The sequence below is a fragment of the Zhihengliuella halotolerans genome (assembly GCF_004217565.1).
GTDB classification, from domain to species: Bacteria; Actinomycetota; Actinomycetes; order Actinomycetales; family Micrococcaceae; genus Zhihengliuella; species Zhihengliuella halotolerans.
In genome coordinates this window covers 1,090,980-1,146,304 of sequence record NZ_SHLA01000001.1, presented here as the reverse complement: position 1 = coordinate 1,146,304, position 55,325 = coordinate 1,090,980, and the positions used below count along the sequence as shown (strand labels likewise).

Here is a 55,325-nt window from a genome sequence, read left to right as displayed (position 1 = left end):
CAGGCCGGTCTCCTCGTTCACGATTTCGGCCAGGCCGGCCAGGATCTCTTCGTTGCTCGCCATGTCGGCTTCCTTTCTGTTGTGTCGGGCTGTCCCGACGCGTAGCCCCGTCGTCGTACGACGACGGGTAGAGCGGTGGAATGATTGCTCCTAGGAAATCCTAGGGCAGGCGGACGACCTGCGCGCCGAAGACGAGGCCCGCGCCGAAGCCGATCTGCAGGGCGAGCCCGCCGGAGAGTTCCGGCTGCTCCTCGAGCAGACGGTGCATCGCCAACGGGATCGACGCGGCGGAGGTGTTGCCCATGTCCGCGATGTCGCGGCCCACGGCAACGGTTTCCGGCAGCTTGAGCTGCTTGACCATCTCGTCGATGATGCGCATGTTGGCCTGGTGGGGGATGAAGGCGGCCAGGTCCTCACTTGTGATCCCAGCCTCGTCGAGGGCCTGCTTGGCGACCTTGGCCATGGACCAGACGGCCCAGCGGAAGACGGTCTGACCGTCCTGGCGCAGGGTCGGCCACAGCTTCGCCTCGGTCTCGGCCACCAGCGCGGTGCCCTCTGGGTCGTCCTCGGCGGCGACGGCGATGTCACGCAGGTCCAGCATGGAGTGCGTCATGCCGATCGTGTCCCACTTCGATCCGTCCGAGCCCCAGACCGACGGGGAGACGCCGGGCGTCTCCGACGGCCCGAGGACGACGGCGCCCGCACCGTCGCCGAGTAGGAAGGAGATGGTGCGCTCGTGATTGTCGATGACGTCCGAGAGCTTCTCGGCCCCGACGACGAGCACGTAGTCCGCGGTGCCGGACCGCACCAGCGCGTCGCCCTGGGCGATGCCGTAGCAGTAGCCGGCGCAGGCGGCGGAGATGTCGAACGCGGGCGCGGGCGTCGCACCGATGCGGTCGGCCAGCGCGGCGGCGGCCGAGGGCGTCGCGTAGGGGAACGTCACCGTCGAGACGATGACGGCTCCGAGCTGGCCGGGTTCGATACCGGCGCGCTCGATCGCCTCGCGCGCAGCCCCTTCCGCCAGGTCGAGCAGCGAGAGCTCAGCGGACGCGCGGCGGCGCGTGATAATGCCCGTGCGCTGGCGGATCCATTCGTCGGACGAGTCGATCCACTCGCAGACGTCCTCGTTCGTGACGACGACGTCGCCACGGGCCGCGCCGAGGCCAAGGATGCGGCTGCCGGCGTTGGCCGGCTTCTGGTTCAAGGTGACGCTCATATCAGTCTCGATCCTCTCCACCGGCGTGTTCGGCGACGAACTCCCGGGCTGCTTCCAAATCCTCCGGCGTCTTCAGGGCGAACGTGGCGGTGCCCCGCAGCCCGCGCTTGGCCAGGCCGACGAGTGTGCCCGCCGGGGGGAGCTCGAGAATGCCTGTCACGCCGAGCTCAGCGAGTCGGTCCATGCACAGGTCCCAGCGGACCGGGCGGGAAACCTGCGCGACCAGGCTCTCGAGGTTCGCCGACCCCGATGCGACCTCGGCGCCGTCGTAGTTGCTCAGCAGCCGCACGCTCGGGTCCGCGGGACGCAAGGACGGGGCCAGCGCCTCGAGGACGCCGACGGCCGGGGCCATGTGCGAGGTGTGGAACGCGCCCGCGACCTTGAGCGGAATCACGCGGGCCTTGGCCGGCGGGTTCTCCACGAACGCGGCGATCTGCTCGAGGGTGCCCGCGGCGACCGTCTGCCCGGCGCCATTCGCATTCGCCGCGGTCAGACCCACGGCCTCGATGGCGGCGGCGACGTCGTCGGCGGCACCGCCGAGGACAGCGGCCATACCGGTCGGGGTCGCGGCGGCCGCTTCGGCCATGGCGTTGGCGCGCTCGCGGACGAACATCATGGCGTCGTTCTCACTGAGGGCGGCGGTCAGGGCGGTCGCCGTGATCTCGCCGACGGAGTGGCCGGCGACGACGGCGCCCGCGGGCACCCCGCCGTCCGCGAAGAGCTGGCGGGCGGCCACCAGGCCGGCGGCCACGATCAGCGGCTGGGCGACCGCGGTGTCCTTGATCGTCTCCTCGTCCGCGACGGTTCCGAATTCGATCAGATCACGCCCGGAGAGCTCCGAGAGGTTCTTCAGATGGTCGGCGACGCCCGGGAGTTCAAGCCACGGGGACAGGAAGCCGGGGGTCTGAGATCCCTGTCCAGGGCACACGATTGCTAGCACAGTTCAAGCTTTCCAAGGTTTGGGGAATTACTCGGTGTTCAGGCGCACCAAGCTCGAGTTGGCCTCTTGTAGGAATCCTACAACCGATTCATGTGGCGGGACAGTCCTGGAGCCGCCCGACGACCAGTGCGGTCTGCAGCACGAAAGCCTCCCGGGGAATCAACGGATCCCAGCCGGTGATCTCGCTGACCCGCTTCAGCCGGTACCTGACGGTATTGGCGTGCACGAACAGTTCCCGTGCCGTGCCCTCGAGCGAGTGCCCGAGCGCGAGATAGCTGGAGAGCGTCTCCACCAGGCCGTTGCCCGCCTTCACGAGGGGTCGGTAGACGTTCTCGACGAGCGCGACACCGGCGCTCGCGTCGCCATTGACGACGCGCTCCGGCCAGAGGTCGTCGGCTGCGGTGGGCCGGGGCGCCTGAACCCACGCTGTCGCGGCCGCCAGGCCCGCGAAAGCGGCCTGTGCGGAGGCCGTCGCCGCCCGCAGCGAGTCCGCCCGCGGCCCGTAGACGACGGGGCCGTCGGCGAAGTATTCGGCGAGGCGGCGTAGGCCGGTGCCCGAGTTGTCGCGGATCCCGCCGAGCATGACGATCAAGCGCTCGCCCTGAATACCGACGAGACAGTCGTGCGCGTAGCGCAGGGACGCCCGGCGAAGCTCGCCGACGAATCGCGCGTTCGACTGCTCCGGTGCGCGCCCGACCATCACGTGGATCCCGTCCTGGGACTTCCAGCCGACGGCGGCAAAACGGGAGCGCAGGGTGTCGGTGTCCTCACCGCGCATGACGGCGTCGACGACGAGGGCCTCGAGGCGGCTGTCCCACGCGCCGCGCGTCTCCGCGGCGCGCGCATAGACGTCGGCGGCGGCGAAGGCGACCTCGCGGGAGTAGCGCAGGACGGCTTCGCGCAGGGAGACCTGCTCGGATTCGCTCGCGAGGTCGGGCACCTGGTTCTCGACGACCTCGACGATTGTCCGGATCAGCTGGAGCGCCTTCTGCAGGCTGATCGAGCGAGTGAGCTCGGTCGGCGCCGCACCGAAGACATCGTTGAGGACCCACTGCGGACTCGTCGGCTGCTCGTACCAGGAGACGAAGGACGCGATGCCCTTCTGCGCGACGAGGCCCAGCGCCGCCCGTTCCTCGGGCTCGAGCCCGCGATACCAGGGCAGCGACTGATCGAGGTGTTTCAGGGCGACCGTCGAGAGGATCCCCAAGTGGTCCTTGAGCCGCCTCAGCGTCTCCGCGCTGGCCTGGGGCTGCCGGGGCGGGCGGTTTCTGCCGCCGGCCGGCACGGAACGCGTTTCGGTCATGAACCGAGGATACTCGCGAGCCCCTGTTTCACCCAGCCGGAAGAGGTGCCGTTTTGTGGGATCACTACAAAACGACGGCGGGGCGCCACCCCCAGCAGCCTGCGCTGGTGAGGTGACGCCCCGCCGTCGTACGGGTGCCGGGACCGCTAGCTGTCGCCGCCGGCGTTGCCGCTCGTGCCGGCGTTGACGTCGTTGAGCTGGTAACGCTCGAACGCCTGCGCCGGAGCTTCCGCCGGGACCTCGCCGCGGCGGGCCAGCATCTGCAGTGCCCGGACGACGACGCTGTGCGCGTCGATCTTGAAGAACCGGCGGGCAGCGGCACGGGTGTCGGAGAAGCCGAAGCCATCCGCCCCGAGGGTCGCCCACTCGTTCGGCACGTACTGACGCACCTGGTCCGGAACCGCGGCCATGTAGTCGCTGACCGCGACGACCGGACCGGTGGCGCCGGCAAGCTGCTCCGTGATGAACGGCGTACGTGCCTCCTGACCCGGGTTCTCGAACGCGTCCTCCTCGGCGGAGAGCGCGTCGCGACGCAGTTCGTTCCAGCTCGTCACGGACCACACGTCGGCCGAGACGCCCCACTCATCGGCGAGGATCTGCTGGGCCTCGATGGCCCAGGCCATCGCCACGCCGGAGGCGAGGAGCTGCGTGCGAGGTCCATCGACCTTGGCCGGTGCAGCCAGGTAGATGCCCTTGAGCAGCCCGTCGACGTCCAGCTCCTCCGGCTCGGCCGGCTGGGTGATCGGCTCGTTGTAGACCGTGATGTAGTACATGACGTTCGGGTCGGCGTGCTCGCCGCCGTACATGCGCTCCAGGCCGGCGCGCATGATGTGGCCGATCTCGTACCCGTACGCCGGGTCGTAGGTGACGACGGCGGGGTTGGTCGACGCGAGCAGCGGCGAGTGCCCGTCGGCGTGCTGCAGGCCCTCGCCGGTCAGCGTAGTGCGGCCGGCGGTAGCGCCGATGATGAACCCGCGGGTCATCTGGTCGGCAGCTGCCCAGAACTGGTCGCCCGTGCGCTGGAAACCGAACATCGAGTAGAACACGTACACCGGGATCAGCGGTTCGCCGTGCGTGGCGTAGGCCGTGCCGATGCCGGTGAAGGCGCCGAGGGCGCCGGCCTCGTTGATGCCCGGGTGCAGGATCTGTCCGGACGGGGACTCCTTGTACGCGAGGACCAGGTCGCGGTCCACGGACAGGTAGTTCTGGCCCTTCGGGTTGTAGATCTTGGCCGTCGGGAAGAACGAGTCCATGCCGAACGTGCGCGCCTCGTCGGGGACGATCGGGACGATGCGGTCGCCGAAGTTCTTGTCGCGCATGATGTCCTTGAGCAGGCGCACGAAGGCCATCGTCGTGGCCGCCTGCTGCTTGCCCGAGCCGCGCTTGGCGATCGCGTACGTCTTCTCAGACGGCAACTCGATCTTCCGCGGCGTGCTGCGGCGTTCCGGCACGGAACCGCCCAGCTCGGCGCGACGCTCCATCATGTACTTGATCTCCGGCGCATCGGGCCCGGGGTGGAAGTACGGGGGACGGTACGGGTCGGCTTCGAGCTGTTCGTCCGTGATCGGAATGCGCAGGTGATCGCGGAACGCCTTCAGGTCATCGAGCGTCAGCTTCTTCATCTGGTGTGTGGCGTTGCGGGCCTCGAAGTGCGGACCCAGGCCGTAGCCCTTGACGGTCTTGGCGAGAATGACCGTCGGCTTGCCGTTGGCCTGCATCGACGCCTTGTAGGCCGCGTACACCTTGTGGTAGTCGTGGCCGCCGCGCTTGAGGTTCCAGATCTCGTCGTCGCTCATGTCGGCGACGAGTTCCTTGGTCTCCGGCGACTTGCCGAAGAAGTGCTCGCGCACGAAAGCGCCGGACTCGGCTTTGTAGGTCTGGTAGTCGCCGTCCGGCGTCTGGTTCATGATGTCGACGAGCGCGCCCGACTGGTCCTTCTCGAGCAGCGCATCCCACTCGCGACCCCAGGTCACCTTGATGACGTTCCAGCCGGCACCGCGGAAGAACGCCTCGAGCTCCTGGACGATCTTGCCGTTGCCGCGCACGGGACCGTCGAGGCGCTGCAGGTTGCAGTTGATCACGAACGTGAGGTTGTCGAGCTTCTCGTTCGCGGCCAGCTGGAGGAATCCGCGCGACTCGGGCTCGTCCATCTCGCCGTCGCCGAGGTACGCCCACACGTGCTGCTGCGAGGTGTCCTTGATGCCGCGGTTGTGCATGTAGCGGTTCGCCTGCGCCTGGTAGATGGCATTGGCCGGGCCAATGCCCATGGAGACCGTCGGGAACTCCCAGAAGTCCGGCATGTTGCGCGGGTGCGGGTACGACGGCAGACCATGCCCGGCCTTCGACTTCTCCTGGCGGAACCCGTCGAGGTCCTCCTCGGAGAGGCGCCCTTCCATGAACGCTCGGGCGTACATGCCGGGGGAGGCGTGGCCCTGGAAGAACACCTGGTCGCCACCGCCCGGGTGGTTCTTGCCCCGGAAGAAGTGGTTGAAGCCCACCTCGTAGAGCGTCGCCGCACCGGCGAACGTCGAGATGTGTCCACCGACGCCGATGTCGGGCTGCTGCCCGCGGTGGACCATGATGGCCGCGTTCCAGCGCATCCAGGCGCGGTAGCGGCGCTCGACCTCTTCGTCGCCGGGGAATTCCGGCTCCTGGTCGACCGGAATGGTATTCACGTAGTCGGTCGTAGTCACCATCGGCACGCCGACGCTCTTGGCGCCTGCACGCTGAAGCAACGAGCGAACGATGAACTGGGCTCGTTCGGTTCCCTGAGCCTCAACCAGATCATCGAAGGATTCGAGCCACTCGGCCGTCTCCTCGGGATCGCGGTCCGGCAGCTGGCTGGTCAAGCCAGAGCGGATGTGTGAAATGTGATCGTCAGCCACGTCCAAATTCTCCTTGCAGCGGGTTACAGCGTGGGGGCAGGCGGCGGCCCGCCGTGAACGAATCTCACGACGCCGGCCGTGGCAATTCAGCCGCCATGCGTATTCGGCTGCCATCGTGAGTGCGGCGACAGCCATCCACGCCACTCTAATCCGCCCGGCGGCCCAATGCGTAGCCGACGGCGTCATTCGCACCGGGAACGGCCTCGGAGACGTCACGTAGAGTGCATTAAACGGCGTGTCACCTTTCCTGCGCTTGATGCGCCCGGCTTAAAGGTGTTGGCTTGAAACTGTCAGAGACGTATCTAAGGGAGGAACACACTGTGAGCGAGGCTGCAGCAGCTACATCGATGGCTGCCGCCAGGATGGGATTCAAAGAGGGCGACCTCATTCAGGAGTTGGGGTACGACGACGACGTCGACTTCGATCTGAGAGACGCGCTTGAGGATGGCATCGGTTCCGAACTGCTCACCGAAGAGGACCAAGACGTCGTAGACGGCGTCATCCTGTGGTGGCGGAAGGGCGACGGCGACCTCGTCGACGCCCTGGTCGACGCGCTAACGACGCTCGATGAAGGGGGAGTGGTGTGGCTGCTGACCCCGAAGAACGGGCGCGAAGCGCACGTTCCCCCGGCAGAAATCCTGGAGGCCGCGCCGACGGCGGGGCTTCACGTGACCACGAGCGAAGGTGTCTCGGAAGACTGGGCGGCGGCGCGCCTGATGTCGCGTCGCAAGAACTGATCGATCCGTGAAGCTTCTGGTTCCGGGGACTCGCGTCCCGGACTTCGAGCTGACCACAACGCACGGCGAGCGGATGACGTCGGCCGAGATGCCGGCGTCGTACCTGCTGGTCTTCTATCCGTTCGCGTTCTCTCGGGTCTGCACCGCGGAGCTGCGCGAGCTGCAGGAGCATCTGGCGGACATGCACGACCGGGACGTCGAGATCTTCGGGGTTTCGGTTGATCACAAGTTCGCCCTGCGGGCCTATGCCGAGCAGGAGGGGCTGGAGTTCGCCCTCCTCGCGGACTTCTGGCCGCACGGGGCGACCGCGCAGCAGTTCGGCTGCTTCGACGCCGACGCCGGGCGGGCGTTGCGGGCCACGTATCTCGTCCGCAAGGGTCGCATCGTGGACGCGTTCTCCTCCGCGGCGGGCGAGGCTAGGCCGTGGTCGCGCTACGAGCAGGCCCTGGAGCGAGCGGCCTGAGGATTTGGCGTTCGCCGGGGCGATGGATAAGCTGGATCGCCGCAAGGGTCTTTAGCTCAGCTGGTAGAGCGCCACGCTTACACCGTGGATGTCATCGGTTCGATCCCGGTAGGACCCACTGGAGAATCCGTCCGTAACACTTAATCACAGGACCCGCCAAAGGTATTACTTTTGGCGGGTCCTGCTGTGTTTTGGGTTACGCTGAAGAATGCGTCCAGCAGTCGACGCACCGAATCTACTCACCATTTCGGAGGATCCTTCCGCATGCCTGCACAGATTGGCGTCACCGGCCTAGCCGTCATGGGCGCAAACCTCGCCCGCAACTTCGCGCGCAACGGATACACCGTCGCCGTCCACAACCGCTCGGTCGGCAAGACCGACGCGCTGCTGGATGCACACGGCGACGAGGGCGACTTCGTGCGCACCGAGTCGCTCGAGGAGCTCGTCGCGAGCCTCGAGACCCCGCGCCGCGTCATGATCATGGTCAAGGCAGGCAAGCCGGTCGACTCCGTGATCGAGCAGCTGGTCCCGCTCCTGGAGGCAGGTGACATCGTCATCGACGGCGGCAACTCGCACTACGAGGACACCCGCCGCCGCGAGGCCGAGCTGGCCGAGCACGACCTGCACTTCGTCGGTGTCGGCGTCTCCGGCGGCGAGGAGGGTGCACTCCTCGGCCCGTCGATCATGCCGGGCGGCTCGAAGCAGTCCTACGAGGCCCTCGGCCCGATGCTCGAGAAGATCTCCGCGAAGTACGACGGCGAGCCGTGCTGCACGTGGATCTCCACCGACGGAGCCGGTCACTTCGTGAAGATGGTCCACAACGGCATCGAGTACGCCGACATGCAGGTCATCGGCGAAGCCTACGATCTCATGCGCTCGGCCGCCGGCATCGAGCCCGCCGAGCAGTCGAAGATCTTCGCCGACTGGATGAAGACGTCCCTCTCCTCGTTCCTCATCGAGATCTCCGCCGAGGTCCTCGCGCAGGTCGACGCCGAGACGGGCAAGCCCCTCGTCGACGTCATCGTCGACTCCGCCGGCCAGAAGGGCACGGGCCGCTGGACTGTGGTCTCCGCGCTCCAGCTCGGCTCGCCGGTCTCCGGCATCGCCGAGTCCGTCTTCGCACGCGGCCTCTCTTCGCAGCGCACGCAGCGCGAGCAGGCCCAGGAGATCCTGGCCGGCCACGAGACGCAGGTCGAGTTGCCGGAGAACTTCGTCGAGGACGTCCGCCAGGCGCTCTTCGCCTCGAAGCTCGTCTCCTACGCCCAGGGCCTGGACATGCTGGGCAGCGCCGCCTCCGAGTACGGGTGGGAGCTCAAGCTCGACGAGATCGCCTCGCTGTGGCGCGCCGGCTGCATCATCCGCGCCGACCTGCTCGACGAGATCATGAAGGCCTACGCCGACGGCCAGAAGCCGGAGAACCTCCTGCTCGCCCCGGCCTTCGCCGAGGCCATCGCCGAGGCTATCCCGGCATGGCGCCGCGTGATCGCCACCGCCGTGCAGCTCGGCATCCCGGTGCCGGTCTTCTCGGCCTCGCTGGCCTACTACGACGGTCTGCGCCGCAAGCGCCTGCCCGCCGCACTCATCCAGGGCCAGCGCGACCTCTTCGGCGCGCACACGTACGAGCGCGTCGACCGCGAGGGCACCTTCCACACCCAGTGGAGCGGCGACAAGACGGAGATCGCCGCCGTCTCGACGCACTAGGTTCCTGGCGGCCCCGCAGAGGGCCGGCAACCGAATACGGGGGCGGCCCACCACAGGTGGGCCGCCCCCGCGCGTATGCTCCATCAACGGCGGGCTCGCCGCGCACAACGACGACGGGCGAGGTGATCAGATCACCTCGCCCGTCGTCGTCGTATTTAGATGTAGATGGCCGGGTCGATGTATTCCGCCGGATCGACAGCCGGCTTGTGCTCCTCCGGCCGCCGCGGCCGGTTCGTGGCCGGGATACCCGTCACGATGGAATCCGGCGGCGCGTCCTTGACGACGACGGCGTTGGCCCCGACCGCTGAATCAGCTCCGATCAGGATCGGCCCCAGGATCTTTGCCCCGGCGCCGACGACCACACGGTCGCCGAGCGTCGGGTGGCGCTTGACCTTCGCCAGCGAGCGACCACCGAGTGTGACGCCGTGATACAGCATGACGTCATCGCCGACCTCTGCGGTCTCGCCGATGACGACGCCGGAGCCGTGGTCGATGAAGAAACGCCGGCCGATCGTCGCGCCCGGATGGATCTCGATGCCCGTCAGGAAGCGCGCGAACTGGGAGAGCAGGCGCGCGGGAAGGCGCAGGTGCGGACGTTGCCACAGCCGGTTGGCCACCCGGTGCAGCCAGATGGCGTGCAGCCCTGAATAGGCGAGGAAATTCTCCACGTCTCCGCGCGCCGCCGGATCATGGGCGCGCGCGGAGACGAGGTCCTCCCGCAGGCGTGCGAAGAAATTCACAGTTGCTCGATTCCGCCGTGGATCAGCCGCGGATGTCGTCGTAGAGCAGGGTCGAGATGTAACGCTCGCCGAAGTCCGGGACGACGGCGACGATGAGCTTGCCCTCGCTCTCCGGGCGGGCTGCCACCTGCAGGGCACCCCAGACGGCTGCGCCGGAGGAGATGCCTCCGAGGATGCCCTCCTGCGTGCCGAGTGCGCGGGCGGTCGAGACCGAATCCTCGACCGAGGCGTCGATGACCTCGTCGTACACGTTGGTGTCCAGGATCTCCGGTACGAAGTTCGCGCCGAGGCCCTGGATCTTGTGCGGGCCGGGTGCGCCGCCGTTGAGGATGGGGGAGTCGGCCGGCTCGACGGCGACGATCTTGATCTCCGGCTTGAGCTCCTTGAGCAGGTTGCCCGCGCCCGTGATGGTGCCGCCGGTGCCGACGCCCGAGACGAGGACGTCGATTTCGCCGTCCGTGTCGTCCCAGATCTCCTGGCCGGTCGTCGCGCGGTGGATCGCGGAGTTGGCCTCGTTGGCGAACTGCTGCGCCCAGATCGAGTTCTCGTTGGTGGCGACGATCTGCTTGGCCTTCTCGACCGCGCCGCGCATTCCTTCGGACCCCGGGGTGAGCACGATCTCCGCGCCGAACGCGCGGAGCATGACGCGACGCTCGGTCGACATGGTCTCGGGCATGGTCAGGATGACGCGGTAGCCGCGGGCGGCTCCGACGAGCGCCAGGGCGATGCCCGTGTTGCCGGAGGTGCCCTCGACGATGGTGCCGCCGGGCTTCAGCGCGCCCGACTTCTCAGCAGCGTCGACGATAGCCACGCCGATGCGGTCCTTGACGCTGTTGGCCGGGTTGAAGAACTCCAGCTTGACGGCGACGTCGCCGGGGAGCCCTTCCGTCAGGCGGTTGAGCCGGACCAGCGGCGTGCCGCCGACGAGTTCGGTGACGTTGTTGTAGATCTTCCCCATGTATCTTCCTTCGTTCCATTCGAGTTGAGTCGAATACGTGGTCGCCGTTCACCCGCCAAATCTCTGCGGAGCGTCAAGCGGACGGATGCTTCGGGTCCAACCCTAGACCTGACTAGTGGGACGCACCTTCGACGAGCCACGAAGCGTAATATCTGCGCACCTTCGACAGTTTCGGGTTAATGATGACGTTGCAATAGCCTTCACCGGGATTTCTGGCGTAATAATCTTGGTGAATCGACTCCGCTTCATGGAAGGCCGGCGCGCGGCTCACCTCGGTGACGATCGGCGCGTCGTAGTTCGGCTGGTGCCGGCGGAGCGCCGCGTCAAACTCCGCCCGTTCGGCCTCGGTCTCGTAGAACATGACGGACCGGTACTGCGTGCCGACGTCGTATCCCTGCCGGTTCAGAGTGGTCGGGTCGTGCGTGGCGAAGAAGACGTCCAGCACGACGTCGGACGGGATCACCTCGGGATCGAAGGTCACCGCGACGACTTCGGCGTGCCCGGTCGCGCCGCCGCACACGGCCCGGTAGTTCGCGGTGTCGGGGGCGCCGCCCATGTACCCGGAGACCACGTCCGTGACGCCGCGCAGCTTCCGGTACACAGCATCGAGGCACCAGAAGCAGCCTCCGCCGAGATAGTAGGTCCGCCGATTCTCAGGTTCGCCCAGGTTCACGTGCTCCTCCTCTTCCAGTCACGATTCTGCTCGCATGCGCGCTTCCCATCTTGCCCGCCACGGGTAGAACATTCCCAACCCTCCACGAATTCCTGCCCGTGTCCACGCGTGGATCGTACCCGCGGGCCCGCGCGCGGGCTACGGTGGTTACATGCAGGACGAGACCGAGAAGCAAACCGCGGCTTCTGAGAATGACGAAACGGCCACGCCGGAGGTGGCGGAAGCTGTCGCCGGGGAGAACACCGAGGACACCGCCACGGCGGACGACGTCGGCCCGGAGGCGACACTGGGAGACATCCTGATCGCCGTCGAGGAGCTGTGGCCCGCGTCGCTCGCAGAGAAGTGGGACCGCGTCGGCCTGGTCGCCGGCCGCACCGAACGTCCGGTACGGCGGGTGCTGTTCGCCGTCGACCCCACGCTCGACGTCGTCCGGGACGCCGTGGCCCGCGGCACCGACCTCCTCATCACGCACCACCCGCTGATGCTGCGCGGCGTGAACTCCGTCGCCGCGACGGACCCCAAGGGCGAGGTCGTGCACGAACTCATCGAGGGCCGTTGCGCCCTGCTGACGGTGCACACGAACGGGGACTCCGCCGTCGGCGGCGTCTCCGACGTCCTCGCCGACATCTTCGGCCTGCAGGACGTCGAACCGCTCTCCGCCGCGGACGAGGGGCTGCCGGAGGAGGGAATCGGCAGGATCGGCGACCTGCCGCAGGCCGTGACGCTCGGCGACTTCGCCGCCACGGTCTACGGGGCGATGCCGGCGGTTGCCGGCGGGGTGCGCGTGGCCGGAGACCGGCAAGCGGTGATCCGCCGGGTGGCCGTCTGCGGCGGTGCCGGGGACTCCCTCATGGACACCGTGCGCGAGGCCGGGGCCGACGTGTACGTCACGGGCGATCTGCGCCACCACCCGGCCCTCGAGGCTCGGGAGACGGCCCGGGGTCAGCGCCCCTACCTGATCGACGTATCCCACTTCGCCAGCGAATGGCTCTGGCTCCCCGCCGCGGCCGACGCCCTCACCAATGTCTTGTCCGACCAGAACTTCGACGTCGAGGTCCAGGTCAGCAGCATCAATTCCGACCCGTGGGACTTCGTTATGATAGGATCCCCGAACCAAATCGACCTCTGACTAGTGTGTTTGCAACGTAACCGGCGTGTCATGTTCGCGGAATCACTCTACCCGTAAGCTGTTGCTCATGATTGAGTTCCTAGAGTCGTTCCAGTGGGTCATAGTCCCGTTGCTTGCCGGTTTTCTAGCGCTCCTTGGTAGCTGGAAGGGTGCTAAGTGGGGCAAGACGACGGAGCACGAACAGTGGTTGAGGAACGAACGCTTAAGGGTCTATACGCGATTCCTAGAAGAAGACGTGCCCCTTGACGTTGCACGAATGACCTCATGGATAGGTGAGGGCAAAGCGCCGCCAGTCGGTGATCGGGGGCTACAGTTGATTACGAAGATTCTTCTTATAGGTGGTGCATCGACTAGCGAGCAGGCACGTAAGGTTCTGGACCACCATAGAGCGCTTGAGGCCTACGCGTTCGAAGCCGTCTCCAAGCGGATTCCCATGGAGGAAATGCGCCCTAAAACGGAGAAGTTGGCTAGTGAGACCATGGCCGCTACCGGTGAGCTGATCTTGAGAATCCGAGCAGAGTTGAAAGTATCGGACGACTAACGTTACTCGCGCCTGTGTCTGCCGCTACGCCTACGGGGGACCGGTGCGTTCTCCTCGAAGTTGGTATGTACCTTGAGGTAGAAAACGTCATCGCTGATTTCTTCTAGGTCGGTCTCCAAGACTGTGACACGCTTGGGCAGTCCGCTTAGATCTTGCAGGATCGGTGACCACTTTTTGTGGATGAGATACGCAATGATCGCCAGCAAGGCGAACGTAGGGTCGACCTGTCCGATGAGGTGCGGAATCTGTGCGATTAGTTCACTCTCCATGACTACACCGCCGTTCCCGGTAGTGTCGTCGGCCAGTTGGCATTAGTGCTGAACGTCCACTCAGAGCCGCCGTTGTTGGTTGTGACAGTGCCGGTTGATAGGAACATGGCTCCATCCCAACGTAGCGTCAGAAGTTTCATGACCGTTCCAGCCTCATCGGAACGGATGAAAAGTTCTGTGGTGTTGGTCGGGCGGAAACCGCTAGGTAGTGCGATGACAGACGACGTAGACGCAGCTGAGCCGTTGAGGCGGTGAATCCTCAAGGTGACCTTGTCCCCAACACGTCGCACTCTGAACTGAGTCTCAGCAACCCAACCATTGGTGAGCAGTCCGGACAGATCGCGCCAACCGGTATCTAGCGTGTCGTCGGCCTGCCACGGGTACCAAGTGCCGCTGTAGTACGTCCTGTGCCATACGCGGTTAGTCGCACCGTAGGAGTGATAGATCTGGTTGACGAGTGTTCCGCCCGAATTGCCGATCACGGTAACGCTGCCCGCTCTACCCTCGGGGTAGTTGTTCGCCCCGCCCGCGTTCACTGATGACGGCTGAATGTAGGTGCCGGAAGTCAAGAGCGTGTTCAGATCCCTATCGCCTAGTTCGATAGGCGCTACCGGAGTTTTATCCGCTAGTACCAATTCGTAAGGTGACAGAACAACTACTAGACCCTCATCCACCTTTTGCTGGACGTAGTCCAAGTGAGCTTCGAACTCAGCAGCGGTGATCTTGTCCGTCAGATTGAGTTGGGACGGGTGAAGCATGACTTGCATTCCCTCACCATTGGCGATAGCAGTATCAAGTCTGTTGTTCAGAGTCGCGGCGCTGAGTGTGTCCGCCGTGATGTGTCCCAGACCGTGGCGAATCACTCCGTCTAGTTTGCGGTGATAGGCCGTGCCGGAGATGTACCCGCTAGAGACCGCGTGATGTGACAGCACTAGTCGTCCGGCCTCAGTATTGAAGAATGCCTCTGCACTGTTGCCGCCGTTGAATCCTAGGTAAGAGTCACCGCCGACGCCGGGAGGACAGTACCCGTCAATCGTCGCACTTGGGATCTGTGATTTCAGAGTGTCCAGTGAGTTGACGATTCTAGACATGAATCCGCCCTCAGAACCCGTATCAGTGTGGTCTAGGCCGTGGTGCCAGATTTCGAGCAAACCCTCTTGCACCCAGCCGTCAACGATTGCGGGAGTCACGCCGCCCATTTCGGATGCTGACCATTGACCACTGTTGAGTGCTTGTGAGTGCTTCCAACCGCGCGCGTCAAACATAGGCTTGATGAAATCTCTGTAGTTCCCTAGTCCGTGATCGAAACGGTAAGCAACTGCGGCCTTACCGTTGGTGTGGACCGGTCCTCTACGGCGCGTGAAGTCCTGTAGCAACATGGCGTTGCGTCCAGCGTAGTCCTGTCCCACTTCAGGTGTAATGCGCTTCCAAGGCCCGAACGGGAACGGCGTAGACCCAATAGACAGTGTGGATCTGAACCAGATATTGCCCGTGTATCCACCACCATAGATATCCGTCCAAACCTGCGAAATCATCCCTGTAACGCCTTGCTCCACTGTGAGGACACCACCACGGGTTGAGGGTCCGTTGACAGTCCTAAGTGCGAAGGTGTCGCTAGAGAATAGATGTTTGCCTACCTCTCGCAATGTATCGATATCTACTGTTTCTGTTGAACCGGGAGTGTGTTTTGTGTACGGCCCTGATAGTGCATTCTTGGCAGCGGCTACCGCGTTTGCTGTAATATTATCGTCCCCGTCTGCAATGTAATCCGTAGATCCTGGGGTTACGAAACCTAGTGAATTAGCTAGGTCTATTTCTTGTTGAGTTGCCATTTAGTAGGCTCCGTTCCATGTTCTCGTATCGTTGTTCCATTGATTTGTTCCGGCTGAATCCCATGTCTTAGGGGCTACAGCTACTTGGTATTTCTCACCGGTTACGTGTGAGTAGGGGAGTAGTAAAAGCTCCATCGTCCACGAATCCGGTGTAATTCTTTCCACAATCTGTTCAGCAAAGTGGATACCTCTCAGGTGTGAGGGCCAATCTTGCGTGAAGTAGATCGGGTGTGCCGCCTCTAGCTCTAGTAGCTGAGCGGCTTGTCGCTTGTGGGGATCATTTCCCTGCATGAGCATGAGAAGGTCAACCGTGAGAGTAGGCATCGTCCAGTAGTGGTTAGAGGTCTCGAATGCCTTGCCGATAATTTCCCGCTGAAGAGCATTGCCTGACCAATCGCCTACGTATTCGACGTGGTTCCAATCCTGATCAATCGTTTCTTTCAGACGGGTATCGTCGTTGACTTCGTAAGCCCACGTCGTCTGATTGGTCGGGCTGTAAAGTTGGGTGACAATCTTTGCAGCCGGGAACTCGTTGTTCAGACGGATAGTCGCCGGACTGATTGCCTGTGAGCGGGTGAGCGGGAGCATCAGGTCTAGATCATCCAAAGCCCTAGCGTTCCGCCATTGGGGATTGATGACGTCCGTAGTTCCGTCCCTGTTCTCACGGAACCAATAGCCAAGATCGCCAGACCATTTCATAAGATCGTCTTTGCAGATATAGAAGCCGTTACCCTCAGGGGACACGTTCGGGAAGTTGCCCCGATAGGCAATGTCCAGACCGCGTAGGCCGTTGTCTGCACCGGCTAGGCCGATGAGCACGTCTCGTACGGAGTCGCCCGCGCTTGCTACGTGCCCCTTGCCGGAGTAGGCAAGCTGTCCGATCCAAGACGCCGCTTGGAAGTTGGTGATGAACGGGATCCCGTGAGGGTTGTCCTCAATCTCTGTGGTGCCAGCTCGACCCTGAAACCTCAACCACATGTTCTCCCAGTCGCCGTGCCCTAGAGCTGCGGCGAAAGTCGGGGCGATTGCGTCACGGATAAAGAAACGGCAGTTGTGCCCTTGCACGTCGATGGGACGATTGCCGTTGGTGGAAATCTCTAGAGTTGTCGGGTGGATTCCTCCGCCTCGCTGAGACTTGCCGCGCGTAATCGTGACCTCGAAGATTTCATCGTCGTAGATCGCGTTCGTTGGCACTGAGTAGAATGCGAATAGAGGCCCGTTGATTCCTAGATACTCAATCATTGTTTGGCGTAGACGCCTGTAGGCTCTCATTAGAAACCTCCCTTCAATCGTTTCTTGTTCTCTAGTAGTTGTTCAATTTCGTTGGCAACGCCGATCTTGTCCGTTGTCACTCCACGGAACTCGTTTGTGACGTGATAGTTGTGGACAACAACGACGCTTGAACCGCGCGAACCCGAACCGGCGATAGTGCTGGAAATGCCAGTTGCGCCCATACCCGTTGCGAGCTGTGGCATTGAGGCGAAAGAGCCGACAACCTCGAAGCCGGTACCTCCGCCGAATAGACCGCTCATCCAACCGGGCATTCCGTCCATGTTGAACAGGTTGCGTACCCAATCGATAGCGCCCTTGACTTTGGAGATGATGTTGTCGAAGAATCCGACGACTGAATCAATGACGCCCTTAGCGGTTGATTTCATGCTGTTGAAACCGTCCACGAAGAATGACTTGACTTTGTTCACAACGTCGATGACTTTTTGGCGGAACTCTAGGAACTTGACGATGATCCCGACGATGATTTCCAGAGCCTTCTGTTTCATCTGTTGGAACTTTGCCTTGAAGAATGCGCGCACGAACTCGATAACGGCGTTCACCTTGGCACGGAATTCGAGGAACTTGTTTACGGCTCCCGCTACGAAATTGAGGACCGCGTTACCGATCCACTGCATAGCTGTATTCCATGCATTCGTGATCCACGTAGTAGCAACGGTCCAAGCGTTCGCAATCCAAGCGCACGCGGTATCAACGGCAACTCTGAACCACTCGACTTTGTTGTAAAGCAAGACGAAACCGGCGATAAGGGCCACTACGGCGATAATAATTAGCGCGATTGGGTTGAGTGCCATTGCGATGTTGAGTGCCGTCTGAGCGGCCACAGCGGCCCAACGGGCAACAGTGAGCGCTGCTGTTTTGGCCGCAAGAGCTACAGCGATAGCGCCGTTCACAACCATCGCGCCGGTGTTGCGGATGAGTGCGGCTGTACCTCGACCCATAGCAGCGGCGAATGCGGCGACCTTGCCGCCTAGAGTTCCGGCTCTACCCGAGAACACAGACGCGGCCGCGTTAGCGTTGAGGAGACCGTCACGGAAACGGCCAACCATTTGCACACCGGACTTGACCGCGCCGAACGCGACCATTCCGCCCTGTGCGATTGATAGGGCACCACGGAACGCCCTAGCCGATCCAGCTGCCAGCAAGATTGCGCCCATGATGCCTAGGAACGCCTCTTTGTTGGAGTGGATAGTCTCGACTAGCGGCAACATTCCGGCGATAAGATCCGCGATGACCGGGACGAACGTCGTTGCCAGTACGGACACGAGTTCCGCAACAGTCGGCATGAGTTCGGCCAACGTCGGCGCGATAGTGACGAATCCGTCACCAATCGCCTTGATCGCTGGAGTCAGCTTCTCCATGGCCTCGTGTGCGCCCTCGAAGAGTGTCGTCAAGGCACCTTGGAACGCCGGACCCTGGACTATGTCAGCTACGCGCTTGAGACCGTCAGCGGCGGCACCAAGAGGCGAACCGCCAGCGGCTGCAGCGGCACTGGCAATACCGGCCATGATCCCGCCTAGACCGGACAACACCCCGCCTAGGTCGCGCGCGGCCTGTAGACCGTTCTCTGTCCACTGCTTGAGGGAACCGTCAGCACGCGCCTTAGACGCGAACGCCTCGAAGCTCTCAGAGACACGTACGAACCAATCGGCTAGGGGAGCCAGATACTCAGAACCGAACCCGCCAAGATCCTTGATACCGTTCACGAACGGCTGTAGTGCGTCCTTAGCAATGTCGATGCTCTCGGCTACGCGGTCGAAGAACACCTGTAGCGAGGTGTTGTCAGCGGCGCTCTGAATGCTCGACGCCATTTCCCCGAAGAACTCGCCTAGGGAAGTGCCGACAGTGCCGAACCCGGAAGTCAACGCCGGAAGAGTGGTGTTGACTAGATCCTCAATAGGTTTCTTGGCCTTATCCCAGAAGTTCGATGAGACCGTTTTCTGTAGCTTGGTGAACTTTGGTCCCAGATGTTCCAGCTCTTTAGATGTGTCCTTGAGGGCTAGATACGTTGCCAGTAGACCGACACCGAACCCGACTAGGATTCCCACTGTCGGCAAGATCAGACCGCCTAGCGCCCCGAGAGACGCTGTGAACGCGGCGACGTTCGACGTAGCGGCAAGAGCAGAGGCACCAATCAGAGTGAAAGCACCCACAGCGGCAGTTGATTTCGTCAGTCTCCCCATTGCACGGCTGAACTTTGCCGCTGTGCGCTCAGCTTGGCGGAAACCCTTACGGAACCGCTTAGCGTCGCTAATTAGGTCAACTTTGAAAATCGCTGTCTTTTTTGCCATGGATGCCCACCTCTACTTCTTCTTATTGGCTTTGTCTGTCTCTTCTGCCTCCCTCAAAGCAAGATTGATATATTCCTGAATGACGAAATCCGGTAGGTCCAAAAGATCTTGGAAAGGGATTCCGAGTTTGTAGCTGATCGCTACTAGAGTCTTGGTGTACTCGTTAGGCTCGAAGCCCTTACTCGCTTTTCTCATCCGCGTCATCGTCCTCGACGTTTTCTAGGTTCTCTAGATTCATCGAGAATGTGCGTGGATCGGTGGTCTTCGGATCGAGCGTTCCGACACGCACTAGGGCCGAATAGGCGACGAGTGCCATAAACTGGAACTGCGCCTCATCCATAGTCGGCAGCTTGAGGCGGTGACGGATTTCGTCTACTCGAACCATGTCCCCAAATATTGGCTTGATGTTGTAGGTGTGTCCCTCATAAGTAACAATCATTTCGTTCATTGTGTGATCTCCTTGTTTTAGTCGGCTGCTCTGGCCGCTTTTGCAATAATTTGTTCTAGTCGGTCCCAGTAGACCGCTGTCCATTTGGGTTCAAGCACTTTCGCGGTGGTGTGCATCCACGGTTGGCTTCTCTGTGATGTATGTGGGCTACCCCAGTGCAGGACACCGGCATACGGTTTGGACTTATCGCCCGCACTGATACGTGCTCGAACCGGTGTAGCGCTGAGTCTTATCGTGTTGAAAAGGTGTCCACCCTCGTCCGGTCCAACAGGTGTGTTGTCGGGTAAAGCACGGGCAACAATCGATCCAGCTTCTTTGTTCAGGTCGCGTAAATCGTCTAGACCCTCACCGGCTTCTTTGAGTGCTCGGCGTAGCTGTCGCCCGTCAGTAATCTTGATGCCAACAGCTACACCGAATCCTCTAGTAGCCATGATTAGACGATTGACTCGATAGCCGGTGTACCGGTGACCGGGAATTCGAACTCGGCTTCTGCCTCAGCGTTCGCCTCGCCGCCGAAAGCAACAGCGCGAACCTGCAGAACGCCAACTACCTTCTTGCCTGTGGTGTTGTTCGGAGAGAACTCAAACGGGTGTTCGTTGCCGTTCTCGTCAAAGAGCCACTCCTGTAGTGACTCGGTCTGTCCAAGGTCGCTAAGCAGGTTGCCGCTGAGAGTCCAAGTCGTAACAAGGTTGCCGCTCTTGGATTCACCGGAAAGCACGTAGCGTGTGTCTCCGGCCTCGTGTTCGGGTTCGAGTGTGCACTCCGTGACTTGACTCGCGAAGATCTTTTCGGAACCTACAGCTCCGATGGTTAGCAGGCCATTGCCCACTACAGTTGTATTTATCGCCATGATGTTTATCCTTCTTCTGAAATATGGGTAATGGTGAACGACGCCTCTAAGGCCGGGAAATCCGCGCCTCGCTCAACGTCTGAATAGGTGACCGCTCGAACGTCTCTGAGTGGTAGGACGGAACCGGCAATCTCTATTGCCTGTCCTAGGTCGTCCAGAATGTCCAGCGTGTAAGTGGTGCTTTTAGTGACGCAAACGAATGTGCCGGTGATCCTGAGGTGACCGTGATTTACACGCTCGTAGGACTCAAGGAAGACCAAACCACCGGGAATTGATAGATCCTTATAGGTGGCTACCGTGTAGAACCCGGCGTCAGTCACCATTTGCGCAATCTCTTTCATTGCGGCAGATAGCACTAGATCGCCTCCGGTTTCGAATATTCGTCAGTGTTCAAGAGCTTTGCGGCCTCAGGATCGAACTTGGAAATGTAGATCTGTCCGTCTCCGAACTTCTGAATACCGCTAGGGGACTCCGTCCTCAACCACAGGCGACTCGCTACGAGAAGCGCGCCCATTTTGGTTTGAGTGGTCCACGCCCCTTCCGCGTCACGCTCGATATGTGGCAGCTTGTCCACAAATCCGTTTACCGCCTCTGCGACCATTGACAGGCGCGGGTCATCCGCTTGGATATCCTTGGGAAGTCCGTCAATGAATAGCAGCAGGTCGCCTGTGGTCAACATGATTAGACGCCTGTTCCGAGTGTGTACACGCGTACGGATGCAGGGTCGGTCACCATTGCGGCGTGAGCCTTGATGAACGCAAGATCGATACCGCCGTGGAGGGCGTCAATGCTACGAAGAGTGATGTTCTTTGACTCGTAGAACTTGGCTGCTCGACTATCGGCAACAATCACGGTGCCTGCGGCAAGGTCGGAATTGGTGACAATCTTGATACCTGAGGCGGTGAAAGAACCGTCCTGCAGGTTCACGGTCGCCTGATTTTCAAACCACCATGGAACTTCGCTAGAGGTCAGTTCGAGCAGTTCGGCGTAGCTGGTGTCGTCCAGAACGACAACGTCACCCTTAGCGCCCTGACCGGAGAGCTTGCGCATACCGTCGTTGACTGCCTCGATGACTGTTGCGGTACCGGAAACGGCGGTTGCCTCAGCGGTGAGCTTGGTCAAGAAGACTGTCTCTGTCTTGCGGTGGTAGTCATCGATCATCTCTTCGTAGACCTCGGACACAACGTCCTCGGAACCGAACTCGATAAGCTCGATGTCAAGGCCACCGGCTCCCGCGAGGTACGCGGCCTGCTCGGTCTGGCTCTCAGTGCTGAACTTGCTAGAGGCAATCTCAGCGCGACCACCGGCCCATGGGGCAACGGTGATCGTGCGGTTCTTCTTGGTACCGCTGATCACGAGTGACGTAAGCGGACGTGCCGGACCAAACGCGTTCACGATTGGGCGGGACACCTTGCGGGCCTCGAACAGCTCGCCTAGCTTCTGCTCCTTGACGTAGACCTCGCCAGCGTCATCGGCCACACCGGTAGAGGTGATCGCCGCCTGAACAGCAGAGCCGCCGCCGTGAGCAGCCGCGAATGTGAGCTTGGCAAGATCCTGCTTTTCGTTTGCGGCCTTGATACTTGGGGCAACCTCAGGAGTTACCTCAGCATTGATTTCTAGATTCTCGTCCATAGAGGACTCCTTTTCATTTGTGTTTGTGTCGGTAGCTTCTGCGGCTACCTCCGTTACGGTTGCGCCCTTGAATGCGCCTTTCACGACACTCGCTACGCCGCTTAGGACGCTCGCGACAATTGCCGTTCCCTTGGTAGTGACCTCTGAGAGTTCAACGGAAAGGTCAGCCCTTAGGCCGTCTTTCACTTCTTCAAGTAGGTCATTTCCCTTGGTGGTCTTCGAGACACGGAAAGACGCGTAAATGCCGTCCTCTCGTTCCTCTAAATTTGTGGCCTTACCAACTACGTCGTTGGCGGTGTGGTTTAGGTTGAGGAATACGCTTGACGCGTCCTCAGGTAGCGTGATGCTCCCGGCCTCAGCGATAATTCCCTGTGGCCCTACGGACGGGTAGCCCGGTACGCCGAACGGGATGATGCGCCCTGTAATGCGGCGCTCTTCAAGATTGGCTTCTAGGGTTTGTCCGGTGATCGTTAGTTCTAGGTTGGTGTTTTCCATTTAGGTTTGTTCCTGTTCGTCCTGTTCCTCTTCCCTAACCGGCTGTTCCGGTTCTGGTAGTGGTTCTAGGCCCTCTAGTTCGCGGACCTCGTTTACGGTCAGGAAGCCTGCGGCTAGTCCTGTCTGGTAGTTCTGGAATCGTGTTGCTTTGTCGTCCTTGGTGAGTTCGGACGTATCGAATTTGATCTTTGATCCGTACGGAACCAAGTAATACGAGAACGCGGCTTCCATGGCCTCAATCGCCGGGTTGATTGCCTCTAGTAGCTCTTTATTGCGACTGGCAATGTTCGTATAGCTAAGGCTTGTGCCGCTAACGAAAGCGTCCGTGTAGCTCGCGGGTAGCATGAGGATTCGCGCCGCGTTGATTGCGTTTGCGTTCCTTGCCTCTAGAAGCAGGTTCTCGTTGGTCTGACCAATCGGAATCGGTTCGAGGTTCGATGAGATTAGAGAAATCGAACCGTGAGCCTTGCGACGTTCAGACGAGTAGGCCTGTATTAGGCTTGTCTTCTGTTCGCTGGAGAGCTTGCCCTTGTCACTGGTTTCTCTGAGGATCAGGTGAGGTAGGGGAGAGGCGCCGGCTCTGTAAGCGGCCTTCTCAATCAGAATCATTTCCTTGAGAGCGTCACGCCCAAAGTTGATGATTCCCTCATTTATGTAGTCAATTCGGAAGAACTCACGAGGGTTGACCACTTCACCAAATGCTCGTTTGAGGATTCCTCGCTCGTATTCGGCCTCAGAGTGAGGAACGAACTTGACCTGCTGCGCCTGTCCTTGGGTGTTGCGCTTGGTGATTAGGAAGAACGCCTTGCCGTAGAGGATGAGGTCTTCAACGGCGTACGCAATGACCGTGTGATTCTGGATGCCCGGTTCAAGCTGGTTGAGGAATGGCGGCTGTAGTGGTGCTATCTGATCGTTGCGGTAAACGACCATCGGCAGGCGGGCAACACTGGACTTGATCAAGTTCAGGCCCTTAGCAACAGCGGGGATTCCTACCGTGGTTTCGCGGTTGATAATCACGTCTTCCGGGGTCAGCCCTACAAGGTCGGCAAGCGTCATACGTTCTAGCTCGCTTGGCTCGGGTGCCCATGGGGAGGTCACACCGGACGTGGTGCCGGATGTACCTCCGCGCAAGAAGTCGAAAAATCCCATGTGCTGTGCTCCTCTGGTGCCGCTCAATGTCCTATCTGTAGGCGTTGGTTTGTCAGTTTCCTTGTAGTTATGTGCTCAGACTGACCCGGAAAACTAAGGGAGGGAAACCGGGTCAGTCCAGAGCAAGATCACTATAAGGTGAACTAAATGATTATATCATTTCTTTTTATAGTGATTGCATGGTACTAGTCGTCAAAGAACACTATTTCCGTGTCAGTTGGCGGTGGTTCGGCGTCTATCATTTGAATGGCACTGATAGCGGCAAAGAGTTCGCACTCGTTGTAGTGGCTGAAAACGAAACTTTCACCCATCTTGCGGCGCTGTGCTTTGGCGATTGAGACGTTCAGACCGGCTTGATTGACGTGGTGAATCGTGCCGTCTTCCACCTTGGCAATGAACGATGCACTAGCCGTCTTGAGCATTTCGGGCGTCATGAGGTCAATCCACGCGTGCGTTTCCGTATCGAACGTCTGCAGCTCAAGCATGATCACGTTGTTCTGTGGGTGCTTGTCGGCGGCAATACCCAGAGGACGGCTCTCACGGATTTTCGCTAGACATTGAGGCAGCCACGACGTGCCGTAGCCGCTACGGATGATACGAACCCAGATATGCCCTGTCTCAGCGTCGCGCCAAGCAGCGGCAACCGCTGAGCGTCGTCTGTCCGCGTCCACCTCGAATCCGATGGCCACCTGCGAACGGTTCGGCAAGACGGGGTTGTCCGCTAGGCCCTTCCAGCGCACCATGTCCACCACGGTCTCCTCAGACGTGGTCAAGAGGTTGTGGAACGTCCTAATGAACTCGGACTCACTGAGCTTGTCTCGTAAGGTCCGTACGGTTGAGAGTCGGACGAGTCCGGTAGCCAATCCTGGATGCCACCACCACGACTCTTCGTCGTTGGGGTCAATATTCGGATCCGCTGAGAACTCGATGAAGCCGTACGTCGATTCCGGGTTGTCTAGCGACTTGCGGGCTTCCTCGTGCTGTTGGATCAGGAACGTAGACGCTAGCGTTCCCTGAGTGGACGACATGAGTAGCTGTGCGCCTTCGTCCGTCTGGTTCTGCAACGTAGGCAAGGCCGCGCCCATAACCAAGTTGCCCTGTTCCTCGCTGTAGCTGAACACCTCGTCTAGGTAGACCGTGTGGTTTGAGCTGCCGTGTAGGGCCTCGGGGAGTGGCGGGAACGTGCCTAGCCGGCTCTTGTTGTGGAACTCAATTCGCGTCGTGTCCGCTGCCATACGAACTTTGAGCGTGTCCCCAATGACGCTGTCCTGTAGCTCATTGGCGAAATCGAGCAAGAGCTGCCGTGCATCCTTGAGGCTCTGAGCGCTCAGCATGATTCGGTGTCTAGAGTTCGCGAGGCAACGTGCCGCGAGGATGAGACGTGTAAGCGTCGTCTTGCCTACCTGCCTCGGCATGAGCAAGAGGAAGGATGACCAACGGTATTCGTCAGTACCGGGGATCTTTTCGGTGATCACGCGGACCACGTAGCGCTGGTACGGTTTGAGTTCGAAATCGAGAATCCGCGCCAGCATCTCGACTTGCCGTAGTTCGTTGGGTGCCCCCGGCGTGATGGGGGAGGAGTAGCGGGGGAACGTCTGACCTAGTTGGTCTTGCCAGTATTCGAGTGAGTCTTCCTCAGTGCTTAGAGAACTCATTCAGTAGGTCGTCTACCTTGGACGCTTTGTCGTCCTCAGGGTCTGTCACCGGCTCCTGCTCGGGTCTAGGTAGTGACGCCAGCGCGTGGCGTATTTCTCGTGAAATGGCCGTCTTGGTGTTGGGCGTCGAACCCTCCCATGACTCGCATAGCTCTACGATCAGCTCCGCCGTTAGCTCATGTTCGGCGGTGATTAGGCCCTGATCGCGCAAGACGTCTAGGGTTTCCGTTGCTTTTGCTACTAGTTTGCTCATGATTTTGCTCCTTTTTGTGGGTTATGTAGGTTGTGATTTCGGCGTTTGGCCGTTTCAGAATTTGGGATTTTCTCAGCGGGGGACAGATTCAAGAGCGCGGGATGATCCGTGGTCGTTCTCTCAAAAGAATGACCCATCCGGCGCACTTTTCTGCACTGCTTTGCAACCCATTTCGGTTGATGTGACACTCAAGGCTGCAATGAAATGAACCAATCAAGGTCATTCATGACAACAGTCTTGAACTCATCGACTGATTTCGAACCCTTCTGTAGGTTGCATGTGGAACAGCTCACGTAGAGATTGTCGAAGTCGTTCGAACCACCATGAATCCTTGGTATGCGGTGATCAATGTGAATGTCATCCATAGGCACGTGCTCACCACACAGGTAGCAGACCTGACCTCTGAGCCTGATTACCTCGTCACGTTTGCCCGACCACTCACTCATAGCCCCCCGCTAACCATTCACGCGGGTCTACCCGCCCCATAAAGCCGTTCTCCCGGTCGATATCCCCGCCTGTTAGCGGTAGTGCCCCCCAATGGAGATGAGGGCCGCTGGAGGCCCCTGTGTTGCCGCTCAGGGCTACATAGCTACCCGCGCTCACGTACTGTCCGGCCTCGACGTAGATCACGTCCAAGTGGGCTAGCTCGATCATTACCGTTCCGTCGTGACTCTCGATCAGTATTGCGCGCCCCGCTGAGGCCCCTAGGACGCCGTTTCCCGCGCCTTCCCCGGCGTAGTGCACACGTCCGTCTATCGGGCTTCTCACGGGCAAATGCCAGCCGCTCACGTCCTCGCCGTTGTGACCGTCCAATCCGTACTGTTGATAGACGCCTCTAGTGCGCTCGTCATTGAATACCTGACTCACTTTCCCCATACCCTTGGGCAGTGGTTCTACCTTTTTCATCTCGCTCCTATCTCTTAAATGGAGAGAGGCCCGCGCGTAAGCAGAGGCCCCTCTATTTCGCTATCCAATTATAACATTCTATTTATCTATCTTGACTCGCTTGGTCGCCCTTAGTCCGCTTATTGAAAACGGCAGTGCTATCAGCAGTCCGGTCGCTATTCCCCATACGTAGAGTTCCATTGTTCCCTCCTTTCTATCTATTCTTTTCCAGTAGGTAAGTCCGCTCGAACCAACCCTCTTGTGCGAGAGCCGTCTCACCGACCCTCTCCCAGCTCTTGGCGTCGCCCCCGTGGTTTTCCCCACCACACGCGCATACGCACGCCCAGATAGGGTTCACGGCCTCTACACACCTCTTGTCGCACCTGCTGTGCCTACAGACCAGACGAACCAACGTCACGTCGTCTATCTTCTGTGCCGCGTTCAGAATGGCCCCGGCTCGTGAGTACGGAAGTTCCCAGATATGCACCCCGCCGTCAAACACCCATTGCGGCGACTTGATGCCTAGGCTCTTGAGCCACGGGCGAACCCATGGCCCTCCTTGAGGTATGTACATCTGTACCCCGGTTTTCATCCCGAGTTCTTTTGCGGCTCTTGCTGGTATTACTTTAACGTAGATCATTGCTCTCCTTATAAGTTTTATATTCGGATTCGCTATGTCTTACGTCGCTATGTTTATGTCATTTTGTAGTGGCTCAAAGGCCGGTCTTGGAGTGGTCACCCCCTAAGGGGGGTGTGACCACCTGACCACTAGGCAACCTGACCACTTCGCAAAAGTGGTCATGACCACTTTTTTGTTGCAAATAGAGGGATGCAGGCCCCTCCTAACCGGAGTGGTCAGGCAAGTGGTCAGGCAAAAAGTGGTCAGGTGGTCAGGCTGAAAAAGAGGAGTGGTCATGACCACTTTTTCACTCTTCTTCGTCCAATTCGACCATGTTCGCGGCGTACCTTTTCGCCGCTCCCTTTGTCTTTGGTTTAATACAGATGAGTTCTTTGGTGTAGCACAGATATTCCAGAGCGTCCGTGAGCTTCTTTGAGTTTCGAGACAGGCCCGTCACCTCGGCAATGCTTCTTACTGAGGCCCCTTCTCTACCCACGTGGTAGTAGATTTTCCACCTGAGTTCGTCCTCGGGTTTCATGGCCTTGAACTTCTCAATGGCTACATCGGTATCGCCTATCGGCTCACAGATAGCCCCCTCGGAGTTGAGACCCGGCAGGAGCGCCTGACCCTTGATGGCGTAGCTGAGAGAATCCTCGGGCTTGGCGCGGCCCTTAACCTTTTCCCAGTGAAGGCGCGCCTTGCCCGAACCGACAGACCCCACGGCCTCTAGGCGGGCTTGAACGTCGCACTTGCCCTTCATGCCGGACGCACCACGGGCGCGGGACTCGTCGTGTCCGGTGTGGTGGACGACTACCGCCATGAACTTCATCTCGTCCGCGTACCGCTTGACCATTCGCAAAACGTTGACCATGTCCGCATTTGAGTTCTCGTCTACCCCCGGCGCTAGGTCAATTTGCGTATCGAAGACGATCAGGGACGGCTCTATTCCGGCGTGGACAATCTCCTTGACGAGACGGTTCCATGAGTCTCTGTGGTCTACGGATGGTTCGTCCCGGCGGCCCTTCTGCAGCTCTAAGAACATGTGGTCGCCGTCCCCGCCGTCAAGGAACAGCAGCCCCGACAGGCGGGAGGCTGGAATGCCCCGGTGCTTGAGCCAAGCGTCAACGTGGACAGCTAGAGCGGCTCCACCCTCAGCGGCGACGTAGACGGCTTGCTGAGGCTCTCCGCCGGTGTTCAGGCGTTGCCCTTGCCATTCCTCTAGCCCCGCGCACCACGACATGACCAGATCCAGCACGAGGAGGGTTCTACCGGCGTACGACGGCCCGTAGATCTGACACAGACCGGAACGGTGAAGACGGCCCTCGACCATCCATTCGATTTCCGGGGTCTGGATGAAGTCGGCTACCGACTTGAGGCGGTTGGGGGAGGTCTCCCAGTACTCGGCGTCTTGCGTTGCGGCTTGCGCCTCTTGCGCGGCGTAGTCGATGTGCTTAGCGGCGTCGCCGTCAAGGCTGAATTCACCGCCGATCCAGTACGGCCTACCGGCTAGGGCCAGTTCGCGGGCCTCGTCGTCTGTGGTGACGGTAGGGATTTGGTATCCAAGTACCTCGTAGAACTCGGGTACGTCGCCTAGCGGGTTCTTGTCGGCGTTGCGCTCGAACGCCGTAGTGAGGATTTCGTGATCGGGCTTGCCAGCGGCGCGCATCTTGGCGACGGCCTGACGAACCCAAGCGGGAATCTCTTTCGGTATTCGGTTCGACTCCTCAAGGATCGCGGCGCTATCTAAAGTTGCTTCCATTCATTTGTTTTTCTCTCCGCGTCTGTCACGTCGCACTACCTTATAGACGTGGTAAAATAGTAGTGCGTTCTTTAGCGTACTCATTTATATCTAAACTATCCCGGATAAACCCCGTTACTTACCAAGTGGCGGGGTTTCTTCGGTTAGAAGCTCGGCTAGGCGTCGCTCGGATTCAATGATTCTTGCCGCTCGCTCGTTTTGCTTGATACGATGCTTTTCCTCAGCTTTCTTGTAGTAGGTGCGCGTCGCTCCGATTTGTCTTTTAAGTTCGCGAATTTCCTTTGCTTGAGGATCAATTTCGTAAGCCATTCTTTACTCCCTTCGTGAGTATCTTTTGTACTTGACTATATTACCACATTAAAAATGGCCTATTGCAAGCAAGAGTGGTATCTTAAGCCGCTTAGGCCGGAGATAGAATTGGTGCACGTCCTAACGTACGTGTCAAAATAAAAAGAAGACCCCCGCCTTTCTCACAGTTTCGGCGGGGGTCTTCTTTTGTGTCTACGGTTCCGGGATAGGCGGTGTAAGGCCTTGCTTGTCCGCGTAGTCCTTGAACCGGTCCTTAGCACCGGGGGAGGGTCCACTACCTAGGTACCAGACGTAGGGCAGGCCCTCGACAAATTCAATCGACAGGGTCTCAGCGTCCGCGACGATACGCCGAACGAACTGTTTGATCGTGGCGTTCGCCGCCCCTACGTCGTCGCCGTGGATGACATCCTCAATCTCGTGCCACGGGCGGGCCTGTGTGAGTGCCGCCGCCTCAAGTTCTGAGAGTTCGGTCTGTGCCGTCTCGGACTGTTCCCGTAGCGTCGTCAACGCCTCTTGCACCTGCTCTGTGCTCAGCCCCGCCGCCTGTGCCGTGAGTAGCATCTGCGTGATCTGGTGCTGTAGTGAGTCCACCTGTGCGCGCTTGTCATCAAGCTTCTGTTGCACGTCCTGTTGGGGGACCGCCTTTTCTACGTCGTTCCAGCGGCGTTGAGCGGCCCACGCTAGGGCGTTCCCGACCTCCTCAGCTAGGACGCTCCCGAAGTCACAAATACTCGTGCCCTTGGATACTCGGGTAGGGCAACGGAACCGAGACGGTGCCTTAGGCCGGTCCTTATTGTGCCCACGCTGATAGCTCAACTTCCGGCCACACTTGGCGCACTCAACGATTCCACGTAGACGGGACGAAGGGACTTCCGAACGGCGGGGCATAGTGTTGTCGCTCAACTCTGCGGCAACTTTCCGATAGGTGCCCTCACTCAGGATCGCCTCATGAGCGCCGTCTACCTCCTTGCCTTTCCAACCGATCTTGCCGCGTACGAACGGTTGGAGTAGGACGCGCCGGACCTGAATACTGACGAACGGCTTGCCCTGAGTCGTCCGGAACCCTTGCTCGTTGAGCCAGAACGCGACCTTGCGGAGACTGTGTCCGGCTACTACGCGTTTCGCCGCCTCGCGGATCGCCTCGGCCTGCTCGGGAACGATTTCGTACCCAACGTGCTTCTTGCCCGTAGCGTCCATCACGCGCCGATAGCCAAAGTAGTTGCGACCGGCGGGGGCTGTTCCGCTGTCCAACCGGGAATTGAGGTAGCTCTTCCAGTCCTCGGACTTCTGTTCAGATTCCAGCTCAGCCATAGCTAGCAGAATGGTCAACTGAAACTTGCCCATGGCGGAACGGTCGATTGGTTCTAGGGCACTCTCAACCTTGCCGCCTGCCTCTTCCTCAACAGACTTGAGCGTGATCAGTCCGTCAAGGGTGTTCCGAGCGAAACGCGACCACCGCCAGACCAGCATGATTTCGGCGTGTCCGTCCTCAATCAACTTCAACGTCCGGCGGAACTCGGTTCGCTTGTCAATCGTCCGACCGGACTTGCCCTTCTCGTTGACAACCTCGACCACGTCGTAACCCTTGCTCGCGGCATACTTGCGGCAGGCGTCCTCTTGGTTCTCATGTGTGATGGACTCGTCACGGTGCTTAGACTGACGTGTGTAGATGATCGCATTAGGCATAACGACAGTATGACGCAACGGAATCGTGGGACTTCGTTCTCACTCCTCAATGATCGAGAAAGCCGAGACACATGGCGACTGCAGCACCTGAAGAACAACACCGGCTCCTCGAACTGGCGAAGCTGGACTCGGCGGTCGTGTCTCTGCGCCGCCAGCTCCGCGAAGCCCAGCAGGATCCCGAGTCCGCGCGCGTCGAGGCGGCCGAGGCGCAGGCCCGCGCCAACGCTGAGGAGGCGCGGGCTGCACGGGACGCTGCCGCCGCGGACCTGCGGGCCTCCGAGGCCGCCGTCGCCAAGGTGGTCGCCCATCGGGGCCGCGATCAGCACAAGCTCGACACGGGGGCGGGCACGGCCAGCGACATGATGGCCCTCAGCCACGAGGTCGAGACGCTCACGAAGCGGCAGGCCGAGCTCGAGGACGAGGAACTGGCGCTCATGGAGCGCGTCGAAGCGGCCGAGGCGCAGGCGGCGACCGCCGAGCGTGCGCTCGAGGCGGCCGAGGCGGCCCGCGCCGCCGTCGAATCGAGGATCGAGTCCGCCACGGCGGACGTCCGCGAGCAGCTGGCGGCCGCCGAGGCCGATCGGGCCGGCTTCGCCGCCACTGTCGATACCTCCCTCGTCACGCTGTACGACAAGGCGTACGCACGTCGGGGCATCGGCGCGGCCCGCCTCTTCCACGGCGTCTCCGAGGGCTCCGGCATGCAGCTTTCCCCCGGCGACCTCGCGGAGATCCTCGCCGCACCCGCCGAGCGGGTGGTGTACTGCCCGGATTCGGGGGCCATCCTCGTGCGCGATCCGGAGTGGACGGGCCCCGCCGCGAAGTGACGCCGCGCACGTCGCCGGTTCACCGCGCAGGGTGGCCTCCCCAGTAGTGTCGAGGGGTTCTGATCCTGAAGCGAAGGCGGGTACTCCATGCTGGGCGGCAATCACGCGGCCACGGGGGCCGCTGCCTGGGTGCTGTTGTCATCGCAGGCCCAGATCCCGTTGACCTTGCTCGAGACCGCCGTGGCCGGGGCCGCGCCCGGGATTGGTCAGGCGCTCCCGGAGGTTCTGACCCTCGGCTTCGGCGCCTTCGATGACACCCCGGGCGGCGTGGCCACGGGCGCCTTGGTGTGCGCCGGCGCAGCCTTGCTGCCCGACGCCGACCACCGCAATGCCTCGATCGCGCGCTCCTTGCCGCCGGTGACCGAGGCGCTGTGCCGCACCGTCGGCCGGATCGCCGGCGGCCACCGGCAGGGGACGCACTCGCTGCTCGGGATCGTGGCCGTCGTCGTACTGGCCTGGCTCGTCGGCCTCTGGACGATCGACGCGGCCGGCGGCGCGCCGATCTATGTGGGTGCCGGGCTGGCCTCAGTGCTGCTGGTCTCGCTCGCCGCGAAGGCCCTGAAGTTCATCCCGGACACGATGCGCAAGACTCCCTGGCTCGTCGGCGGCGCCTGCGGGCTCGCGGTCGCGTTCTTCTCCTCAGCGGATCCGAGGTGGTTCGTGACGGCCGTCGGGCTCGGCGCGGCGGTCCATCTCGCAGGCGACCTCCTGACGGTCGGCGGAATCAACCTGCTCTGGCCGGTGCGCATCCGTCGCCCGCGCGCCTTGCGACACGCGCCCGTGATCTCCTCGATGTGGCGGCCGAACGGGCACGTCGCCGTGCCACTGCTCGGGGCGACGGGATCCTGGCGCGAATGGGCGCTGTCCGTCCCGGTCGCGGCCTACGCCCTGTTCGGCATGTGCGTGAGCGTCTCGGGCACGCTCACGCACTACTTCGGCTGAGTCAGTCCAGGCGGCCGATCCCGGTCACGGTCACGACGGCGGCGCCCGCCTCATCGGAGGCGACGAGGTCGACGTAGGCGTCGATGCCCCAGTCGTTGTTCCCGGCCGGGTCCTTGAAGATCTGCCGCACCACCCAGCGCTTCGGCTCCTTCGTGACGACGAAGTACTCCTGCCCGCGGGCGGCCGGACCGTCGTCGATGTCCTCGTGCTCGTCGAAGTAGCCGTCCAGCGCCTCGGCCCACGCGCCGGCGTCGAAACCGGCTTCGCCGTCGAGCTCGCCGAGCGCGGCGTCCTGTTCGTCGGCGAAGAGCGTGACCCGGCGGAACATCTCGTTGCGGACCATGACCCGGAACGCGCGCTCGTTCGACGTGAGCCGCTCAGGGGTCGGCGGCACGATCTCATCGGAATGGTCGTCCGGGATCTCCCCGTGCGCCATCTTCTCCCACTCGTCGAGCAGGCTGGAGTCGATCTGGCGGACGAGCTCGCCCAGCCACGCGATGAGGTCCTCGAGGTCCTCACGCAAGGCGTCGCGCGGCACGGACTGCTGCAACGCTTTGTAGGCGTCGGTCAGGTAGCGCAGCAGCACGCCCTCGGAGCGGGCGAGCTGGTAGTACTGCACGTAGTCGGTGAAGCTCATCGCCCGCTCGTACATGTCGCGCACGATGGATTTGGGCGCGAGCTCGAACTCGGCAAGCCACGGCGCACCGCTGCGGTACGTCTCGAACGACTGCTCGAGAAGGTCCTCCAGCGGCTTCGGGTAGGTGATCTCGTCGACCACGTTCATGCGCTCGTCGTACCCGATGCCGTCGGCCTTCATCCGGCCGATCGCCTCGCCGCGCGCCTTCTTCTCCTGCATGCCCACGACCTGCCGCGGCGTGTCGAGGGTCGACTCGATGACCGAGACGACGTCGAGAGCGTACGTCGGCGATTCCGCGTCCAGCACCTCGATCGCCGCGAGCGCGAAGGGCGAGAGGGGCTGGTTGAGCGCGAAGTTCTGCTGCAGGTGGACGGTGAGCGCCAGGTGGTTGCCGAAATGGTCCGGTTCGTCCTCGCGGACGACGACGCCGGTCGCCAGCAACTCGCGGAGGATGCCGAGCGCGCTGCGCTGGAGGACCTTCTGCCGGGTCGGAGTCTCGTGGTTCTCCGTCAGGATGCGGCGGGCAGCCCCGAAGGAGTCGCCCGGGCGCTCGAGCAGGTTCAGGATCATCGAGTGCGTGATCTGGAAGCTGGACGTCAGCGGTTCGGGATCCGCGACGACGAGTTTGTCGAAGGTCTTCTCGCTCCAGGAGACGAAGCCCTGCGGCGGCTTCTTCTTCGTGACCTGGCGCAGCTTCTTCGGGTCCTCGCCGAACTTGGCGCGAGCCTTGTCCATGGCCTTCTTGTTCTCGATGACGTACTCGGGAGCCTGGACGACGACGGTGCCCGACGTGTCGAAACCGGCCCGCCCCGCGCGCCCGGCGATCTGGTGGAATTCGCGCGCCTTCAGCCCGCGCATGCGCGTTCCGTCGAACTTGGTCAGCGCGGTGATCATCACCGTGCGGATGGGCACGTTGATACCGACACCGAGGGTGTCGGTGCCGCAGATGACCTTCAGCAGGCCGGCCTGCGCCAGCTGCTCGACCAAGCGGCGGTACTTCGGCAGCATGCCCGCGTGGTGCACGCCGATGCCGGCCCGGACCAGCCGGTTGAGGGTCTTGCCGAATCCGGCGGCGAAGCGGAACCCGCCGATGAGCTCTGCGATGCGGTCCTTCTCCTCGCGGGTGCAGACGTTGACGCTGAGCAGGCCCTGGGCGCGATCGATCGCGTCCAGCTGGCTGAAGTGCACGATGTAGACGGGCGTCTGGCGCGTCTCGATCAGCTCCTCGATGGCCTCCTGGACCGGCTCCTCCGAGTAGTAGTAGTGCAGGGGGATGGGCCGCTCGGCGTGAGCAACCGTCGTCGTGTGGCGCTGCGTGCGTGCGGTGAGCTCGTCCTCGAACCGCGTGACGTCGCCGAGCGTGGCCGACATCAGCAGGAACTGCGCCTGCGGCAGCTCGATGAGGGGCAGCTGCCAGGCCCAGCCGCGCTGCGGATCCGAGTAGAAGTGGAACTCGTCCATCACGACGGTCCCGACGTCGGCATCCTCGCCTTCGCGCAGCGCCATGTTGGCGAGGATCTCGGCGGTGCAGCAGATGATGGGCGCGTCCGCGTTGACCGACGAATCGCCCGTGACCATCCCGACGTTCTCCGCGCCGAAGATCTCGCACAGGGAGAAGAACTTCTCCGAAACCAGCGCCTTGATCGGGGCCGTGTAGAAACTGACCTCGCCGCGCGCCAGCGAATGGAAGTGCGCCGCGACGGCGACGAGCGACTTGCCCGAGCCGGTAGGCGTCGCCAGGATCACGTTGTTCCCCTGCACGAGCTCCATGGCGGCCTCGTCTTGCGCCGGGTACAGCTCGATCCCGCGGTCCTCGACCCACGTGATGAACGATTCATAGGTGGATTCCGGGGTGGCCCCGCGCTGGCCCGATGGCAAGAGTTCGATGAGGTTCATGATTCCCCCAGCCTATCGGCCCAGCGCCCCGGAACGGTCGCTCCTACCAGCCGCGTTCCTTCCATTCGGCCAGGTGCGGGCGCTCGGCCGCAAGCGTCGTGGCGTCGCCGTGGCCCGGCAGGACGTCGGCGTCGTCGTAGACGTCGAACAGGCGCCCGACGACGTCGTCGTAGAGGGCTGCGAAACGCGCGGCGTCACCCCACGTGTTCCCGAGCCCGCCCGGGAAGAGGCTGTCGCCGCTGAAGACGATCTCCCGTTCGAGCCCCGCCCCGGAGAGCACGAACGCGATCGAGCCGGGGGTGTGGCCGCGCAGGTGCACGCAGTCGAGGACAAGATCACCGACCTCGAGGCGGTCGCCCTGGGCCAGCTGCCTCTCGATGCGCACCCTCTCGGCAGCCTCGATGGCGGGCCCGTCGTCGACGCCCGCGGCCAGCGGTGCGCCCGTCGCCTCGGCGACGGCAGCGAGCGCCCGGACGTGGTCCCAGTGCTGGTGCGTCGTGAGGATCCACTCGACGCGCACCGGCGACTGCGCGTCGCCCGCGGCCTCGGCGAGAAGAGCGGCGATGGCGTCGGCATCGTCTGCGGCGTCGATCACGATCTGTGCGCCCGTGGCCCTGGACGTGATGACATAGACGTTGTTGTGCATGTCCGAGACGGAGATGCTGCGGACGGTGACCTGGTCGGTCGAGAAGCGCAAGGTGTCGGTGCTCATGCCCTCGTTCCTACGCCACGGACCGGGGCCGGCGCAAGACGCGTGGCACGGGGGAGCGACGTGGATGAGGTGCACCACCGCACCGGGTGGCACCGGCCACTCGAGTGGCCCTGCGGGCGGTCCGGCGACACGCCGATCCGGAGTCGACACGCCACGAGTTCGAGTTGTGAATTCGGCCTCCACAGGGTGTGGACAGAAACTGCCCAACTGCATGATCCCGGGCCAAGAAACGGCAAAGATATCCCCACAACCTGTGGACGACGGCAGCGGGTAATGACATACTTGTAAGACAAGATCTTGGGGTCGATGATCGCGCGGCCCACTAGATGTAGTATCGATATCGCGACCGGGACAGCAGCGGACGACGCCGAGGGACAGGGCGCTTCCAGCACGCTTCGGCAGCTCTTTCAGCCGCGGACAGACCAAGAAGATCACGATATTTAAGGGACGAGGGGTTCAGGCCATGACCGTCACGGTATACACCAAGCCGGCTTGCGTTCAGTGCAACGCCACCTACCGCGCACTGGACAAGAAGGGCGTCGTCTACCAGAGCGTCGACATCTCACAGGACGCCGACGCCCTCGAGCGCGTGCGCGCCCTGGGCTACATGCAGGCCCCGGTTGTCGTCACCGACGCCGACCACTGGTCCGGCTTTCGCCCGGACAAGATCGAGGAGCTGGCCGCTTCCGCCGCCACCTCCGTTGCCTAACGCAGCCTCAACGACGTCCAGCCGCCTCGTCTACTTCTCTTCGATCTCGGGCAACACCGCCCGGTTCGTGGAGAAGCTGGGGGTCGAGGCGGCCCGGATCCCGCTGTATGCGCGGGAGCCGGAGCTCACCACCCAAGAACCATTCGTTCTTCTCCTGCCGACCTACGGGGGAGAGGAGGGGCAGCACTCAGTCCCTCCCCAGGTCCTCAGATTCCTGAAGCAGGAGCAGAACCGCAACAACCTCCGCGGCGTCATCGGCGCGGGCAATACGAATTTCGGCACAGCCTACTGCCTCGCCGCGCGCAAGATTTCCGCGAAATGCGACGTGCCGCTGCTGTACCGCTTCGAACTCATGGGCACGCCGGATGACGTGGCCAACGTACGTCAAGGATTGGAAGAGTTTTGGAAACATCAGTCGCGGAGCCGACCGTGAACCAGGACGGCAAGGAACTAGCGGCAGCGTGGCAGGGGCTCGGATACCACGAGCTCAACGCCATGCTGAACCTCTACGACGCCGAGGGAAAGATTCAGTTCGGCGCCGACCGTGCAGCGGCGCGGCAGTACTTCCTGCAGCACGTCAACAACAACACCGTCTTCTTCCACGACCTCGATGAGAAGCTCGAGTACCTGATCAAGAACGAGTACTACGAGCGCGAGACGCTCGATCAGTACTCGATGAACTTCATCCGGGACCTCTACAAGCGGGCCTACAACAAGAAGTTCCGCTTCGAGACGTTCCTCGGCGCGTTCAAGTTTTACACGAGCTACACACTGAAGACCTTTGACGGCAAGCGCTACCTCGAACGCTACGAGGACCGCGTCTGCATGGTCGCCCTGCACCTGGCCCGCGGCGACGAGGAACTGGCCGCGCAGCTCGTCGAGGAGATCATCGACGGCCGCTTCCAGCCCGCCACCCCGACCTTCCTGAACGCCGGCAAGGCCCAGCGCGGCGAGCTCGTCTCCTGCTTCCTGCTGCGCATCGAAGACAACATGGAGTCCATCGCCCGCGGCATCAACTCCGCCCTGCAGCTCTCGAAGCGCGGCGGCGGCGTGGCCCTGTCGCTGACGAACATCCGCGAGCACGGCGCTCCCATCAAGCAGATCGAGAACCAGTCCTCGGGCGTCATCCCCGTGATGAAGCTCCTCGAGGACTCCTTCTCCTACGCGAACCAGCTCGGCGCGCGCCAGGGTGCCGGCGCCGTGTACCTGCACGCCCACCACCCGGACATCCACCGCTTCCTCGACACGAAGCGCGAGAACGCCGACGAGAAGATCCGCATCAAGACCCTCTCCCTCGGCGTCGTCATCCCCGACATCACGTTCGAGCTGGCCAAGAAGAACGAGGACATGTACCTCTTCTCGCCGTACGACGTGGAGCGCGTCTACGGCCAGCCGTTCTCGGAGATCTCGGTCACCGAGAAGTACTACGAGATGGTCGACGACCAGCGGATCACGAAGACCAAGATCAACGCCCGCGAGTTCTTCCAGACCCTCGCGGAGATCCAGTTCGAGTCGGGCTACCCGTACGTCATGTTCGAGGACACGGTGAACCGGGCGAACCCGATCAAGGGCAAGATCACGATGAGCAACCTCTGCTCCGAGATCCTGCAGGTCTCCTCGGCGTCCGTGTACTCGGACGATCTGGGCTACGAGGTCGTCGGCAAGGACATCTCCTGCAACCTGGGCTCGATGAACATCGCCAAGACGATGGATTCGCCGGACCTCGGCGCCTCGGTGGAGACCGCGATCCGCGCCCTGTCGGCTGTGTCCGATATGTCCTACATCGCCTCGGTGCCGTCGATCGCTGAAGGCAACCAGCAGTCCCACGCGATCGGCCTGGGCCAGATGAACCTGCACGGCTACCTGGCCCGCGAACGCGTCCACTACGGATCCGACGAGGGCCTGGACTTCACCAACATCTACTTCTACACGGTGCTCTTCCACGCACTGCGCGCGTCGAACCGACTCGCGATGGAGAAGGGGGAGACGTTCGGCGGCTTCGAGGACTCCCAGTACGCCTCCGGCGAGTTCTTCGACAAGTACACCGACGCCGAGTGGGCACCGCAGACCGAACGGGTGCGCGAGCTCTTCGCGAACACGCACATCCCCACGCAGGACGACTGGCGCGCGCTGAAGGCCTCGGTCATGGAGCACGGGATCTACAACCAGAACCTGCAGGCGGTGCCGCCGACCGGCTCGATCTCCTACATCAACAACTCGACCTCGTCGATCCACCCGGTCGCGTCGAAGATCGAGATCCGCAAGGAAGGCAAGCTCGGCCGCGTCTACTACCCGGCCCCGTACCTCGACAACGACAACCTCGAGTACTACGCGGACGCGTACGAGATCGGCTACGAGAAGATCATCGACACCTACGCCGCGGCGACGCAGCACGTCGACCAGGGCCTGTCCCTAACGCTCTTCTTCAAGGACACGGCCACGACACGCGAAATCAACAAGGCCCAGATCTACGCGTGGCGTAAGGGCATCAAGACGCTCTACTACATCCGCCTGCGCCAGCTCGCCCTCGAGGGCACCGAGGTGGAGGGTTGCGTCAGCTGCATGCTGTGACGACCCACCACTGAACCGTACGACGGCGGGCGGGCGCCCGCCGTCGTACGCTTGATTCAACCGCGAACTCGTGACGAAAGAGCAGGGGAGACATGACCGACCCGGTCAAACTTCATGGCCACGTTGAGGCCATCAACTGGAACCGCATCCAGGACGACAAGGACGTCGAGGTGTGGAACCGCCTCGTGAACAACTTCTGGCTCCCCGAGAAGGTGCCGCTCTCCAACGACGTCCAGTCGTGGAACACGCTGACCCCGCAGGAGCAGACGCTCACGATGCGCGTCTTCACCGGGCTGACCCTGCTCGACACGCTGCAGGGCACCGTCGGCGCGGTCTCGCTCATCCCGGACTCGCTGACGCCGCACGAGGAGGCCGTCTACACGAACATCGCGTTCATGGAGTCGGTGCACGCCAAGAGCTACTCCTCGATCTTCTCGACCCTGTGCTCGACGAAGGAGATCGACGAGGCCTTCCGCTGGTCGCTCGAGAACGAGAACCTGCAGAAGAAGGCCCAGATCGTGGAGTCGTACTACCACGGTGACGATCCGCTGAAGAAGAAGGTCGCCTCCACGCTGCTGGAGTCGTTCCTCTTCTACTCGGGCTTCTACCTGCCGATGTACTGGTCCTCGCGGGCCAAGCTCACGAACACGGCCGACCTCATCCGCCTCATCATCCGCGACGAGGCCGTGCACGGCTACTACATCGGCTACAAGTACCAGAAGGGCCTCGAGAAGGTCTCCGAGGAGCGCCGGAACGAGCTCAAGGAGTACACGTTCGAGCTCATGTACGAGCTCTACGAGAACGAAGTGCAGTACACGCACGACCTCTACGACGGCGTCGGCCTGAGCGAGGACGTCAAGAAGTTCCTGCACTACAACGCCAACAAGGCCCTGATGAACCTGGGCTACGAGGCGATGTTCCCATCCTCGGTGACGGACGTGAACCCGGCGATCCTGTCGGCGCTCAGCCCCAACGCGGACGAGAACCACGACTTCTTCTCCGGCTCCGGCTCGTCCTACGTGATCGGCAAGGCCGTGAACACGGAGGACGAGGACTGGGAGTTCTAGTCCAAATCTGCTGTCGGGCCCCGGTCGCGCGTGTCGCGGCCGGGGCCCGCTTGCGTCCAGCGCCGGGTCGCGCGCAAGAACACTGCGTCGACGGCGGCCACGGCCGCTGCGCCGGCGGCATAGGCCGGCAGGTCCGCCACCACGAAGGTCGTGCCCAGCACGAGCGCGATCGGCGGGAAGATCTCAGCCAGGTTCCCGGGCACGGGCGTCAGCTGGAACAACTCGACGGCGAAGCAGAGGCACGCCGCCACGACGGCGGCGCGCAGCGGACGCCAGCCGGGTGCGACGAAGGCGACGAGCAGGTAGATCAGCACCGCGTAGAGGACGCCTCCCGCCACGTTTCCGGCGCCGCCCTCGAGCAGGAAGCGCGCGGCCAGGCCCAACGGGACCACGCACAACCCGGCAGCGGCGAGGAGCAGGCGTCGTCGGGTGCTGGGCGATGCGAAACGGGGCGAGGTCATCCCGGGAGTCTATCGCCGCGCAGCGCCGGACCTCGGCCGAAGGGCGCACCGGTCCGTTAAGGCTCATTAACACCCGTGCCCGATTCTTCACTAGGCTGGGACCGCGTCGCCGCCGACGCCTGTCACCACGGAGGAGAAGCCGATGCCCAAGGCACCAACGCACACGCCCGCCGCCGAGTCAGAGCTCCCGGAGCTCGCAGCCGGGGACTTCTTCTACGAAGACCTGGGCGAGGGGCGCTACCGCTCGACCGTGCATGCGCAGGGGGCCTGGAACCCGCACGAGCAGCACATGGCGCCGGCCACCGGCATCATTGTGCACGAGCTGGAGAAGTTCCAGCCCCGCGAGGACATGCGCATGGCCCGCGTCAGCCTCGACATCCACGGCATCATCCACGGCGGTGAGTTCCACATCGAGACGCGCATGATCCGACCTGGCCGCACCATCGAACTCATCGAGGCCGAGATGATCGCCGGCGGCCGGACGTCGATCGTCGCCCGCGCCTGGCGCCTGAAGACCGGCGACAGCTCCGCGGTCCACGCGATCGAGGACGCCGCCGTCGCGCATCCGGAGGACCTGCCCGCATGGACGGGGATGTCGCCGTGGCCCGGCGGCTACATCGAGGGTCTCGACTTCCGCGTCGAGGACGGCCACCGCGCCGGCCGAGGCACCGTCTGGCTGCACAACGGCTTCGACATGGTCTCCTCGGGCCCGACCAGCCCGCTCGTGCGCCTGCTCGGCATGGTCGACACGGCCAACGGCGTCGCCCCGCGCGTCGCCCCCGGGCCCGGATCGTGGATGTTCCCGAACCTCGACCTTCAGATCCACATGCACCGCGCGCCGGCGGGCGAGTGGCTGGGGCTCCAGGCGCAGCAGACCTACGGCGACGACGGCATCGGGCTCACCTCTGCAGTCCTGCACGATGTCAACGGCCCGTTCGGCCGCAGCGAGCAGATCCTCACGGTGCGCCCACTGCCCGCCGGCGCCGCCGGGTGAGCGCTACCCGAGCGCGGAGAGCATCTTCTTGACGGCGCGCTTGCGCAGGGGGACGAACCCCGCGTCGAGATAACGACGACGCAGCTCGCCCTCCGCGCGGAACAGCGCCCAGCCGCGCTTGAGCAGGAACGGGATCGGCTTGCGCCGCTCGGCGACGTCGCGTGCGAAGCGGCGCACGGCCGTCGCGAGCGGCGGCGTGTCGACGTAAAGCGCCTGAACCGGCACATCCTGTCGGCGCAGCGGCTCGAGGATCAATTCGCCGAAGATCCCCTCCGCGATCACGGGACCGCGGTCGAGGCTCACGAGGGAGTGCCCGGCGTAGCTCGACGTGGAAATCGAGTAGTTCGGCACCCGCGTCTGGCCGGTCTCGAGCAGCTCGATCACGGCGTCGACGGCCGCCTGCAGGTTCCAGGTGCCGGGGTGGTCCCAGTCGACCTCGCCATACCGCGTCGCGGGCAGCGGAGACTCGGCCGTGTTCTCGGCCAGTTCGCGGTAGAAATTATCAAGCACGAGATGGGGGTCGCCGAAGCGCGCGGCCAGGTAGGATTTGCCGGCGCCTGAGGCGCCGCCGAGGAGGATGAGGGTCTGAGACGACGATTGCACGGGGTCCATCCTAGAATCAACGGCATGACTGCATGGAATTCCGCCGCCGTCGGCCCGCTCACTGTCGTCCGCGGGTCGGCCTCAGGAGACCCGGCGCGAGACCTCGCCGCCGGCGTCGACCTCCTGCAGGCGGTGCGTTCCGGCGAGGCGGGCCCCACACTGCGTCTCTACCGGCCGGCGCCGACGCTGGCCTTCGGCCAGCGCGACACGCGCCTGAAGGGGTACGACGACGCCGCGCGCATTGCGGCCGACGCCGGGTTCGCGCCGCTCGTGCGCAAGGCCGGGGGCCGGGCCGCCGCGTACCACCGGGGCACGCTCATCGTGGACCACGTCGAACCCGATCACGAGGCCATGCTCGGGCATCAGGGCCGGTTCAGGGCCCTCGGCGAGCTCTACGCCGGCGCGCTGGGCCGGCTCGGCGTCGACGCCCGCGTCGGCGAGATCCCCGGCGAATACTGCCCGGGTGAATTCAGCGTGCACGGTGTCCCGGGAGCCGGTGCCAGCGCGCGTCACCCCGTGAAGCTCGTCGGCACGGCGCAGCGGGTCGTCGCCGGCGCCTGGCTCTTCGCCTCCGTCTTCGTCGTCGAGGACTCCGCCCCGCTGCGCGCCGTGCTCACGGACGTCTACGACGCGCTGGACGTGCCCTTCGATCCCGGCACCGCCGGGGCCGTTAACGACCTCGTGCCCGGCGCAACCGTGGCCGGCGTCGAGGACGCCCTGCTCACGGCCTACGCCGAGCACGTGGAGTTGGCCGGGCACTGAGGCCGCGGCGACTCACCGCCCGTCGGTCCGGCCGCCCCGCCGAAGGCCGAGGACGTACGCCCCGGCCAGAAGGCACAGCACGCCGGTCACGTAGAGGACGGCGCTCGTCCTGCTCATCATGACCACCTCGGAGAGCATGGCGCCCTCCGACAGCGGCGCGTAAGCGAACCACCCGAACGTCAGCTCCGCCGAGGAGACGGCGGCCGCGACGAAGGCGAGCAGCCCCGCGGCGAACGCGGCGCAGACAAGCATCAGCGATCGCCGGCCGGCCGGCTTCCCCGTTCTTCCCATCCTCTGTGGCCCGCCGTTCTAGGCCTGGATGTTCGGGGCTTCGTCCCCGATCCGGGTGGAGTCACCGTGGCCCGTGCGCACCACGGTGTCTTCCGGCAGCACGAGCAGCTTGGTCCGGATCGACTCGACGATCGTGTCGAAGTCGCTGTAGGAACGGCCCGTTGCGCCGGGACCGCCGTTGAACAGCGTGTCTCCGGAGAAGACGGTGCCCAGCCCCGGGGCGTGGAAGCACGTGGAACCGGGGGAGTGGCCCGGCGTGTGCACGGCGACCAGCTCGGCGCCGGCGATCGTGAAGACGTCGCCGTCGGCGATCTCGTGATCCGGGGTCGTTCCGGGGTAGACCGCCTCCCACAGCATCTGGTCCGCCGGGTTCATCCAGATCTCGGCACCCAGCCTGTCGGCCGCCTCGCGTGCGAAGCGGATGTGGTCGTCGTGCCCGTGCGTCAGGAGAATGGCTTCCACCTTCCGGTCGCCGACCGCCGCGGCGATGGCGGCGACGTCGTGGGCCGGGTCGATCACAAAGACCGCTGCGTCGTCGCCGACGATCCAGACGTTGTTGTCCACCTCCCACGTCCCGCCGTCGAGGCTGAACGTCCCGGACGTGACGAGGTTCTCAATACGTGCGCCCATCGTCAGACCTCCTGACTCGCGGGGAGTTCAACGACGGAGCGCAGGACCTTGCCGCCGTGCATCTTCTCGAACGCCGCCTCGACGTCGCCGAGTTCGATGCGTTCGGTCACAAAGGCGTCCAGGTCGAGGCGGCCGAGCTTGTACTGCTCGACCAGCATCGGGAAGTCGCGGCTGGGCAGGCAGTCGCCGTACCAAGAGGACTTCAGCGAGCCGCCGCGGCCGAAGACATCGAGAAGCGGCAGCTCGATCTTCATGTCGGGGGTCGGGACGCCGACGAGCACGACGCGGCCGGCGAGGTCGCGCGCGTAGAACGCCTGCTCGTAGGTTTCCGGGCGGCCGACTGCCTCGATGACGACGTCGGCGCCGTTGCCGCCGGTGAGTTCGCGGATCGCCTCGACGGGGTCCTGCTCGCGGGAGTTCACGCCGTGGGTCGCGCCCAGTTTCTTGGCCATCTCGATCTTGTCGGGATCGATGTCGACGGCGATGATCGTCGTCGCCCCGGCCAGCGCCGCACCCGCGACCGCTGCGATGCCGACGCCGCCGCAGCCGATGACGGCCACGGATTCGCCTCGCTTGACCTCACCCGTGTTGATCGCGGCGCCGATGCCCGCCATGACGCCGCAGCCCAGCAGGCCGACGGCGGCCGGGTCGACGTCGTCGTCCACCTTGGTGCACTGGCCCGCAGCGACGAGCGTCTTCTCGGCGAACGCGCCGATGCCCAGCGCAGGGGAGAGCTCTGTGCCGTCCTCCAGGGTCATCTTCTGCGTGGCGTTGTGGGTGTCGAAGCAGTACTGCGGCTGGCCCTTAGCGCACGCGCGGCACTGGCCGCAGACCGCGCGCCAGTTGAGGATGACGCGGTCGCCCACGGCGACGTCGTCCACGCCTTCCCCGATCTGGGAGACGACGCCGGTCGCCTCGTGGCCGAGCAGGTACGGGAACTCGTCGCCGATGCCACCCAGCTTGTAGTGGAGGTCCGTGTGGCAGACGCCGCACGTGAGGATATCGACCACCGCTTCGCCGGGTCCGGGATCGGGAATGACGATCGACTCGATCGTTGCGGGGGCGTCCTTCGCCTTGACGACGACGCCCTGGACGGTCTGGGGCATGCTGCCTCCTGGGTTCGGCACTGAAACGTTTCGGGGCCGTCCGGTCAGCCGGACGGCCCCTTCATCAAACCACGCTCGGACACTCCGGATCGAGCGTTGGACGCGCGTGGCTCGTCCTGTGACGTATCAGTTACGTATCAGTCGGCTACACGGCTTGTTCAAGGCGCTGCCGGACCTCGTCGATGCGCGGATTCGTGGCCGCACTGCCGTCAGGGAAGATCAAGGTCGGGACCGTCTGGTTGCCACCGTTGAAGGACTCGACGATCTCCGCGGTCCCAGGGGTGTCCTCGATGTTGACCTCGCGGTAGGCGATGCCCTCGGCGTCCATGATGCGCTTGAGGTTGCGGCAGTAGCCGCACCACGACGTGGTGAACATCGTGACGCCGGAGGTGGGGACGTATTCGCTCTTGGCTGCTTCGTTCATATCGGTCTCAACCGCGCGAGTGCGGTGACTATTCCGGGCCCGACGGACTGCGGATACAGCGAAGGCCGGCTTCCTCATGGAAGCCGGCCTTCATGTCCGCGAACGGACCTCTGTGCGCGAGGGGGGACTTGAACCCCCACCCTCTAATACGAGGACTAGCACCTCAAGCTAGCGCGTCTGCCTATTCCGCCACCCGCGCAGGTGAACTATTTCCGCAGGTCAGGAGCGTTTTTCTTTTCTCCCGCCGCGTCAGCAGCGAGTAATACTCTACACCATGATTTCGACGGACACCAATTCACGGGTTGTGGCGTGCGTCGCTAGTGTGGAGTTACGGATCCACCACGGAAGGATGACGCCATGAATTCACCTCGTCAGCAGGCCATCACCGCCGAAGAGGAGGTCGTCGAGATCTGCCGGAACCTCATCCGGATCGACACCTCGAACTTCGGAAACAACGATTCCCGCGGCGAACGCCGGGCTGCCGAGTACGTGGCGGCGCTCATGGCCGAGGCCGGCGCGAACCCGGAGATCTTCGAGTCGTCGCCGGGGCGGGCCAGCGTCGTCGGCCGGATCGAGGGTCAGGACCCCTCGCTTCCCGCGCTCGTCGTCCACGGCCACCTCGACGTCGTGCCCGCGCAGGCCGAGGACTGGACCGTCGATCCGTTCTCCGGCGAGATCAAGGACGGGCTCATCTGGGGGCGCGGCGCCGTCGACATGAAGGACATGGACGCGATGATCCTCGCGGTCATGCGCTCCATGCACCGCAACGGCCAGCGGCCCCAGCGGGACATCGTCTACGCCTTCTTCTCCGACGAGGAGGCCGGCGGCGACTACGGGGCCGGATGGCTGGTCCAGAAGCACCCCGAGCTCTTCGACGGGGCCACCGAGGCCATCAGCGAGGTCGGCGGATTCTCCTCGACGATCAACGGACGCCGCGCCTACTTCCTGCAGACCGCGGAGAAGGGGATCAACTGGCTGCGTCTGCAGGCCACCGGACGGGCCGGACATGGCTCCCAAATCAACGACGACAACGCCGTCGCCCGGTTGGCCGGGGCGGTCAGCCGCATCGGCGCCCACCAGTGGCCCATCGAATACACCAAGACTACGCGGGCCTTCCTCGACGGCGTCTCCGAGATGACCGGCGTCGAGTTCGACGAGGACAACCCTCAAACGCTGCTCGACGAGCTGGGCACGGTGGCCCGGTTCGTGGGGGCGACCCTGCAGAACACCTCCAATCCGACGGCGCTGAAGGCGGGCTACAAGCACAACGTGATTCCGGGCCACGCCGAGGCCATGATCGACTGCCGTACCCTACCCGGACAGGACGAGCTCGTCCTCGAGACCCTGCGGGGCCTCGCGGGCGATAGCGTGAATATCGTCACGGACCACGCCGACATCTCCCTCGAGGTCCCCTTCTCCGGCGATCTGGTCGAGTCGATGGTCGCCAATCTCAAAGCCGAGGACCCCGACGCGGTCGTGCTGCCGTACATGCTCTCCGGCGGCACGGACAACAAGTCCCTGGCCCGGCTGGGCATCACGGGGTACGGATTCGCCCCGTTGCGCCTGCCGGCCGATTTGGACTTCACCGGCATGTTCCACGGCGTCGACGAGCGCGTCCCGGTCGACGCGCTCCAGTTCGGCGTGCGGGTCCTGCACCGACTGATCTCGACCTACTGAATCATGGCGATCCTGCATCCGGCCCTCGAGTCAAGCGTCCGAACCATCCTGAGCGAGGAACTGCTCTCCGGGCTGCGCGAGCGCGCCCGCGCACACGACGAGTCCAACACCTTCGCCCGGCAGGACTTCGACGCGCTCGTCACGGCCGGCTTCCTCAAGGCGCTGCTGCCGGTCGAGCGCGGAGGCGCGGGCTGGGGGCTGGCCGAGGCGGCGGCCGCGCAGCGGCTGCTCGGCGCACACGCTCCCGGCACCGCACTGGCGGTGAACATGCACCTGGTGTGGGCCGGCGTCGTGCGACTGCTCAACACGAGATCCGACCACCGGTTGGACTTCGTGGATGACTGGATCGAGGAGGGCCACGTGCTGGCCTTCGGGATCTCCGAGCCGGGCAACGACCACGTGCTGTTCGACTCCACCACACATGCCGAAGAGGGCGCCGACGGCGTGCGCTACACCGGCAGGAAGATCTTCACGTCCCTCTCGCCGGCTTGGACGCGGCTGGGGGTCTTCGGAAAGAACGACGACGGCGAGCTCGTGCACGCATTCGTCGACCGGGATGATCCCGGAGTAGGGATCGGGGACGATTGGGACACGCTGGGGATGCGGGCCAGCCAGTCCCAGTCCACGCGCCTCGACGGCGCATTGGCCCCGCGCGAGTGGGTTCACACCCGCCTGCCGGCCGGGCCCCAGCCCGACGCGCTGGTCTTCGGCATCTTCGGCGCCTTCCTCACGCTGACCGCCTCCGTGTACGCCGGGATCGCCGATCGCGCTCTGGAGCTGGCGGCGAAGCACCCGGCGAAGCGCCGCTCGTTGGCGGCGGACCGTTCCCTCGATCAGGACCCCGACATTCGCTGGCGGGTCGCGGAGGCCGGGATGGACGTCGTCGCGCTCGACGCGTTCCTCACGCAGATCACCAGCGATCTGGACGCCGGCGTCGACCACGGCCCGGCGTGGTTTCCGAAGCTCGTCAGCCTGCGCACCCGCGCGGGCGACGTCGCCCGCTCATCGGTGGACGCAGCGCTCAAGGTCTCCGGGGGAGCGCAGTACTACCGCGGTAGCGAGCTCGAGCGGCTCTATCGGGACGTGCTGGCCAGCCTGTACCACCCCTCGGACGCCGAGTCGGCGCACGCGACGGTCGCGAACTGGCTGCTCGGGCCGCTCGACTAGGGGCGGTCAGTAGACTTGCATGGTGCGTTCGACGCGCATGACCCGACGACGCAACCAGTAGCGGTAGAGGCCGCCCGAGTACTTCACGGTGCGCTTGAGTTCCCATTTGCCGTACTCCGCGTGTTCGACCAGGCCCTGGCGCGCCTGCGCGAGTGACTGTCCCGGGTAAACGGTCACGACGAGGTACTCGTACGGGTCCTGCGGGTCCCTGACCCGCTCGGCCGTCGGGAAGCTGGACGGTGGCTGCGAACGTTGCTGCATATGTGAGAGAGAGTACCCCGACGGGCGCCGATTTCAAGACGTGAAATACACCACGGACGCGAGGGCCGCCGCGCGAAGAAAATGGGCTCTACCCAGTTTCCCGATTCAGCGGTACGGTCAGAGCATGACTACAGATCCGCGCATTGCTTTGGAAGCACTGAAGGTGTCCTTGGACGAGCACCTGAGCGCCATCGTTTCGCGCCGGAGCGACTCGGATCCCGCTGTCGAGGCCGCGTTCTTCGCCGTTGCCGACGCCTTCGAAAGCTACGAAGACGCACTCTACGACGCCCACGAAGAAGTCCTGCCGCTGGAGTTGTATGACGACAGCGAAGACGACGAGGAAGACGAAGACGGCTGATCGCCCGCGTCGTCCGGCTGATCCCGGCAAACTATGAACTTGCTCCGACAGGGGTGTGTCCGGCTCTAGCCGTCCCAGCCGTCCAGTAGTGTCGTGGTCGTGAGTTGGATAGAAGCAATCATTCTGGGCCTCGTGCAGGGGCTGACCGAATTCCTGCCGATCTCCTCGAGCGCGCACGTGCGCATCGTCGGGGAGTTCCTGCCGAACGCACAGGACCCTGGCGCCGCCTTTACCGCGATCACGCAGCTCGGCACCGAAGCCGCCGTGATCCTGTACTTCTGGAACGACATCGTCCGCATCATCGGCACCTGGTCGAAGTCCCTCATCGGGAAGGCGCCCCGCAACGACCCCGATGCGCGCATGGGCTGGCTCATCATCATCGGCAGCCTTCCCATCGCCATTCTGGGGCTGCTCCTCGAGGACTACATCGACACGACCTTCCGCAGTCTCTGGATCACTGCGACGATGCTCATCGTCTTCGGCATCATTCTCGCGTTCGCCGACACGTACGGACGGCAGCAACGCGAGCTCAAAGACCTGACCTACAAACACGGCATCATCTACGGCCTCTTCCAGGCGTTGGCACTCGTCCCCGGCGTCTCGCGTTCCGGCGGCACCATCACCGGTGGCCTCATTCTCGGCTACACCCGTGAAGCCGCGACCCGCTACGCCTTCCTGCTGGCCATCCCAGCCGTCGTCGCCTCCGGCCTCTACAAGCTGGCGAAGTCCCTCGGGGACCCATCGCTCAACGGCCCCTACGGCATGGCGGAAACGCTCGTGGCTACGGGCATCGCGTTCGTCGTCGGCTACGCGGTCGTCGCGTGGCTGCTGCGCTACATCTCGACGCACAACTACCGGCTGTTCGTCTGGTATCGAATCGCCCTCGGCATCGCGATCTTCCTTCTTCTCGGGTTCGGGATTATTAATCCCGTCTAGAACGCTGAACCTTTAGGGCTCGAGCGAGCCCGCTTTTCTTCGTCGATCCGAAAGGACGCATCGTGCACGCTTGGCACGCCCCTGTCATCCCGCCGCTGCCCACTCTGGCGGCCAGCGCCGAAGCGGCCCCGCTTCACCTTCACGACTCGTCGAGCCGCGAAGTCGCGCCCGTTCGGACGGGCGCCGAGGCCAGCCTGTACGTCTGCGGGATCACACCCTACGACGCGACGCACATGGGCCACGCGGCCACCTACGTGTCCTTCGACCTGCTCAACCGCCTGTGGCGCGCGCAGGGACGCGACGTCTCCTACGTGCAGAACGTCACCGACGTCGACGACCCGCTGCTCGAGCGCGCCGAGGCGACCGGTGTCGACTGGCAGGATCTGGCGAAAGAACAGACCGACCTGTTCCGGCGCGACATGGAGGCGCTCCGCGTCATCCCCCCGGCCGAGTACATCGGGGCCGTCGAATCGGTCGAGTGGATCGTGCCCGTCGTCGAACGGATGCTCGCCGACGGCTACGCCTACCGCGTGCCCGGCGGCGAAAGTGAACCCGACGGAGACGTGTACTTCGACTCCGCCGCCGCGGCCAACAGTGCTTGGCACCTCGGCGCGGTCAGCGGCTACGACACCGTGACGATGGCTACGTTCTTCGCCGAGCGCGGTGGCGACCCCGAGCGGGCCGGCAAGCGCAACGCACTCGATCCAATGCTCTGGCGCGTGGCCCGCGACGGCGAGCCGCAGTGGGACGGCGGCAGCCTCGGCGCCGGCCGTCCTGGCTGGCACATCGAGTGTTCGGTCATCGCGCGCCGCTTCCTGCCCGCCCCGTTCACGGTCCAGGGCGGCGGCAGCGACCTGATCTTCCCGCACCACGAGTTCTCGGCGGGGCATGCGAGCGCCCAGGACGATACGGTGCTGGCCGAGCACTTCGTGCACGCCGGCATGGTGGGCCTCGACGGTGAAAAGATGAGCAAGTCCAAGGGCAACCTGGTGCTCGTCTCGAAACTGCGCGAGACCGGGACGGACCCGATGGCGATCCGCGCCGTTCTGCTCGGCCAGCACTACCGCAGCGACTGGTTCTGGACCGACGCGCTCCTGACGGCGGCCGCCGAACGGCTGTCGGCGTGGTCGAACCGCCTGTCGACTGCGACGCGCGCGGAGGCCGACTCGCTCCCGCCGCTCCTCATGGGCCACCTGGCGAACGACCTCGATGCCCCGTCCGCTCTTGCGGAACTCGACGCGTGGGCCGCCTCCGCCCCGGAGGGGGAGACCGACTCGTCCGCGCGCGAGGAGCTCGTCGACGCGATCGACGCTCTCCTGGGCCTCAAGCTCGTGTCCGACGACCACCGCGCCTGAATCGGCGCCGGTCAGGCGCCGTCGGTGCGACCGTCGTCGCGACCCTGATCGCGCCGCTTGAGGTAGCGCTCGAATTCGCGTGCGATCGATTCGCCGCTCGCCTCCGGTAGATCGGCGGCGTCCTGCGCCTCTTCGAGCTGTTTCACGTACTCGCCGATCTCCTCGTCGTCGGCCGCGAGCTCATCAACACCGCGCTCCCAGGCGTCCGCATCCTCCGAGAGCGCGTGCAGGTCGAGCGAGAGGTGCAGCAGATCCTCGAGGTGGCGCATGAGGGCATACGTCGCTTTGGGGGAGGGGGACTGCCCGACGTAGTGGGGGACGGCGGCCCACGCCGAGACCGTCGGGACCCCTGCCGCCGCCGCGAGCGCGGCCAGCACGCCGACGATGCCAGTCGGCCCCTCGTAGCTCGACGGCTCCGCCTTGAGAATCGCGCGCAGCTCGTCGTGCTCGCTCGTGCGCGTCACCGGGATGGGGCGCGTGTGCGGAGTGTCGGCGAGCAGCGCGCCCGTGAGCACGAGCGCTTTCACGCCATTGGCCTCGGCGAGCGTGAGCAATTCGGCGCAGAAGGCCTTCCAACGGTACGTCGGTTCGACGCCCCGGACGAGGATCAGATCGAAATCGTGGTCCTTCAGCGCGGCCCGGTAGAGGCGGGTCGCGGGCCAGTGGACGATCCGCTGTCCCGCAGCGTTCCGCCGGACCGACGGCCGGGAGAACTGGTAGTCGTAATAGTCGTCCTCGCCGATCGTCGCGAACCTCTGCGCGTCGAATTCGGTGGCGAGCAGGCGCGCGGCATCGCTGGCCGCCCCGCCGGCGTCGTTCCAGCCCTCGAAGGCGACAACCATGACGCACGGCCGCCCGTTGCCGCCTTCGATCGTGTCCATCGCCTCGAGGAGGCTGCCGCGCTGCCCCGGCGCGTCGCCGGCCGCAGGGGAGCCACCGGCGTCGTCGTGACCCGGTTCGTCAGGATCTTGCTGTCGATGCGAATTCTCAACCACGAGATCACCCTAGCGCGGCCCGGCGTGCGGCGCGCGTCATCCCGCGCGCTCTTTTCGCACGACGACGACGTCGCGGCGTTCGCTGTCGGCTGGCCCGCAGAGGCGGGCCGCTCGGCGTGTCCCCGATAGACTGGCCGCATGCCTTCGACTGACTCCGCGGTTGCCGCGACCGCCAATCGATTCGACCCCAGCCACGGCCTGCAGGCCGTGCTGTGGGACATGGACGGGACGATCGTCGACACCGAGCCGTACTGGATCCGTGCCGAGAAGGACCTCGTCCACGGTTACGGCTGCGAATGGACGCACGAGGACGCGATGCGGCTCGTCGGCAACGCCCTGCCCGTCAGTGCCGCGATGATCCGCGACGCGATCGTCGCCGGCGGCGGCCCCTCCCTGGAGATCCGCCACATCGTCGACACGCTCTCGCACGAGGTCATGTCCAGTGTGCGTCGGGCGATCCCGTGGCGGCCCGGTGCGCGCGAGCTCCTCGAACAACTCGCCGCAGCAGGCGTCCCCTGCGCGCTCGTCACGATGTCCGAAGGGCCCCTGGCGGGCCTGGTCGTGGACGCGCTGCCGCCCGGCACCATGCGGTTCAAAGTGACCGGTGACATGGTGCAGCGCGGAAAGCCGCACCCGGAACCCTACCTGCAGGGTCTGGAGCGCATGGGCGACATCGTGCCCGGCCTGGAGGCGCGCCGCGTCGTCGCCATCGAGGACTCCGTACCCGGCGTCGCCTCGGCCGCCGCGAGCGGCTCGGTTACGATCGCCGTGCCGCACTTCATCGAACTGCCGCCGCCGGAGAACTGGACCGAATGGGAGACCCTGGCCGGGCGAACCGCGGACGATCTCGACGCACTGGTCCGCAGCTTGCCGGCCTCCGGCGGGACCACAGCGTGAGTGGGCGTCCCGACACCGAGGAGTCCTCCGCCCGCTCCGGGATACCCCTCGGCCGCATTGCCGGCGTGCCCGTCACGCTCGCGTGGTCCTGGTTCGTCATCGCCGCGTTCGTCGTCTTCGCGTTCGGCCCCGACGTGGGCCGGGCCCTGCCCGGCATCGGCGCCGGCGCCTATGCGGTTGCGCTCGTCTACGCGGTCCTCTTGCTGCTCTCCGTGCTCGTGCACGAACTGGCGCACGCACGACTGGCCAAGGCGTACGGGTGGCCTGGCGCGCGCATCGTCCTGACATTGTGGGGCGGGCACACGCAGTTCGGCAGCTTCAACGCCACGCCGGGACGCTCGCTCGCGGTGGCCCTGGCCGGCCCGGCCGCGAACTTCATCATCGCCGGGCTCGGGCTGCTCGCTCAGACCCTGCTGTCTCCGGGCGGCGTGGTCGGGCTTCTGCTGAGCATCCTCGTGCTGGCGAACTTCCTCGTCGCGGTCTTCAACGTCCTGCCGGGGCTGCCGCTCGACGGAGGACGTCTCGTCGAATCGCTCGTCTGGCGGATCACGGGCTCGCAGGAGCGCGGCACGATCGCCGCCGGCTGGGCCGGACGCATCATCGCCGTCGGTCTGGTTCTCGCGTTCGTCGGCTGGCCGCTCTACCGGTTCGGCACCGTCGACTTCACTCTCGGCATCGTGGGCCTGCTCGTCGCCGGTTTCATCTTCATGGGCGCGAGCGCCTCGATGCGCGATGCCCGCATGCGGCTGCGGCTGCCGTCCCTGAGCGCCGCCGCGCTGTCGTCGCCGGCCGTGGGCCTGCGCGCCGACGCGACGCTGGCCGACGTCGTCGAACGCGGCCGCAACGTCGTCGAGGGAACCGAGGTCGTGCTGGTCGGCGCGGGCGGGCGCCCCGAGGCCGTGATCGACCCGCCCTCGTTGGCCTCCGTCCCGCGCGACCTCTACGGTACGACGCCGGCCGCGAGCGTCGCCCGGGCCCTCGCGGCGGGCGCCGTGGTGCGCGAGGATGCGGCGGGCCAGCCGCTCGTGCAGTATCTCGCCTCGCTCAAGGGCAGCGAATACGCCGTCGTCGACATGGCGGGCGCCGTCACCGGGCTGCTGCGCCAAGAGACGGTCGTCCGGGCGATCACCGGACGCTGAGCCGGAGGGCATTAGAACTTCCCGCGTGCGTGCGGGAGAATCCATACACCGACGTCGCCCCGACCGGGGCGGATCCGACGAAGAAACGAGCACGATGACCGAGTTCCTTGCCCCACAGCCCCGCGAAGACGTCCACGCCCAGGGGGCCAGGATGCGCCGCGGACCGCTGAGGCCAGGCGATCGCGTGCAGCTCACGGACGAGAAGCGCCGGATCAACACCATCACACTGAAGACCGGCGGAGAGTTCCACACGCACAAGGGCGTGCTGCACCACGACGAGCTCATCGGCCGCCCTGAGGGCTCCGTCATCCACAATTCCGTAGGCCACCGCTATCAGGTGCTGCGTCCGCTCGTCAAAGACTTCGTGCTCTCGATGCCGCGCGGCGCCACGGTCGTCTACCCGAAGGACGCCGGACAGATCGTGCAGATGGGCGACATCTACCCGGGTGCCCGCGTCGTCGAGGCGGGCGTGGGCTCCGGTGCGCTGTCGATGTCGCTGCTGCGCGCCGTCGGCGACGCCGGCTACCTGCACTCCTTCGAACGCCGCGAAGAGTTCGCGCTCATCGCCCGAGACAACGTGGAGGCCGTCTTCGGTGGCGCCCACCCGGCCTGGCGCATCACGCTCGGCGACTTCCAGGAACAGGTCGTCGCGACGGAGGAGCCGGGCTCCATCGACCGCGTGGTCCTGGACATGCTCGCGCCCTGGGAATGCGTCGACGCGGTCGCGACCGTCCTGGCACCGGGCGGCGTCTGGGTCAACTACGTGGCCACCGTGACGCAGATGTCCCGGGTGGTGGAAGCGATCCGGGCCACCGGACAGTTCACCGAGCCCGAGTCCTTCGAGACCATGGTGCGCGGATGGCACGTCGAGGGCCTGGCTGTGCGCCCCGATCACCGCATGGTTGCCCACACCGCGTTCCTCATCGTCTGCCGTCGCCTCGCCGACGGGACCGTCGGCATCCCCGGCTCCCGGCGCCCGAAGTCGGCCGAGTTCGCCCCGGAGGACGTCAGCGCGTGGACCAAGGATCACAGCGAGGACGAATGGACGCCCGAGGCGCTCGGTGAGCGCGGCTCGAGCGACAAGAAGCTGCGCCGGGCCGCCCGCGACGCGGCCGCGATCAGCGATGGTGCCGCAACCTCGGTCACCGAACTGGGTGAGACACCCGAGGTTGACTAGCATGAACCGAGGCTGCCACCGCCGGT

58 protein-coding genes and 2 tRNA genes (1 of these 60 only partly in view) are annotated in these 55,325 nt (G+C 63.8%); 23 read left to right on the top strand and 37 right to left on the bottom strand.

All coding sequences use genetic code 11. The annotated features are described in order from the left end of the window. From EV380_RS05155 to aceE, 5 genes are all read right to left on the bottom strand, one after another. Positions 1-63, bottom strand: partial view of an acyl carrier protein gene (locus EV380_RS05155; RefSeq protein WP_102158412.1) — the 5' portion only. The gene continues 183 nt to the left of window position 1, outside the view; only the first 63 of its 246 coding nucleotides appear in the window; its start codon is at positions 61-63; its stop codon lies off the left edge, out of view. A 97-nt stretch (positions 64-160) separates the two neighbouring features. Then, positions 161-1,216: a beta-ketoacyl-ACP synthase III gene (locus EV380_RS05150; protein ID WP_130449804.1), complete on the bottom strand. Its 1,056-nt coding sequence runs from the start codon at positions 1,214-1,216 to the stop codon at positions 161-163. 1 nt (position 1,217) lies between these two features. Beyond that, positions 1,218-2,156 (bottom strand): ACP S-malonyltransferase, encoded by a 939-nt coding sequence (locus EV380_RS05145; RefSeq protein WP_130449802.1) that lies wholly within the window; start codon positions 2,154-2,156, stop codon positions 1,218-1,220. Positions 2,157-2,244: 88 nt separating this feature from the next. Next, positions 2,245-3,459 carry a PucR family transcriptional regulator gene (locus EV380_RS05140; RefSeq protein ID WP_130449800.1) on the bottom strand — a complete coding sequence of 405 codons (1,215 nt, stop codon included), beginning with the start codon at positions 3,457-3,459 and terminating at the stop codon, positions 2,245-2,247. 146 nt (positions 3,460-3,605) lie between these two features. Continuing rightward, complete coding sequence (aceE, locus tag EV380_RS05135; protein WP_242607509.1) at positions 3,606-6,344, bottom strand: pyruvate dehydrogenase (acetyl-transferring), homodimeric type; 2,739 nt, start codon at positions 6,342-6,344, stop codon at positions 3,606-3,608. A gap of 320 nt (positions 6,345-6,664) precedes the next feature. Here aceE and EV380_RS05130 point away from each other — a divergent pair, with 320 nt between their 5' ends. The 4 genes from EV380_RS05130 to gndA all read left to right on the top strand — a co-directional run bounded on the left by EV380_RS05130 (position 6,665) and on the right by gndA (position 9,245). Continuing rightward, positions 6,665-7,081: a DUF3052 domain-containing protein gene (locus tag EV380_RS05130; protein WP_102158416.1), complete on the top strand. Its 417-nt coding sequence runs from the start codon at positions 6,665-6,667 to the stop codon at positions 7,079-7,081. A gap of 7 nt (positions 7,082-7,088) precedes the next feature. Continuing rightward, complete coding sequence (locus tag EV380_RS05125; protein ID WP_130449798.1) at positions 7,089-7,544, top strand: redoxin domain-containing protein; 456 nt, start codon at positions 7,089-7,091, stop codon at positions 7,542-7,544. A gap of 45 nt (positions 7,545-7,589) precedes the next feature. Further along, positions 7,590-7,662 (top strand) — tRNA-Val (locus tag EV380_RS05120). A gap of 146 nt (positions 7,663-7,808) precedes the next feature. After that, complete coding sequence (gene gndA / locus EV380_RS05115) at positions 7,809-9,245, top strand: NADP-dependent phosphogluconate dehydrogenase (RefSeq protein ID WP_130449796.1); 1,437 nt, start codon at positions 7,809-7,811, stop codon at positions 9,243-9,245. A 155-nt stretch (positions 9,246-9,400) separates the two neighbouring features. On the opposite strand, the gene epsC is transcribed toward gndA, so the two are convergent. The 3 genes from epsC to msrA all read right to left on the bottom strand — a co-directional run bounded on the left by epsC (position 9,401) and on the right by msrA (position 11,616). After that, positions 9,401-9,985 carry a serine O-acetyltransferase EpsC gene (gene epsC / locus EV380_RS05110; RefSeq protein ID WP_130449794.1) on the bottom strand — a complete coding sequence of 195 codons (585 nt, stop codon included), beginning with the start codon at positions 9,983-9,985 and terminating at the stop codon, positions 9,401-9,403. A 22-nt stretch (positions 9,986-10,007) separates the two neighbouring features. Beyond that, positions 10,008-10,943 (bottom strand): cysteine synthase A, encoded by a 936-nt coding sequence (gene cysK, locus EV380_RS05105; protein WP_102159995.1) that lies wholly within the window; start codon positions 10,941-10,943, stop codon positions 10,008-10,010. Positions 10,944-11,055: 112 nt separating this feature from the next. Beyond that, positions 11,056-11,616 carry a peptide-methionine (S)-S-oxide reductase MsrA gene (msrA, locus tag EV380_RS05100; protein ID WP_242607508.1) on the bottom strand — a complete coding sequence of 187 codons (561 nt, stop codon included), beginning with the start codon at positions 11,614-11,616 and terminating at the stop codon, positions 11,056-11,058. Positions 11,617-11,767: 151 nt separating this feature from the next. Between msrA and EV380_RS05095 the strand changes: the two genes are divergently transcribed. Further along, positions 11,768-12,745, top strand: a complete 978-nt coding sequence (locus EV380_RS05095; protein WP_130449792.1) for a Nif3-like dinuclear metal center hexameric protein — start codon at positions 11,768-11,770, stop codon at positions 12,743-12,745. Between the two features lie 67 nt (positions 12,746-12,812). Next, positions 12,813-13,286 carry a hypothetical protein gene (locus EV380_RS05090; RefSeq protein WP_130449790.1) on the top strand — a complete coding sequence of 158 codons (474 nt, stop codon included), beginning with the start codon at positions 12,813-12,815 and terminating at the stop codon, positions 13,284-13,286. Positions 13,287-13,557: 271 nt separating this feature from the next. On the opposite strand, the gene EV380_RS05085 is transcribed toward EV380_RS05090, so the two are convergent. The 12 genes from EV380_RS05085 to EV380_RS05035 form a co-directional block, all read right to left on the bottom strand. Next, positions 13,558-15,090 carry a hypothetical protein gene (locus EV380_RS05085; RefSeq protein WP_130449788.1) on the bottom strand — a complete coding sequence of 511 codons (1,533 nt, stop codon included), beginning with the start codon at positions 15,088-15,090 and terminating at the stop codon, positions 13,558-13,560. Between the two features lie 297 nt (positions 15,091-15,387). After that, the gene (locus EV380_RS05080) at positions 15,388-16,581 is read right to left on the bottom strand and encodes a hypothetical protein (RefSeq protein WP_130449786.1); all 1,194 of its coding nucleotides are present in this window, start codon (positions 16,579-16,581) and stop codon (positions 15,388-15,390) included. Positions 16,582-16,658: 77 nt separating this feature from the next. Beyond that, positions 16,659-18,968 (bottom strand): phage tail protein, encoded by a 2,310-nt coding sequence (locus EV380_RS05075; protein ID WP_130449784.1) that lies wholly within the window; start codon positions 18,966-18,968, stop codon positions 16,659-16,661. A gap of 178 nt (positions 18,969-19,146) precedes the next feature. After that, positions 19,147-19,416 (bottom strand): hypothetical protein, encoded by a 270-nt coding sequence (locus tag EV380_RS05070; RefSeq protein WP_130449782.1) that lies wholly within the window; start codon positions 19,414-19,416, stop codon positions 19,147-19,149. Between the two features lie 17 nt (positions 19,417-19,433). Next, positions 19,434-19,847 (bottom strand): hypothetical protein, encoded by a 414-nt coding sequence (locus EV380_RS16555; RefSeq protein ID WP_165391885.1) that lies wholly within the window; start codon positions 19,845-19,847, stop codon positions 19,434-19,436. 2 nt (positions 19,848-19,849) lie between these two features. Further along, the gene (locus EV380_RS05065; protein WP_130449780.1) at positions 19,850-20,266 is read right to left on the bottom strand and encodes a phage tail tube protein; all 417 of its coding nucleotides are present in this window, start codon (positions 20,264-20,266) and stop codon (positions 19,850-19,852) included. A 5-nt stretch (positions 20,267-20,271) separates the two neighbouring features. Next, positions 20,272-20,607: a hypothetical protein gene (locus EV380_RS05060; protein WP_165391884.1), complete on the bottom strand. Its 336-nt coding sequence runs from the start codon at positions 20,605-20,607 to the stop codon at positions 20,272-20,274. 14 nt (positions 20,608-20,621) lie between these two features. Next, a complete protein-coding gene (locus EV380_RS05055; protein WP_130449776.1) occupies positions 20,622-20,945 on the bottom strand; it encodes a hypothetical protein in 324 nt (107 codons plus the stop codon). A 2-nt stretch (positions 20,946-20,947) separates the two neighbouring features. Beyond that, positions 20,948-22,393: an HK97 family phage prohead protease gene (locus EV380_RS05050; RefSeq protein WP_130449774.1), complete on the bottom strand. Its 1,446-nt coding sequence runs from the start codon at positions 22,391-22,393 to the stop codon at positions 20,948-20,950. After that, positions 22,394-23,542: a phage portal protein gene (locus EV380_RS05045; protein ID WP_130449772.1), complete on the bottom strand. Its 1,149-nt coding sequence runs from the start codon at positions 23,540-23,542 to the stop codon at positions 22,394-22,396. It lies immediately after the preceding gene. 185 nt (positions 23,543-23,727) lie between these two features. Next, the gene (locus tag EV380_RS05040; RefSeq protein WP_130449771.1) at positions 23,728-25,197 is read right to left on the bottom strand and encodes a terminase large subunit domain-containing protein; all 1,470 of its coding nucleotides are present in this window, start codon (positions 25,195-25,197) and stop codon (positions 23,728-23,730) included. Next, positions 25,178-25,450 carry a hypothetical protein gene (locus tag EV380_RS05035; RefSeq protein ID WP_130449769.1) on the bottom strand — a complete coding sequence of 91 codons (273 nt, stop codon included), beginning with the start codon at positions 25,448-25,450 and terminating at the stop codon, positions 25,178-25,180. Before EV380_RS05035 ends, EV380_RS05040 begins: the two co-directional genes overlap by 20 nt. Between EV380_RS05035 and EV380_RS16550 the strand changes: the two genes are divergently transcribed. Then, complete coding sequence (locus EV380_RS16550; protein ID WP_165391851.1) at positions 25,449-25,658, top strand: hypothetical protein; 210 nt, start codon at positions 25,449-25,451, stop codon at positions 25,656-25,658. The genes EV380_RS05035 and EV380_RS16550 overlap by 2 nt on opposite strands. On the opposite strand, the gene EV380_RS17010 is transcribed toward EV380_RS16550, so the two are convergent. The 6 genes from EV380_RS17010 to EV380_RS05005 all read right to left on the bottom strand — a co-directional run bounded on the left by EV380_RS17010 (position 25,639) and on the right by EV380_RS05005 (position 30,708). Next, on the bottom strand, positions 25,639-25,896 hold the full coding sequence (locus EV380_RS17010; protein WP_130449767.1) for an HNH endonuclease: 258 nt from the start codon (positions 25,894-25,896) through the stop codon (positions 25,639-25,641). The genes EV380_RS16550 and EV380_RS17010 overlap by 20 nt on opposite strands. Further along, positions 25,889-26,356, bottom strand: a complete 468-nt coding sequence (locus tag EV380_RS05025) for a M23 family metallopeptidase (protein ID WP_130449765.1) — start codon at positions 26,354-26,356, stop codon at positions 25,889-25,891. The genes EV380_RS17010 and EV380_RS05025 overlap by 8 nt, the downstream gene beginning before the upstream one ends. Before the next feature lie 193 nt (positions 26,357-26,549). Next, complete coding sequence (locus EV380_RS05020) at positions 26,550-26,975, bottom strand: hypothetical protein (protein WP_130449763.1); 426 nt, start codon at positions 26,973-26,975, stop codon at positions 26,550-26,552. Between the two features lie 286 nt (positions 26,976-27,261). Continuing rightward, on the bottom strand, positions 27,262-28,713 hold the full coding sequence (locus EV380_RS05015) for an AAA family ATPase (RefSeq protein WP_130449761.1): 1,452 nt from the start codon (positions 28,711-28,713) through the stop codon (positions 27,262-27,264). A gap of 114 nt (positions 28,714-28,827) precedes the next feature. Next, entirely contained in the window at positions 28,828-29,022 is a 195-nt protein-coding gene (locus tag EV380_RS05010) for a hypothetical protein (RefSeq protein ID WP_130449759.1), read from the bottom strand. Between the two features lie 192 nt (positions 29,023-29,214). Next, positions 29,215-30,708 (bottom strand): recombinase family protein, encoded by a 1,494-nt coding sequence (locus EV380_RS05005; protein WP_130449757.1) that lies wholly within the window; start codon positions 30,706-30,708, stop codon positions 29,215-29,217. Positions 30,709-30,779: 71 nt separating this feature from the next. Between EV380_RS05005 and EV380_RS05000 the strand changes: the two genes are divergently transcribed. Together EV380_RS05000 and EV380_RS04995 are read left to right on the top strand one after the other, a co-directional pair. Further along, the gene (locus EV380_RS05000; protein ID WP_130449755.1) at positions 30,780-31,532 is read left to right on the top strand and encodes a zinc ribbon domain-containing protein; all 753 of its coding nucleotides are present in this window, start codon (positions 30,780-30,782) and stop codon (positions 31,530-31,532) included. Positions 31,533-31,619: 87 nt separating this feature from the next. Further along, positions 31,620-32,474, top strand: a complete 855-nt coding sequence (locus EV380_RS04995; protein WP_130449753.1) for a metal-dependent hydrolase — start codon at positions 31,620-31,622, stop codon at positions 32,472-32,474. A gap of 1 nt (position 32,475) precedes the next feature. Here EV380_RS04995 and EV380_RS04990 read toward each other — a convergent pair whose 3' ends face one another. After that, complete coding sequence (locus tag EV380_RS04990; protein ID WP_130449751.1) at positions 32,476-35,007, bottom strand: DEAD/DEAH box helicase; 2,532 nt, start codon at positions 35,005-35,007, stop codon at positions 32,476-32,478. Positions 35,008-35,050: 43 nt separating this feature from the next. Next, positions 35,051-35,719, bottom strand: a complete 669-nt coding sequence (locus tag EV380_RS04985) for an MBL fold metallo-hydrolase (protein ID WP_130449749.1) — start codon at positions 35,717-35,719, stop codon at positions 35,051-35,053. Positions 35,720-36,182: 463 nt separating this feature from the next. On the opposite strand from EV380_RS04985, the gene nrdH reads away from it, so the two are divergent. The 4 genes from nrdH (at position 36,183) to nrdF (ending at position 40,066) form a co-directional block, all read left to right on the top strand. Next, a complete protein-coding gene (gene nrdH / locus EV380_RS04980) occupies positions 36,183-36,428 on the top strand; it encodes a glutaredoxin-like protein NrdH (RefSeq protein WP_102159981.1) in 246 nt (81 codons plus the stop codon). Then, entirely contained in the window at positions 36,421-36,861 is a 441-nt protein-coding gene (nrdI, locus tag EV380_RS04975; protein ID WP_130449747.1) for a class Ib ribonucleoside-diphosphate reductase assembly flavoprotein NrdI, read from the top strand. Before nrdH ends, nrdI begins: the two co-directional genes overlap by 8 nt. After that, positions 36,831-38,999, top strand: a complete 2,169-nt coding sequence (nrdE, locus tag EV380_RS04970) for a class 1b ribonucleoside-diphosphate reductase subunit alpha (RefSeq protein WP_278030535.1) — start codon at positions 36,831-36,833, stop codon at positions 38,997-38,999. Before nrdI ends, nrdE begins: the two co-directional genes overlap by 31 nt. A 92-nt stretch (positions 39,000-39,091) precedes the next feature. After that, positions 39,092-40,066 carry a class 1b ribonucleoside-diphosphate reductase subunit beta gene (gene nrdF / locus EV380_RS04965; RefSeq protein WP_102159975.1) on the top strand — a complete coding sequence of 325 codons (975 nt, stop codon included), beginning with the start codon at positions 39,092-39,094 and terminating at the stop codon, positions 40,064-40,066. On the opposite strand, the gene EV380_RS04960 is transcribed toward nrdF, so the two are convergent. Continuing rightward, positions 40,063-40,527, bottom strand: coding sequence for a ribosomal maturation YjgA family protein (locus EV380_RS04960; protein WP_130449745.1), 465 nt, complete (start codon positions 40,525-40,527; stop codon positions 40,063-40,065). The genes nrdF and EV380_RS04960 overlap by 4 nt on opposite strands. Before the next feature lie 142 nt (positions 40,528-40,669). Here EV380_RS04960 and EV380_RS04955 point away from each other — a divergent pair, with 142 nt between their 5' ends. After that, positions 40,670-41,521 carry a thioesterase family protein gene (locus tag EV380_RS04955; protein WP_102159971.1) on the top strand — a complete coding sequence of 284 codons (852 nt, stop codon included), beginning with the start codon at positions 40,670-40,672 and terminating at the stop codon, positions 41,519-41,521. A gap of 3 nt (positions 41,522-41,524) precedes the next feature. Here the strand turns inward: EV380_RS04955 and EV380_RS04950 are convergent, their stop codons facing one another. Further along, positions 41,525-42,133, bottom strand: coding sequence for a uridine kinase family protein (locus EV380_RS04950; protein ID WP_130449743.1), 609 nt, complete (start codon positions 42,131-42,133; stop codon positions 41,525-41,527). A 15-nt stretch (positions 42,134-42,148) separates the two neighbouring features. Between EV380_RS04950 and EV380_RS04945 the strand changes: the two genes are divergently transcribed. Next, on the top strand, positions 42,149-42,886 hold the full coding sequence (locus tag EV380_RS04945; RefSeq protein WP_130449741.1) for a lipoate--protein ligase family protein: 738 nt from the start codon (positions 42,149-42,151) through the stop codon (positions 42,884-42,886). A 12-nt stretch (positions 42,887-42,898) separates the two neighbouring features. On the opposite strand, the gene EV380_RS04940 is transcribed toward EV380_RS04945, so the two are convergent. The 5 genes from EV380_RS04940 to EV380_RS04920 form a co-directional block, all read right to left on the bottom strand. Further along, on the bottom strand, positions 42,899-43,138 hold the full coding sequence (locus EV380_RS04940) for a hypothetical protein (protein WP_102159965.1): 240 nt from the start codon (positions 43,136-43,138) through the stop codon (positions 42,899-42,901). A gap of 57 nt (positions 43,139-43,195) precedes the next feature. Then, positions 43,196-43,807: an MBL fold metallo-hydrolase gene (locus EV380_RS04935; protein WP_130449739.1), complete on the bottom strand. Its 612-nt coding sequence runs from the start codon at positions 43,805-43,807 to the stop codon at positions 43,196-43,198. Positions 43,808-43,809: 2 nt separating this feature from the next. Next, complete coding sequence (locus EV380_RS04930) at positions 43,810-44,913, bottom strand: S-(hydroxymethyl)mycothiol dehydrogenase (protein ID WP_130449737.1); 1,104 nt, start codon at positions 44,911-44,913, stop codon at positions 43,810-43,812. A 145-nt stretch (positions 44,914-45,058) separates the two neighbouring features. After that, complete coding sequence (locus EV380_RS04925) at positions 45,059-45,337, bottom strand: glutaredoxin domain-containing protein (protein WP_102159959.1); 279 nt, start codon at positions 45,335-45,337, stop codon at positions 45,059-45,061. Between the two features lie 113 nt (positions 45,338-45,450). Continuing rightward, a tRNA-Leu gene (locus EV380_RS04920) sits at positions 45,451-45,536 on the bottom strand. Between the two features lie 158 nt (positions 45,537-45,694). On the opposite strand from EV380_RS04920, the gene EV380_RS04915 reads away from it, so the two are divergent. Next, a complete protein-coding gene (locus EV380_RS04915) occupies positions 45,695-47,014 on the top strand; it encodes a M20/M25/M40 family metallo-hydrolase (protein WP_130449735.1) in 1,320 nt (439 codons plus the stop codon). 3 nt (positions 47,015-47,017) lie between these two features. Further along, entirely contained in the window at positions 47,018-48,181 is a 1,164-nt protein-coding gene (locus EV380_RS04910; RefSeq protein ID WP_130449733.1) for an acyl-CoA dehydrogenase family protein, read from the top strand. Between the two features lie 6 nt (positions 48,182-48,187). On the opposite strand, the gene EV380_RS04905 is transcribed toward EV380_RS04910, so the two are convergent. Continuing rightward, positions 48,188-48,442, bottom strand: coding sequence for a DUF5703 family protein (locus EV380_RS04905; RefSeq protein ID WP_130449731.1), 255 nt, complete (start codon positions 48,440-48,442; stop codon positions 48,188-48,190). A 124-nt stretch (positions 48,443-48,566) separates the two neighbouring features. Here EV380_RS04905 and EV380_RS04900 point away from each other — a divergent pair, with 124 nt between their 5' ends. The 3 genes from EV380_RS04900 to mshC all read left to right on the top strand — a co-directional run bounded on the left by EV380_RS04900 (position 48,567) and on the right by mshC (position 51,091). Then, positions 48,567-48,800 carry a hypothetical protein gene (locus tag EV380_RS04900; protein WP_102159951.1) on the top strand — a complete coding sequence of 78 codons (234 nt, stop codon included), beginning with the start codon at positions 48,567-48,569 and terminating at the stop codon, positions 48,798-48,800. Positions 48,801-48,899: 99 nt separating this feature from the next. Further along, entirely contained in the window at positions 48,900-49,736 is an 837-nt protein-coding gene (locus tag EV380_RS04895) for an undecaprenyl-diphosphate phosphatase (protein WP_102160006.1), read from the top strand. A 62-nt stretch (positions 49,737-49,798) separates the two neighbouring features. Beyond that, positions 49,799-51,091: a cysteine--1-D-myo-inosityl 2-amino-2-deoxy-alpha-D-glucopyranoside ligase gene (mshC, locus tag EV380_RS04890; RefSeq protein WP_130449729.1), complete on the top strand. Its 1,293-nt coding sequence runs from the start codon at positions 49,799-49,801 to the stop codon at positions 51,089-51,091. An 11-nt stretch (positions 51,092-51,102) separates the two neighbouring features. Here the strand turns inward: mshC and EV380_RS04885 are convergent, their stop codons facing one another. Then, a complete protein-coding gene (locus EV380_RS04885) occupies positions 51,103-51,972 on the bottom strand; it encodes a PAC2 family protein (RefSeq protein ID WP_130452091.1) in 870 nt (289 codons plus the stop codon). A gap of 252 nt (positions 51,973-52,224) precedes the next feature. Between EV380_RS04885 and EV380_RS04880 the strand changes: the two genes are divergently transcribed. From EV380_RS04880 to EV380_RS04870, 3 genes are all read left to right on the top strand, one after another. Continuing rightward, entirely contained in the window at positions 52,225-52,983 is a 759-nt protein-coding gene (locus tag EV380_RS04880; protein WP_130449727.1) for an HAD family hydrolase, read from the top strand. Further along, positions 52,980-54,122, top strand: a complete 1,143-nt coding sequence (locus tag EV380_RS04875) for a site-2 protease family protein (RefSeq protein WP_130449725.1) — start codon at positions 52,980-52,982, stop codon at positions 54,120-54,122. The genes EV380_RS04880 and EV380_RS04875 overlap by 4 nt, the downstream gene beginning before the upstream one ends. A gap of 94 nt (positions 54,123-54,216) precedes the next feature. Continuing rightward, entirely contained in the window at positions 54,217-55,299 is a 1,083-nt protein-coding gene (locus EV380_RS04870) for a tRNA (adenine-N1)-methyltransferase (RefSeq protein WP_102159941.1), read from the top strand. Positions 55,300-55,325 lie beyond the last annotated feature (26 nt).

What these genes read in the sequence shown, in the direction of transcription:
- EV380_RS05045 (WP_130449772.1), bottom strand. Translation starts at nt 23,542, where the DNA reads ATGGGATTTTTCGACTTCTTGCGCGGAGGTACATCCGGCACCACGTCC.
- EV380_RS04880 (WP_130449727.1), top strand. Translation starts at nt 52,225, where the DNA reads ATGCCTTCGACTGACTCCGCGGTTGCCGCGACCGCCAATCGATTCGAC.
- EV380_RS04900 (WP_102159951.1), top strand. Translation starts at nt 48,567, where the DNA reads ATGACTACAGATCCGCGCATTGCTTTGGAAGCACTGAAGGTGTCCTTG.
- EV380_RS05070 (WP_130449782.1), bottom strand. Translation starts at nt 19,416, where the DNA reads ATGAACGAAATGATTGTTACTTATGAGGGACACACCTACAACATCAAG.
- EV380_RS17010 (WP_130449767.1), bottom strand. Translation starts at nt 25,896, where the DNA reads ATGAGTGAGTGGTCGGGCAAACGTGACGAGGTAATCAGGCTCAGAGGT.
- EV380_RS04985 (WP_130449749.1), bottom strand. Translation starts at nt 35,719, where the DNA reads ATGAGCACCGACACCTTGCGCTTCTCGACCGACCAGGTCACCGTCCGC.
- EV380_RS05015 (WP_130449761.1), bottom strand. Translation starts at nt 28,713, where the DNA reads ATGGAAGCAACTTTAGATAGCGCCGCGATCCTTGAGGAGTCGAACCGA.
- EV380_RS04905 (WP_130449731.1), bottom strand. Translation starts at nt 48,442, where the DNA reads ATGCAGCAACGTTCGCAGCCACCGTCCAGCTTCCCGACGGCCGAGCGG.
- EV380_RS04885 (WP_130452091.1), bottom strand. Translation starts at nt 51,972, where the DNA reads ATGGACACGATCGAAGGCGGCAACGGGCGGCCGTGCGTCATGGTTGTC.
- nrdF (WP_102159975.1), top strand. Translation starts at nt 39,092, where the DNA reads ATGACCGACCCGGTCAAACTTCATGGCCACGTTGAGGCCATCAACTGG.
- gndA (WP_130449796.1), top strand. Translation starts at nt 7,809, where the DNA reads ATGCCTGCACAGATTGGCGTCACCGGCCTAGCCGTCATGGGCGCAAAC.
- EV380_RS04915 (WP_130449735.1), top strand. Translation starts at nt 45,695, where the DNA reads ATGAATTCACCTCGTCAGCAGGCCATCACCGCCGAAGAGGAGGTCGTC.
- cysK (WP_102159995.1), bottom strand. Translation starts at nt 10,943, where the DNA reads ATGGGGAAGATCTACAACAACGTCACCGAACTCGTCGGCGGCACGCCG.
- EV380_RS05150 (WP_130449804.1), bottom strand. Translation starts at nt 1,216, where the DNA reads ATGAGCGTCACCTTGAACCAGAAGCCGGCCAACGCCGGCAGCCGCATC.
- EV380_RS05065 (WP_130449780.1), bottom strand. Translation starts at nt 20,266, where the DNA reads ATGGCGATAAATACAACTGTAGTGGGCAATGGCCTGCTAACCATCGGA.
- EV380_RS04995 (WP_130449753.1), top strand. Translation starts at nt 31,620, where the DNA reads ATGCTGGGCGGCAATCACGCGGCCACGGGGGCCGCTGCCTGGGTGCTG.
- EV380_RS05055 (WP_130449776.1), bottom strand. Translation starts at nt 20,945, where the DNA reads ATGTTGACCACAGGCGACCTGCTGCTATTCATTGACGGACTTCCCAAG.
- EV380_RS05035 (WP_130449769.1), bottom strand. Translation starts at nt 25,450, where the DNA reads ATGAGCAAACTAGTAGCAAAAGCAACGGAAACCCTAGACGTCTTGCGC.
- EV380_RS16550 (WP_165391851.1), top strand. Translation starts at nt 25,449, where the DNA reads ATGATTTTGCTCCTTTTTGTGGGTTATGTAGGTTGTGATTTCGGCGTT.
- nrdH (WP_102159981.1), top strand. Translation starts at nt 36,183, where the DNA reads ATGACCGTCACGGTATACACCAAGCCGGCTTGCGTTCAGTGCAACGCC.
- EV380_RS04935 (WP_130449739.1), bottom strand. Translation starts at nt 43,807, where the DNA reads ATGGGCGCACGTATTGAGAACCTCGTCACGTCCGGGACGTTCAGCCTC.
- EV380_RS05050 (WP_130449774.1), bottom strand. Translation starts at nt 22,393, where the DNA reads ATGGAAAACACCAACCTAGAACTAACGATCACCGGACAAACCCTAGAA.
- EV380_RS05095 (WP_130449792.1), top strand. Translation starts at nt 11,768, where the DNA reads ATGCAGGACGAGACCGAGAAGCAAACCGCGGCTTCTGAGAATGACGAA.
- EV380_RS05025 (WP_130449765.1), bottom strand. Translation starts at nt 26,356, where the DNA reads ATGAAAAAGGTAGAACCACTGCCCAAGGGTATGGGGAAAGTGAGTCAG.
- EV380_RS04870 (WP_102159941.1), top strand. Translation starts at nt 54,217, where the DNA reads ATGACCGAGTTCCTTGCCCCACAGCCCCGCGAAGACGTCCACGCCCAG.
- EV380_RS04910 (WP_130449733.1), top strand. Translation starts at nt 47,018, where the DNA reads ATGGCGATCCTGCATCCGGCCCTCGAGTCAAGCGTCCGAACCATCCTG.
- EV380_RS04955 (WP_102159971.1), top strand. Translation starts at nt 40,670, where the DNA reads ATGCCCAAGGCACCAACGCACACGCCCGCCGCCGAGTCAGAGCTCCCG.
- EV380_RS05090 (WP_130449790.1), top strand. Translation starts at nt 12,813, where the DNA reads ATGATTGAGTTCCTAGAGTCGTTCCAGTGGGTCATAGTCCCGTTGCTT.
- EV380_RS05000 (WP_130449755.1), top strand. Translation starts at nt 30,780, where the DNA reads ATGGCGACTGCAGCACCTGAAGAACAACACCGGCTCCTCGAACTGGCG.
- EV380_RS05005 (WP_130449757.1), bottom strand. Translation starts at nt 30,708, where the DNA reads ATGCCTAATGCGATCATCTACACACGTCAGTCTAAGCACCGTGACGAG.
- EV380_RS05075 (WP_130449784.1), bottom strand. Translation starts at nt 18,968, where the DNA reads ATGGCAAAAAAGACAGCGATTTTCAAAGTTGACCTAATTAGCGACGCT.
- EV380_RS05020 (WP_130449763.1), bottom strand. Translation starts at nt 26,975, where the DNA reads ATGATCTACGTTAAAGTAATACCAGCAAGAGCCGCAAAAGAACTCGGG.
- EV380_RS04940 (WP_102159965.1), bottom strand. Translation starts at nt 43,138, where the DNA reads ATGCTTGTCTGCGCCGCGTTCGCCGCGGGGCTGCTCGCCTTCGTCGCG.
- EV380_RS05060 (WP_165391884.1), bottom strand. Translation starts at nt 20,607, where the DNA reads ATGAAAGAGATTGCGCAAATGGTGACTGACGCCGGGTTCTACACGGTA.
- EV380_RS04945 (WP_130449741.1), top strand. Translation starts at nt 42,149, where the DNA reads ATGACTGCATGGAATTCCGCCGCCGTCGGCCCGCTCACTGTCGTCCGC.
- EV380_RS04960 (WP_130449745.1), bottom strand. Translation starts at nt 40,527, where the DNA reads ATGACCTCGCCCCGTTTCGCATCGCCCAGCACCCGACGACGCCTGCTC.
- EV380_RS04990 (WP_130449751.1), bottom strand. Translation starts at nt 35,007, where the DNA reads ATGAACCTCATCGAACTCTTGCCATCGGGCCAGCGCGGGGCCACCCCG.
- EV380_RS04925 (WP_102159959.1), bottom strand. Translation starts at nt 45,337, where the DNA reads ATGAACGAAGCAGCCAAGAGCGAATACGTCCCCACCTCCGGCGTCACG.
- EV380_RS04930 (WP_130449737.1), bottom strand. Translation starts at nt 44,913, where the DNA reads ATGCCCCAGACCGTCCAGGGCGTCGTCGTCAAGGCGAAGGACGCCCCC.
- EV380_RS05010 (WP_130449759.1), bottom strand. Translation starts at nt 29,022, where the DNA reads ATGGCTTACGAAATTGATCCTCAAGCAAAGGAAATTCGCGAACTTAAA.
- EV380_RS04950 (WP_130449743.1), bottom strand. Translation starts at nt 42,133, where the DNA reads ATGGACCCCGTGCAATCGTCGTCTCAGACCCTCATCCTCCTCGGCGGC.
- EV380_RS05085 (WP_130449788.1), bottom strand. Translation starts at nt 15,090, where the DNA reads ATGATTTCGCAGGTTTGGACGGATATCTATGGTGGTGGATACACGGGC.
- EV380_RS05040 (WP_130449771.1), bottom strand. Translation starts at nt 25,197, where the DNA reads ATGAGTTCTCTAAGCACTGAGGAAGACTCACTCGAATACTGGCAAGAC.
- EV380_RS05140 (WP_130449800.1), bottom strand. Translation starts at nt 3,459, where the DNA reads ATGACCGAAACGCGTTCCGTGCCGGCCGGCGGCAGAAACCGCCCGCCC.
- EV380_RS16555 (WP_165391885.1), bottom strand. Translation starts at nt 19,847, where the DNA reads ATGGCTACTAGAGGATTCGGTGTAGCTGTTGGCATCAAGATTACTGAC.